Raw genomic sequence first — 57,671 nt, 5'->3', positions numbered from 1 at the left:
GAGAGATAGACATAGTAGCCTTAAGAGATGATACGGTTGTTTTTATTGAAGTAAGGAGTTTATCTAAAACTAATTTTGGACTACCACAAGAAAGTTTAAATAAAACAAAGATAAAAAAAATCATAAAAACAGCAGAATATTTTTTATACAAAAACAACTTAACAGATAAAAATATCCGATTTGACGTAGTTGCAATTTTTCAAGAAAGCATAACTCACATAGAAAACGCTTTTAACCTTGATTTTTTATAAGTTTTTCAGCTTCTTCTTCTGGCATAGGTTTACCTAAAAGATAGCCTTGAACATAATCACAACCTAAATCTCTTAATATCTTTAATTGCTGGTTAGTTTCTACTCCTTCTGCTAATGTTTGCATTCCAAGTTCTTTTGCAAGAGTTATAATACCTTTTACTACAGCTCTTGTTTTTAAATCTTCTACAATTTCTCTTGTAAAAGAAATATCTATCTTTATTTCATCTATAGGAAAATCTTTAAGATATTTTAACGATGAATACTCTATTCCAAAGTCGTCTGCAGCTATCTTTAAAGCAGTATCTTTTTTGATTTTATAGAGTATCTCTTTTGTTTCTTCTGGATTTATCATTAAAACTCTTTCTGTAATTTCCATTATAAGATTAATTTTAGAGTTTAAAGAAGAAAGATATTTTATATAATCTTTGTTTTTAAAACTGTTGGCTGAGATGTTAAAGGATATAGGAATATTCCATTTACTACTTTTCTGTATTATCTCGTTTAAAAGCCATTTTTCATAATCCATCAAGTACTTACTGTTTTCAAGAACGTCTATAAAAACATTTGGAGTGTATATTTTTCCATCCTTATCCTTTATTCTAACTAACGCTTCAAATCCTTCTAAATTTAAAGTTTTAGTGTTAAAAAATGGTTGATAGTAGAGAGTAAATAATTTCTCGTTTAACGCTCTTTCTATAAGTTGTTTTGCAAAAGATATACTTTTAACTTTATCTTCTATCTCTTTGTTAAATACAATTACAGCGTTTTCTCCCTGTAATTTTGAATGGGCTAAAGATGTAGAGGCGTTTTGATACAGTAATTCTAAATTATTACCATCTTTTGGTGCTAAAGCTATCCCAGCGTTAAAAGACAAGTTTATTAATTTATCCTCATAAAATATTGAATGTGAAAAAACTGTGTTTAATTTTTCTATAAATTGGTTTAGCTCTATTGTTTCAGTTCCCTTTTTTATTTCTTTAAATATTCCAAATTCATCTGCTGCTGTTCTTGCTATTATTGCATCAGAAAAAGCAAGATTTAACCTACCTGCCACCTCCTTTAATAGAAAGTTTCCAACTACAAATCCGTAAATTTGGTTTATAAAAGTAAAATCTTTAATGTCTATTAAAGCTAAAATTCCACAACAATCCAAACTTTTTAACCTTTCTGACAATATTAAGAAAAAGCCTTTTAGGTTCATTAAGTTCGTTAGAGTATCGTAGTTTTCAAGTTTTGCCACTTGATGTTGTAGTTCAACTTCTTTTGTAATGTCTATACCTATTGCTAAATACCTTTTTATATTTGGTGGTATTTCAACTGGATATATTGTTGTTTTTAAATGAAATAGCTCTCCGTTTTTTTTCTTGTTTGCAAATACAGCAGAAAAAGGTTTTCCAGATAGTATTGTTTTGTATAACTCTTCATAAAACTCTCTTGGTTGTACTCCAGATTTAAAAATTCTTGGATTTTGACCTATAAGTTCCTCTTTTGAGTATCCACTTATTTTGCATACTGTATCATTAACGTATGTTATTTTAAAATTTTCATCTGCAACTAACACCCAAGAATCAGAGTTTTCAATAGCCTTTGATATTATTATATTTTTTCTGATTTCAGACAGTCTTTTTATAGAAAACTCTAAATCTTGCTTTAACTCTTCTAAAACCGAGATAACGTCTTCATCAAAAAACTCTGGTTCAGGAGAATATATAGTAATTACATATTTAACTTTTCCATCTTCACTTTTTAAAGGAAGAGCCAGTGTAGATAAAAAACCCCTTTCTTTTGCGTACTCTCTCCAAGGTATAAATCTTGTGTCTGTTTGTGTGTTAGGTATTATAAAAATCTTATCAGTTCTAAATGCAGTTCCTGTAGGACCTCTTCCTGTAGGTAAGTCTTCTCTCCAAGATATTTTAACTTGTTCAAGGTAGCCTTTGTCTTCACCGTATTTGTATATAACCTTAAAGTATGGGTTATCTTCACTTTCCTTAGTGCCAATCCATACAAACTTAAGTCCTACTTTTTCAACTAAAGCTTTACTTACTTTTTCAAACATCTCTTCTTCTGTTATAGAAAGGGTTATTGCTTGGTTAACTTCCCTCAATAGATGATAAAGTCTTTCATATTTTTTTTGTTTTGTAATGTCAAAGAATATTAAAAATCCTGAGTATTTTCCGTTAAATAAAATAGTGCCTCCAAAAACAGTCAGTATAAGAATTTTTCCACTTTTGCTTACAGCCCTAACTTCTTTATGTGAAATTTGAAACTTCTCTCCTTTTAACCTTTTTTCAACTATAGGAATTACTTTTTCTCTGTCTTCTTGATAAATAAAGTCTAAAATAGACTTTGATAGTATTTCATCTTTTGAATAACCAAAAAGTTTAGGTACATAATCGTTAACAAAAACAACTTTTTCCTGATAAATAACAATACCTAAATTATCAGTATTTAATACAGCTTTTGCAATGTCGTGTTCTTCCCACTTTTTTGCAAGTATCCTAAATTTGGCGAATGTTTCCATCGTTTTATTAATATCGTCATCTGTAACTTCTTCTAAAAAGTCAAAAGATAGTAAAACAAGCTTTACTTTGTCGTAAACGGTAGGATGTACCATAAAAATGTGTGAAGTTTCAAGTGTATTAGACCTGAATATATTAATACCTTCCTTATTTTTTATTTCTTCCCAAGTTTCGTTGTATATTATTCCTAAATCAACTTTTCCTTCTTTTACAAGCTCAAACACTTCTTGCCAAGTTTTAGTAAAAATCACTTCTAAATCTTCAAAGTCAGAATTTAATAAACCATATACAGGAGGGTTTGATAAAGCTGTTGCAACTTTTATAAAACGTTTATTAAAAACAGATTCATCTTTTCCTATAATTAAAAAAGTATCTCTTTGCCTTTTAAATCTGGCAACTGGTTTATAACCTTTTTGATAAAGATGTATAGCAATTTCAGGGCTTGCATAATAAACGTGATGAATTTTTGTATCTAAATTTTCTTTTTCTTCTTCAAAAGATTTATAGGGCTTAAAATCTATTTTTTCTCCAAGTTTTTCTTCAAGTTGTCTTATAAAATCTTTCCAAAACTTAAGTCCCTTTTCAGTATCATGTGGACATATTGAAAAGTTCATTTATTTATTTCCCCCATAAATTTCATAATATATTATTATAAGTGGGGGGGGTAATCAAGTATTTTGAAATATTTTATAAAAAGAATATATTGTATATAAGGCTACGGCTTTGAGGTGGTTAGCGCCAGCTGTAAATAGCTGGTGAGGAAAGTCCGGACTCCACAGGGTAGGAAGCTGTCGAAAGACAGGTGGGGGCAACCTCACAGATAGGGCCACAGAAAACAGACCGCCAATCCGCACACCTTTTGGTGTGGTCATGGAGGCAAGGGTGAAAAAGTGGGGTAAGAGCCCACTACCTACGGTGGTGACATCGTAGGTTGGCAACCCTCTTCCGGAGCAATCCCAAGTAAGAAGGCGTTATCAGGTTTGCCCGACCGATGCCTTCGGGTAGGGAGCTTAGACAAATGACCACTAAAACAGAATCCGGCTTACTCCAAAGCCGTAGCCTTAAAAGTCATTAAAGTCAAACAAAAATATATCTTTATCTTTTTTAGATAAATCCATAATCTCCTTCGTAAATCCGGATTTAGAAAAAACAGCATAGTATTCTTTTCTTTTACCTTTTTTCCAATCTACTTTTTTAGCTTTTTCTTTCAGCTGGTATAAAACATTTGTTCCTACTGGAGAGTCCCAGTATTTATACTCTCCAAAAAGAATACTATCTTCTCCTACCGCAACTACATCAATCTCTGTGTCTTTATCCCACCATTTACCAGCTTTATATATGTGAAACGGAATATCTAAATCGTAAATGTATTCTAAAATAACCTCTTCAAAAGTAAAAGATACAAAAATATCAAAATCTGATTTTATCTTATTTAAGATGTAATCGTATCTTCCCGTCTCTAAATAATTTTGGTATGGAAAAACATACTTGAACCAGAAGTTAAAAAAGTTATCTTTTATAAAGTATAATCCTTTTTTGCTTTTTTCTGGGTTTTCTTCTGTTATAGGGACTTTTCTCTCTAAAATATCAAGCTCTATAAGCTTTTCTATGAAGGAAGTTAAATTATGAGTCTGCATTCCTAATTTTGCTGCTATTTTTCCTATTTTGCGTTCACCCTGTGATATAACCTGCAGTATAGAAAAGTAGGTAATCGGGTCTTTAATTTCTTCTTTTAGGATAAATTTTGGCTCTTCATAAAGGTAGCTGTTTTTATACAGAATATTATTTTTTATATTTTCAAATACATCTAAACTTTCATCAAAAAGTTCTATGTATCGTGGAATTCCTCCTATAACACTGTAAAACTCTAATAACTTTATGTTATCTGAATTTTTAAAAAATTTTTTAAAATTTTTAAACTCCATAGGCTTTAGTTTGATTTGAGCGGTTCTTCTTCCGTAAAGTGGACTTGTGTATCCAAGTGTAGTTTTATACATTAAACCTATTAAAGACCCACATAAAATAAGCATTACATTTTTGTTTTTCAAAATGTTATCCCATATACTTTGGAATATAGAAGGTATACTACTATTTACCTGTGTTAGATACTGAAACTCATCTATAACTATTATTAACTTCTCTTTGGTTTTATTTAAGATGTACTTAAAAATTATATCCCAGCTATCTACATTTAAACTTTTAAGTAAGTCATCGTCTAGAACTTCTGATGCTATGTTTTTAAAACTTTCTATTTGAAGCTTCTCGTTTTGTAGGGTTGCTAAAAAGTATATAGCTTTTTTATTTTCTATAAACTTTTCTATCAGAGTAGTTTTTCCCGTTCTTCTTCTACCGTAGATTATAACAAAAGATGAAGCTTCTTTTTTATACTCATGTTCAAGGAGTTTAAGCTCTTCTTCTCGGTTTATAAATCTCAAACTTTCCTCAATTTTTCGTTTTCAAATTATTATAATCTAAAAACGATTTTACAGTTCAAGAAGTTCCTGATGACTTTCTATATAAGCTTCAAAATCTTTTATGTCTTCAAATGCTTTAATCTCTTCTAAAACTTTCTCTATTCTAGACAGGAGCTCTGGTTCTTCTAACAGCTCTTTTAACTTTTCTTTGATTGTGGTTGATTTGTCATCTTCTTGAATAACTTGAAATTCAAGGACTTTGTTTGATAGATTTTTAATTTCACATTTTACGTGTAAAAACTTATCCATTAAACCTTCGTTTTGTAGTAGGTTAAAAACTTCTTTGTTAGTTAAAAAATTTTTGGTTGACCCTTCCAGTGAAAGAATTGGTTTTTTATCAGAAGACAGGTCTAACTCTTTTAGAGAATTAATAACGTCGCTTATAGTCTCATCGTTAAAAGAATAGCTTAAAAACATTCTATTTTTTATAGGCACAAACTCAGCTCTACAGCTTCCATTTTCTACTTCTACAACATAACAGCCTTTTTCTGTATACAACTTTTCATTAAACTGGGTGTACTCTGTTGACCCGCTGTATACAACAGTTGAGCCGTTTATGTTTATTGGTTCCTGTCTTTGATGGTAATGTCCTATACCTACATAGTTGTACATCCCTTCTGGTAGGTAGTGTTCTAACTTTATTCCTGAGTTAAAAAACGGTTCAAATTCAAGATGTAGCATTAAAATGTTAAAATTGTTTTTATTTTTGGCTTGGTTGTAGAGGTTTTCAAATGTCTCTTCAAGTTTTAAATTTCTTCTGACAAATATAGGAGATATGTACTTTAATCCAAATATGTTTACTCCCAGCGAGTCATCTAATCCCTTATCTAATACTTTCAAACCCATATGTTTAAGTATCTCTAATGCGGTTGTATCTCTTACTCCACTTCCTCTGTCATGATTTCCTGCAATTGTGAATATAGGTATATTGTGGTCGTTTAACCTTCTTATAATTTCTATACCTTCAAGCAGAGTTTGATTTGATGGCCTGTGGGTATGGAAAAAGTCTCCAGTGTGGATAATAAAATCTACTTTTCTATCAATTGCAACGTCTACAGCTGACATAAAAGCGTCAAAGTAATCTTTTGCCCTTTCTACTAAGCCGTATTGGTGATACCCAAGATGGGTATCACTTAGATGTAAAAATCTCATCCACACATAGTTTCTTTGCCAGTTATTTTCTTAAGTATAACGTCAGACGGACAAAAACCAGTTATACCTGCAAATAAAGACATCAGAGCAACAAACCAGATTAAATATTTACCCCACTCAACACCGTTTAAGTCAAGTAGTAATCCTGCAATAAGGATTATACTCATCATTATTCTTTGAATTCTCATTGGTGTCATGCTAGTTACCTCCTATTTAGTTGTTAGTTATTATATGATTATATCATTTAAACTATTTGCAAGTATAACCTTTCTATGTAGTTCTTTTAACTTGTCAATATCAGATATTTGACTTATTTTTTCTTTTAAGTTATCTTCAACAGAACCAAATTTTAGCTCTATAGCATCAAATATACTTTGTCTCAAACCCTCTACTAATCCTTGTTGTAATCCTTCCTTTAATCCTTCTTCTTTTCCTTTCTTTAATCCTTCCATTTTCCATTTTTCTGTTAAAGTCATCATCTTTTCTTCACCTCCTATCTCTTCTAAATCATTTTAAACAGCCAATCGTGAGGTGATTTCTCTATTGACATTACTACTCCTTAGCTTTTTAGGTTTTTAACCATATTTTTTAGCTCACTTAGTATCATTAAGGCTTGAAGTGGTGTAGTTGTTGCTATATCTATTTCTTCTATAAAGTTTAGGAGCTCTTGGTTTTTATCTGTTTTATACTCTGTTTCTGGTTGATTTAATTGGGTAAACAGGAGCTGTTGATATATTTCTTCTTCTTTGTTTTCTGTTTTTTTGTTTTCAAGTTCTAAGAGTATTTCTTTTGCTCTATCTATAACTGATTTTGGTAGTCCTGCAAGTTGTGCAACGTGTATTCCGTAGCTTTTATCTATAAATCCTTCCATTACTTTGTATAAAAATCTTACCTCTCCATTTTGGTCTTCTTTTATTGATAAATAGAAGTTTTTTACTCCTTCCAGCTGATTTTCAAGCTGTGTAAGTTCGTGGTAATGGGTTGAAAAGAGGGTTTTTGCTTTAACGTTTTTTGCGATATACTCTGATACAGCCCAAGCTATAGCTATTCCGTCGTAAGTGCTTGTTCCTCTTCCTACTTCATCAAGGACTATAAGACTGTTTTTTGTAGCGTTGTTGAGTATGTTTGCTACTTCAAGCATCTCTACCATAAAAGTAGACAAGCCTTTTGCAAGGTTATCTCCAGACCCTATCCTTGTGTAAACCGCATCTACTACACTAATCTGTGCAGAAGTAGCTGGGATAAACGACCCTATTTGAGATAGTATTGTAAGAAGTGCAACTTGTCTTATGTATGTACTTTTTCCAGACATGTTTGGTCCTGTTATTATGTGGAAAAATCTATTTTCGTCAAAGTAAACGCTGTTTGGAACAAAATCTTTTGAGTAATTAGCTACTGTAGGGTGATAACCTTCTTCTATGAAAAGATGGTATCCATTATGGATTTGAGGTCTTATCCAACCTTTCTCAACTGCAACTTGGGCTAAACCAGATAAAGCATCTAAGTACCCTAACAATCTTGCTGTTTCTTCTATCTCATAAGACTGATTTACTACTTCTTCTCTTATTTGAGTAAATATCTCATACTCAAGTGCTTTTATTTTCTCATCTGCTGAAAGTATTTTGTCTTCTAACTGTTGAAGATAGTCAGTTGTGAATCTTTCTGCATTTGATAAAGTTTGTTTTCTTTTGTAGTCAGGAGGTACAAGTTTTAGGTTTGGTTTTGTTATTTCTATGTAGTATCCAATAACTTTGTTAAAACCTATTTTAAGGCTGGATATTTTAGTTCTCTCTTTTTCTTGTTCTTGATACTGACGGATAATCTCCTCTGCATTTTCTTTTAAAGATTTAAGCTCGTCTAACCTTTCATCTACTCCTTTTTTAATCAATCCTCCTTCTTTGAGATGAAATGGTGGGTTGTCTTCCAAGTATCTTTCTAACTTGTCTACAAGCTGAGTATGGGGGTTTAGGCTGTCTATAATATTTTTTAGAAGTTTTGATTTGGCAGAGAGATTTTTTATATCCTTTACCTTTTTTAAAGACTCTCTTAAAGCAACCATATCCTTTGGTGTAAGTGTGTTTGAGGTTATCTTTGCTACAAGTCTTTCTATGTCGTAAACTTTGTCTAAATGTTGTCTGATTTCTTCTCTTAACTGATGATTTTTTGTAAGTTCTTCTACGGCATCTTGTCTCTCTTTAATTTCTTCTATGTTTAAAAGGGGGTGTAGTAGCATAAACTTTATTTTTCTTTTTCCCATTCCTGTTATAGCTCTGTTTATAACAGATAGTAATGATGGACTGTGTTCTTGAGATGATACAAGTTCAAGATGTTTTATAGTTGAGTAGTCTATCTTCATATACTTATCTTCTCTGTATGGTTTGGGTGGTGAGATGTAAGGTAGGAATGATTTTTGTGTTATTTTTGCATAGTTAAACACAGCTGATAGTGGTTTTATGATTAACTCTTCTTCAAAGTGATTAAATCCAAAAGAAGTTATACTTTTTGTCTTAAAGTGAATTAAAAACTCTTGTTGATAATCTTTTTCAAAAAAGTACTCAGGTAGATTGTAATGGAAAAATCCTTTATACTCTTGATTTAAAAAAGATATATCTGTATCAGGGTGCGTAAGTATCTCTTTCGGAGAAAATTTACTTATAAAAGAGATTAAATCCTCTTTATTCAATACAGACCCATAAAACTCTCCTGTTGCAAGGTCAAGGAATGCCACTGCGTATTTATCAGACTTTTTGTATACAGCTGTAAGTCCTGATTTTAGTTTTTCGTTGTCAAAATACGTTCCGGGGGTTATTACCCTTATAACGTCTCTCTTTACTACTCCCTTTGCCTTAGATGCATCTTCAAGTTGTTCACATATGGCAACTTTATAACCTTTTGATACAAGTCTTGTAATGTAGCTATCTGCGGAGTGATAAGGAATACCACACATAGGAATGTCTTTATCTTTACTGATTTTCTTTTTAGTAAGGACAATGTTTAACTCTTTTGAACCTATAACTGCATCTTCATAGAAAAGTTCATAAAAATCTCCAAGTCTATATAGTAAAAGACAGTCCTGATACTGTGCTTTAATCTTATGGTACTGTGCAACCATTGGAGTTAAATTTTCCATCTACCAATCCTCACTTTTATAAATCTGCCCACGCTTCGTCCTCTTCTGGTTTAAGCCAATCTTTTTTTAACGAAGATTCACTTAATATTGCAGTTTCAAACTTTTTCTTTTCTAACTGTTTGATTAAATTTTCTATTTCTTTAGGAGTCAATTTAGTATGTATAATTAACTCTTTATCAGATTCTGGTTTATCTATTTTTATAATAACTGTGGTCATAGAATTTACCTCACTTTTGATTTTTCTTAATTTTATCATATACTATAATCTCAATAACAATTCCTAACAATAGGTTTTTTACTATGAAATTAAATTTTTCGCCGTTTGTTGTTTTTATTATAGGAATTATTTTAGCATTTTCAAACAGTTTAAACAGATATGACGTTATTTTAGTAGGAGAGATACACACAGACCAAAACGACCACAAAATCCAGCTGGAACTTATTAAGGAGCTCCACAGATACGATAAAAAGATTATCATAGGAATGGAGATGTTTCAACAGCCTTTTCAAAAGTACTTAGATGATTATATTGAAGGCAAAATATCTGAAGAAGAACTCTTAGAAAAAACAGAGTATAAAAAAAGATGGGGATTTGATTTTAAGTATTACAGAGATATTTTAGAGTTTGCAAGACAAAATAAGATAAAAGTTTACGCCTTAAACATTCCTTCAGAAGAGTTAAGGGTTATAAAAGATAAAGGAATAAACAATGCTGATAGTAAATTTTTACCAAAACCAATACCAACCCTGTCAGAAAACGAGATAAAAGAGCTTGAAGATGTTTTAAAAAATCATCCTCAAATAAAAGATAAAAAAGCTTTTTTTGATATTCAGCTTGCTTGGAACTACTCTATGGCTTATAAGATTTACCACTTAAAGAAAGAAAATCCTGATTATACAATTGTAGCCTTAGTGGGTAAAGGTCATACAGAGGGAATAAAAAGAATTTTGAATATCTTGGATAGAAATTTAAAAGTTTTCATTTATAATTAGAATCTACTTTTTAAATCAATCTTTAAATTATTCATTGACAGGGATTATAGTCTGAGATATCATAGAAATTCATAGAAAATATCTATGATTTCTCTTTGGAAGTAATTTTGAGCGGTTCGTGAAAACATATAAAATATCTATTGCCCAAAATTACCTCACGAGCCCGACTATTACAGGCATAGTGTTTATCGTCTCTCAGATATGCCCTTACGAGCATTCTAAGGACGGATCTTCTTGATTGTGACTTCATAGGATTAGAACTTCTAACCCCTATGTTCCTGCTTGCATTTACATCTGCGTTTATTTTCTTACCACATATTAAGCATTCAAATTTTTCTTGTGATTTCCTATTCCTTTTATCTACATATCCACAATTTGAGCAGGTTTGACTTGTGTATGCTGGATTTACCTTTATTATCTTTATCCCGTATCTTTCTTCAAAATCTGCTAATTTTTGCTTTATTATCTTCATTCCAAATCTGTTTAATAATCTGTTTAACTGCGGTGATAAATCGCTGTTTTGAAAGTTTATATCCTCTATTACTATTTCTTTTGGCTGGTATGTTTTAAATATTCTGTTTAAAAGTCTATTTATTTCGTTTTTTATGTATTCTTTTAGTTTTCTGTTTAGCTCTTTGTATCTTTTGGTTCCTTTCGGATTTATTCCTTGTCTTTGTAAGTCTGCCTGTAGTTTTGTGATTATTTTATCGTAATATTTTAACTGTTTGTAAAACTGCTTTCCATACAAATCTCCTGTGTTTACTGCAAATAACGCTTTTAATCCTATGTCTATGCTTATTTTGTTTGTTTTAGGCAGATAACTTGTCTCTTTTGGCACTTCCTTTAAAAATGCTATTTCTATATTTCCTTCTTTTTCGTTTATCTGCACAAAGTTTAAATGTATTCCTTCTTTTCCTTCAAAATAACTGTTTTTATATACTGGTAGGTATATTGGTTTTCCTTTCTCAAGTGTTGATAGTTTTATCCACCAGTCAAATTCTTTTGCTTTATCTTCTTTCCTTTTTTCTACCTTTGCTACTTTCTGGTCTAACTGCATTGATATATGTTTGAAAGAAGGAAATCTGTTTTTCTTAAATGTTTGTTTTATTATTTTTCTTGAGAGTTTGTAGTGATGTTTTTCTATCGGTAGTTCTTTTATAACTTTCCCTTTATCATCTTTAAGAACTGCTGTTGTTAATTTTTCATTAAACCATGCTTTTGATTTATTTATCACAAATAAGATAAATTTGGTATCTTCGTCTAAAGAACTTCTATAAACTGTTTTTATAAAATCTTTTTGTCTGTTAGATGTATAACTGTTTAATACTGATACTACTTGATACTGGCAAGTTTGTTTGTATCTTTCTGATAGTTTTGATGGAATGTGGTTAATCTTGTAGTTTTTATTGAAACTGCCTTCTTTAAAAAACAAATACCATTGTAATTTTGATATTTTTTCAGCAGTTTTTCTATAGTCTTTGAGAATTCGTCTGACTGTTTCTACCTTATTTTTATTTGCATTATGCTTGTGCTTGTATGCCCTAATTGGCATTTCCTAATTCCTTTGTAATTCCGTATTTATTTGTATAATTAGATAGTTTCATCAGTATAGTATTATTTTAAGCTTTTTATATAGAAGTTTCAAGGATTATTTTCTATTATTTTCTATAAAATTTGTGATTAGTTTCAATACCACAAGCCTAATTCTGATATATAATTATTACTAATAATCTTCATTTTGGAGGTCTTTTTCTTAATTGAATTTAACTATATTAGGTGGTGGAAGCTGGGGAACAGCTCTGGCTCAGGTTTTAAGCTATAACTTCGAAAAAGTCTACATTTGGGACATAGATAAACAAGTTTTAAAAGATATACAAGGCTACCATCAAAATAAAAAGTATCATCCAAACGTAATGCTCGCTCACAACATTACCCCTATAGAAGATATTCAGGAAGCTGTTGATGTAGCGGACTTTGTAATAGTTGCTACTCCAAGCCAATTTGTCCGTCAAACCCTTTCAAATGTAAAGATAAAAAGAGAAAAACCTGTAATATCTGCATCAAAAGGAATAGAGATAGAAAGTTTAAAATTAATGTCCGATGTTATCGCTGAAAGTCTAAATTTAGACAAAAAATATATCTTTGCTTTATCTGGACCTTCTTTTGCAAAAGAGGTAATAATGGGGCTTCCTACAGCTGTAGTACTGGCAGGAAATACTACATTAGGAAAAGATTTACAAAAACTTTTAAACACAAAAACATTTAGAGTTTATCTTTCTGATGATATTATAGGAGCTGAGGTAGGTGGGTCTGTAAAAAACGTTATAGCTATCGCTTGTGGAATAAGTGATGGACTTGGTTTTGGCAATAATGCAAGGGCAAGCCTTATAACAAGAGGTCTGTATGAGATAAGTAAAATAGTTAAGGAGTATGGAGGAAATCCTCAAACTGTTTACGGACTGTCTGGACTTGGAGATTTAATACTTACTGCCACTGGAGACCTGTCAAGAAATAGAAAGTTTGGAATACTTATAGGACAGGGTTATAAAATTGAAGATGCTATAAAAGAAGTAGGTCAGATAGTAGAAGGTTATACAACAGTAAAAGCTTTAAATAATTTTGTAAAAGAAAAAAACATAGAACTACCTATATCCCAGATGGTATATAAAGTGATTTACGAAGGGTTAAATCCAAAGTCAGCAGCAGAGATGCTAATGATGAGAGATTTAAAAAACGAATTTTAAGGAGGAAAATTTTGATAGATAAAGACTTTACACCACAGGAAAAAAAGATAACACTTGGTCTTGCCTTCGTATTTTCCTTAAGAATGCTTGGGTTGTTTTTGGCTTTACCTGTGCTAAGTGTCTATGCTAAAAATATGCCTGGTTCCGATGCTTTTTTAGCAGGACTTGCAATAGGTGCTTACGGTTTAACCCAAGCTATATTCCAGATACCTTACGGACTTTGGAGTGATAAGATAGGAAGAAAACCTATTATTGTATCTAGTACAATCATCTTTGTTTTAGGGAGCTTCTTAGCAGCTTACGCATCTTACATAGAAAACATACATCTTTTAATCGGTGGGAGGTTTTTACAAGGTATAGGAGCTGTATCTTCCGTAGTAATAGCTTTACTTGCAGATATGACAAGAGAAGAGATTAGAACAAGAGCTATGGCAACTATCGGAGCTTCTATCGGAATGGCTTTTGCTTTTGGTATGGTACTTGGACCATTGATAGCGTCATACTTTGGTTTAACAGGAGTTTTCCTGTTTACAGGAATACTTGGTCTTATATCTCTTCCCTACGTAATATTTGGTATAAAAGAGCCACCTGTTGTTAAGCACCACGAAGATGCAGAGTTTACCTCTTCCTACTTATCCGTTGTTTTAAAAGATAAAAATCTTCTTAAAATGGACTTTGGAATGTTTGTTCTTCACATGACTTTAACCGCTGTCTTTACAGCAGTTCCTATAATATTTGCCAACCAGCATAGTATAGACTTAAAAGATATATGGAAGATTTATCTTTTAATGTTTTTTGTAGGACTTACGATAATGGTTCCTTCAACGATTATTGCAGAGAAGAAAGGAAAAATAAAGCAGGTAAAAATGCTTGGAATAATGATTTTAATAGTTTCTTTTATTATCTTTATACTCTTTAAAGACAACTTCTATCTCACTGTTTTAGCTATCGTAGTTTACTTTACAGGATTTATGATGCTTGAACCTATAATGCCTTCATTGATGAGTAAATACGCAAAACCACACGTAAAAGGTACAGCTTCTGGAGTGTTTAACACAGCCCAGTTTATAGGAGCTTTTGTAGGTGGATCTGTAGGTGGACTGCTTTTAAAAATTGATGATTCAGCAAAACTTAACTTTATATTCCTTACAGTATTGACTTTAATCTGGCTTGTTTTAGTCTCTTCTATGGAGATGCCTGTAAAAGGGGTAAAAAATGATACCAATTAAAGATAATATTCCAACCCACTCTTTTCCCTACTTAACGGTTTTGCTTATAGGTATTAACGTTGGAGTATTTTTTTATGAGCTTTCTTTAAGCCCAGAAGAACTTGAAATATTTGTCCATAAGTATGGATTACTACCTCTTGATATCGTGCAACTTAACTTTTTAAACCTTTTTACCCACATGTTTATCCACGGTGGAATTGCCCACCTTGTTGGTAATATGCTATTTTTATGGATATTTGGAAACAACGTAGAAGATGCGTTAGGAAGAGTTAAGTTTTTAGTTTTATACTTTTTCTCTGGATTTTTTGCTGCATTTTTACAATCTTTTGTAGCTATTCTTGAAGGAAGTTTAAACGTTCCTATGGTAGGAGCTTCTGGAGCTATAAGTGGTATACTGGCAGCTTACGTTAAACTTTATCCTTATGCAAAAGTGCTGACAGTAATACCACCTTTTATCTTTTTCTTTTTTGTTCTTCCTGCTTGGTTTTTTATAGGATACTGGTTTATACTACAGCTTCTTTACGCAATGTTTATTCCTACTGACCTTGGAGGGGTTGCATGGTATGCCCATATAGGTGGTTTTTTAGCAGGATGGTTTTTAGTAGACAAACTGTATAAAAAATCATTAAAGTTGGTTCATTATTCAGCGATAAGATATTAATAATAAAAAATGTCAGGAGAGAAAATGCGGTTCGTTTTAGTAATGGTTTTAATTTTCTTTTTAAATGCATTTTCCCAACCAAAAGATGATTACTCTTGGATGGATAAATATTTTTTAATAGAGCCCTTTAATATATACAACATTGTAATGATGCAAAAAACAGATTTAGAGCTTACTCAAAAGCAGATAGATGCTATTAAATCAGAATACGATAAATACTTTCCTATAATGCTTGGAAAATCCAGAATACTAAAAGACAAAGAAGAAGAACTAAAAAAGTTAGTCTATGGCAACTCTGACCCAGAAAAAGTCAAAAATCTTATTGTAGAAATCGCAAAATTAAAGTCAGAGATGACCGTTTTAGATATTAACCTTTTTAAAGCTGTTCAGTCTATACTCAATAAAAAACAAAATGAAAAACTTATAAAGTATCTAACATCAGGGTCTTTATAATGCAGGTAATTAAAAATCCAAAACAACTCCAAGACACAATGCTTGAGTTAAAAAAGCAAGGTAAAAAAATCGGTTTTGTGCCTACTATGGGATACCTTCACGAAGGACACATATCCTTAATAAAATGTGCTAAAAAGGAAAACGATATAGTAGTTGTAAGTATATTTGTTAATCCACTACAGTTTGGTAAAAATGAAGATTTAGGCAAATATCCAAGAGATTTTGAAAGAGACAAGAGTATATGTGAAAAAGAAGGAGTTGACTACTTATTTTATCCTGATTATAAAGACATGTATCCAGAGAGTTTTCAAACTTACGTAGAAGTTGTAGAGCTGTCTAAAGGACTTTGTGGAGATTACAGACCAGGGCACTTTAAAGGTGTTGCAACTGTTGTTTTAAAGTTATTTAATATAGTTTGCCCAGATAATGCTTACTTTGGAAAAAAAGATTATCAGCAATTAAAAGTTATACAAAGAATGGTAAAGGATTTAAACGTTCCTGTTAATGTTGTAGGCTGTCCTATTGTTAGGGAGCCTGACGGACTTGCAATGTCTTCAAGAAACACTTACCTGTCCAACGAAGAAAGACAGTCAGCCACTTACATATACAAAGGACTTTTAGAAGGTAAAAGGCTCTTTCAATCAGGAGAAAGAGACTCAGAAAAAATTAGGCAGGCTGTGATAGATACGATAAAAAAAGCTCCACTGCTTAAAGAGATTCAGTATGTGGAAGTGGTAGATAAAGACAGTTTAAAACCTAAAAAGGTAGCAGAATCAGGAGATGTTATAGCAGTTGCTGTTTATATAGGTAACACAAGACTTATAGACAATATGGAGCTATAATTGTTATGAAATCTTCAATTCTAAAAGAGATTGTCTCATCTTTATCTTTTTACCTTCAAGGAAAAGAAAAAGCCATAGAGCTTACGTTAATAACCTTTTTTTCAAGGGGACACCTTTTGATAGAAGACCTTCCAGGGCTTGGGAAAACAACCCTTGCCATTGGAATAGCAAAAATTTTAGGTTTAGACTACGGAAGAATACAGGGAACTTCTGACCTTCTACCTTCTGACATTTTAGGAGTATCTGTTTTTAACAAAGAAAAATCTCAGTTTGAATTTAAACCAGGACCGATTTTTAATAACGTTATTTTAGTTGATGAGATAAACAGATCAACGCCTAAAACCCAATCAGCTTTACTTGAAGCGATGGGAGAAAAACAGATTACGGTAGATGGAAACACTTACAAACTTCCAAAACCTTTTTTCGTAATTGCAACTCAAAACCCATCACAGCATTATGGAACGTTTCCACTTCCAGAATCTCAGTTAGACAGATTTTTAATAAAAATATCCATTGGCTATCCATCAAGAGAAGCTGAAAAAGAGATAATAAAAGGTGGCAGTAAAAGGGAAAGCCTTTACCAAATTGAACCAATCCTAACAAAAGATGAAATACTTAAAATTCAAGATGAAATTACAAAAGTATATGTATCAGATAAAATAGCAGATTACATCCTTGATATAGTCTGGGCTACAAGGGAAAGTAAGTACTTAGAAGCAGGTTTGTCAACAAGAGGAACTCTTGCCATAGTATCAGCTGCCAAAACAAATGCCTACTTTGAAGGAAGAGATTACGTCATTCCAGAAGACATAAAAAAACTCTACCCTTACGTCATTCCTCACAGATTAATATTTAAACCAGAGTTTGAAGCACAAAAACAAGAGATAGTAAAATGGATAGTGGAAAACATTCCTATCCCTCTGTGATAAAGATAACAAAAGCAGGATGGATATTTGTAATAACCACTATACTGATAGGTTTTGCAGCTGTAAACACCAATAACAACCTTCTATTTTTTATCGTTTCTGCTTTTTTATCTTTTATGGGACTTTCTGGATTTTTTGGTAAAAGGAATATAGAAAATTTAGACGTTGAAATAGATTTTCCCGATGAAGTTTTTGCAAATAATGACTTTATACTCAAGGTTAGGTTAAAAAGTAGAAAAAAATTTTTAGACGCATTTTTAATTGAGACGATAATATTAGATAAAACAGCCATATTTCCAGTAGTTGAAAAAGAGAGTGAAAAATCTGTAAATCTAAATATATCAAAAAGAGGAATTTTAGAGATACAATCTGTTAGATTGTGCTCCGTTTTTCCGTTTAACTTTTTTATTCGTTGTAGAACTGTTAAAACAGAATTTAAAAAGTTTATCTATCCAGAGCCTAAAAAGTATCCACTTTCTTACATTTTTTCAGACTACTCAAAGAAAAAAGGAGACATACCTTCAGAAAGGTTTGGATACGAAGGAGACTTTATTGGAGTTAGAGATTACAACATAGGAACGCCTATTAAGTATATAGACTGGAAATCTTCTGCAAAGTCAGAAAAATTAAAAGAAAAAGTATTTTCTTCATTACAATCTATACCTTTAATAGTAGATTTTGAAAAAGTTAACCTTCCAACAGAAGAGAAGCTCTCTTTTTTTACTTACATAGCGATTAATTATAAACAGTTTGAAAACCTTTTCATAAAATTTGAAGACAGGATTTATGATATAAGTGTAAAATCAGAGAGAGAAAAATTACTTTCAAGGTTTGCGGTTTATGGAATTAGTTAAAGAAAAAGTTTTTTCAGTTAAAAAGTTAGTCAAGGTAAATGCTTATATTTCAAGTATACTGGCTTACACTATAATATTTCCTTATTTATCAGCTATTTACAGTTTTGTTTTTTCTGGTTTGTTTATACTGGCTCTGTATAAAGATTTCTTTAGACCTTTTACAATCTCAAGGTTTATATTTAATACAGCAGGTGTATTTTTTGTTTTACTTATGTTTTTACAGATAAACACAAACAACATAGTCCAACCTGCACTTGATACGATTACAGCTCTACTTGGACTTAAACTTTTAGAAGATAAAAAGTTTAGAGACTACATGCAGGTTTATCTTATAGTGGCTTTGATATTATCTGGATACACTCTTTTGGCTATCAGTATGTTTTTTTTACTTTATTTGATTTTCTTTGTCTTTTTCCTAAACTATGGCGTGATTTTACTATCTTACTACCAAAAAGACCCAAGTTTAACGTTTGACTTAAAACAGCTTAAAAGTTTTATTTTAAAAACTTCATTAATACCCGTCTTTTCAATTCCAATAACGGTTTTCTTATTCTTTACACTTCCAAGGACAAGCTATCCAATGCTCAACTTCATTCAAGGACAGGGGAAGGGAAAAACTGGCTTTTCTGATAATGTATCTTTAGGTGAAGTATCTTCTATACAGCAAGATAACTCAGTAGTGGCAAGGGTCGTTATGAAAAGGACACAAAAAGAAGTTTATTTAAGGGGGATAGTTTTTGATTACTTTGACGGTAAAAGATGGCAATCTCAAGAAAAGTTTTTAAATACAAAGTTTACCCATATATCAGGTCAAAAAGTAGAATACACAATTTATTTAGAGCCTACCTATCAGCAATACCTATTTTCTGTAGATGTTCCATACAACATAACAACACCAAACGGATTTATAGTTTTTAGGAATTCAGACTTAACTTATAAAACAGATAAACCTATAACGGCAAAAATCAAATACAGTGGAGAATCTTTTATAACAGACGGTTATTTTCAGCAGTTAAATCCTTCCGTTTACCTACAACTGCCACAGATTTCAAGTAGTATCGTAAACCTTGCAAAACATCTAAAAAAAGAAAGTCCTGAAAAAACAGCACAGGAGATTTTTAACTATCTTCAGACTTTTTCATACTCTTTAAAAGACCTTCCAACAGGAGAAAACCCATTAGAAGATTTTTTATTTAAGACTAAAAAAGGAAACTGTGAATACTTTGCCTCAGCTATGGCTGTTTTGCTTAGGTTAAACGGTATTCCTTCAAGATTAATAGGAGGATACAAGACAACAGCTTACAATGAAACTGGAGGTTATTATATATTCAGAGAAAAAGATGCTCACGTTTGGGTGGAAAGCTACATAAACGACAGATGGGTAAAGTTTGACCCAACTCCTCCTATAAGAGATATTATAGTTGAAAATCTGTATAAACAAAACTTTTTAAAACAGTGGTTTGAGCTTATGGATTACTACTACACAACTTTTATCGTAAACTACGACTTTTCAAAACAGGTTCAGCTTATAAATAAAGTTAAATCTGGTTTTACTAATCTCAATTTTAAACAATCATTTAACTTAAATAAAAACTTTTTAGTAGCTGTCTTTTCACTTTTAATCTTAATTTACTTAGGCTATGTTTTAATTAAAAACCTATCTGAACCTTACGAAAAAAGACTTTTAAATATGTTTTTAAGAAAGATGATAAAGTTAGGATACGAAAAGAAAGAAAACGAAGGTCTGGAAGAGTTTGTTTCAAAGATAGACAACCCTACCATTAAAGAAAAAGCTTTAAAGTTTGTAAAAATGTACGAGAGCTTCTTGTTTAAAGATAAAAAGATATCAGAAAAAGAGTTTAACCACTTAAAGGAGCTTCTTAAAGAGTTGTAAATACGTCTATTGAAAAATTAAAATTAAAAAAGAAAAAAATAACAGTAAAATGATTACATAAATTTATCTTTTTGGGGGTAATGTATGCAGTATATAGCAGGTTTTATTTTTAGCAGTTTTTTAGCTTTAGTGGCTATGTTTATATCTGGACTTGACGTAGTTAAATCTACAGTAAATTTTAGCCCTTTGATTATAGCGATTATAATAGGTATAGTTATAGGTAATACAGTTAAAATTCCTGAAGTTTTAAAACCAGGGATAAACTTCTCTTTGAAGAAAATTCTTAGAATAGCAATAATATTTTTAGGTTTTAGGCTTACTTTTCAAAACATTATTGACGTGGGACTTGAAGGGTTGATAGTAGATGCTTTTATGCTTATATCTACATTTATTCTTACTGTTTTTGTATCTCAGAGATTTTTTGGACTTGACAGTCAGATGAGTTATATGATTGCATCAGGGTCTTCTATATGTGGAGCTTCTGCTGTATTGGCAACATCTCCTATAGTAAAAGGTCAGATGCATCAGGCGGCGATGGCTGTTGCTACCGTAACTATATTCGGTACTATAGCAATGTTTTTATATCCTCTTGTTTACAAATCTGGCCTTCTCCCAGGATTAGATGATATAACATACGGTGTTTATACAGGGGCAACTGTTCACGAAGTTGCTCAGGTTGTTGCAGCTGGGTTTGCAGTTTCAGACCAAGCAGGTAATACAGCAACCATAGCAAAGTTAACAAGGGTTATAATGCTTGCTCCTTTACTTCTGTTTTTAAGCTTTTACTTTGCAAAAAAACACGCTACCCACGGCGTAAACCTAAGAGAGATACCTATCCCTTGGTTTGTTTTTGGATTTGTTGCTATGGTAGGAGTTAACTCTATGTCAATTTTTTCTAAAGAGATAGTTAATATAATTAACCAAGTAGATACATTTTTATTAACTGTATCTATGGCAGCTCTGGGGATTGAAACATCTTTAGAAAAGATGAAAAAAGCTGGAATGAAGCCTATATACGCTGCTTTTGTTGTTTTTATATATCTATTTGTGGTAGGATACATAGTTACGTTAGTATTTCATAAAATTTTAGCTTAAAGGGGGATTTAAAATGGCATTTAAAAAAATAGTAGTAGGGTATGATGGCTCTGTATATGCAAACAACGCTCTAAAAAAAGCTATAGAAGTTGCAAAATGTAGCGAAGCTGAAATATACGTTGTAGGTGTTATAAAACCATTAGATTTTGGATTGATAGATTACATAACTCCAACAGAGCTTGAAGAGTATGAAAAAGAGGAAATATTAAAAGAAGAAAAGTATTTAAAAGAAGCTATAAAAATAGTGGAAGAGTCTGGATTAAAAGCATCTTACAAAATTTTAGAAGGAGATCCTTCAGAAGAGATTATGACCTATGCAGATGAAGTGGGAGCTGATTTGATAGTAGTAGGGCATAGAGGTTTAGGAGGATTTAAAAGACTGCTTTTAGGAAGTACATCTTCAGAGATAGTTAAGTATGCTAAACAAAATGTACTGGTTGTAAAATCTTGAAATTTAGAAAAAAATGGATATAAATATATATCCAACTGAATATGGGGGCGATACGGGTTCGACGGCAAGAGCAGGCAAAGGGAAGCATGCCGTAGAAGGTCACTACGTAAAAAACCAAAACAAAACAATTCCCGAACGCGAAATCGCTCTCGCTGCTTAATTAACGCAGCGACGTCCTACCTGGCTTGCCTGTAGGCTGGGATAGGGCGTAAGATATACAGGATAGGAGGTTGCCAACCTCCCCTGAGACAACCTCCGAAACTCTACGGGGATAGCTTCTCTCCTCCTGCCTGTGGGAAAGAGAGAAGCGAAATCTAAACACAGGCTAAGCATGTAGATGCCCTACTGCTTGGGCTCTTGTCGGACGGGGGTTCGATTCCCCCCGCCTCCACTCTACAACCAATCTAAAAATTTCTGATATAATTATCCTATGCTTGAGAATGAAATCATACAGCTTTTTGAAGAAAGTGCAAACTTAAAAAAAGAGTTTGTTTACGAGTATGCGGAAGATATTGTCAATTTAGGTCTGCTTATTGCAAAAAGGTTAAAGTTAGGGAAAAAAGTTTTAATATGCGGAAACGGTGGAAGTGCAGCAGACAGCCAACACTTTGCAGCTGAGATAGTAGGAAGGTTTGAAAAAGAAAGAAAAGGATATCCTGCAATAGCTCTAACAACAGACACATCGGCTCTTACGGCAATAGGAAACGATTACGGATTTGACAAAATCTTTTCAAGACAAGTAGAAGCCCTTGGAGAAAAAGGAGATATACTTATAGGAATATCAACAAGCGGAAACTCTAAAAACGTTATTCAAGCGGTAGAAGTAGCAAAACAGATAGGAATGTTTACAGTAGGATTTTTAGGAAAAGACGGAGGAAAGTTAAAAGATTTAGTTGACAAAGCTTTTATAGTAAAGTCTGATAACACGGCAAGAATCCAAGAAGTCCACTTAACTTTAGAACATTCAATTTGTAAAGTTATAGACATGTATCTTAGTGGAGAAATAAAAGAATATGAGTAACGAAAAAAATTTAGATGTTCATCCTCTTGTAGATGTATCAGATAAGAAGGTAAAAAAACTATCTCCTATAAAAATCGGAATTATAAGTGTAATAGTATCATACATAGCTATTGGATACCTTTTTTACGATTATTATAAAAATAAAGAAAATTCAAATCCTACTTTAAATGTGGTAGAAGAATACCTTAAAATCGATGATGTTATTAAAGCTGTTGAAAACTCTTTAAGGTCTAATTTAACCCTTGATATAAAAGAAGTAAGAACAGAAGAAGAAATAATACAAGATTTAGCTCAAAAAAGTATAAATCTTCCTGACTTAAAACAAACCATAGATAAAACGTTAAATTTACCACCGCCTCAACCTTCACAAATTCCTCCAGCTCCTCAACCTTTACAGCTTCCTTTAAGTAGATACGATTACTTTATTCAAAAAGCCCGTGATTATGAGAGTATGGGTAACTACAAATATGCAATATTCTTTTACTTAAGAGCCTTTGCGGAAAATCAAAAAGATTATGAAACTAAGTATAAAGTAGCTCAGCTTTATTACATTTTAGGTCAGATACAGTTAGCTGCAGAATCTGCAAAAGACAGTTTAAGTATAAAACCTGATTATCTACCTGCTTTACAGTTTTTATCAGAGATTTATTTAAAAACTGGGTATAAACATCAACAGTTAAAAACATTCTTAGAACAAAACATAAATAAGTATCCAAATGAAAAAACATTACTTTACGCACTTGCAAAAATCTACAAAGAGGAAAATAATTTAGAAGGCTACAATCAAATAATGTCTAAAATAGAAAGTAAGCAATGAACTTTATAGATGAACTTAACTTAATAGTAGTAGATACAGAACTAACTATAAGGAGAATAAGCCAATCTTTAGTAGAGCTTTTAAGCTATAAAAATTACGAAGTTATTGGAGAAAAGATTGATAAGATTTTAGACAAACCATTAAGAGATTTAAACGATGTATCAAGTTTTGTTGCATTTTTAAAAACAAAAAATGGTAATCTCTACAAAGGATATTTCAAGGTTGATAAACTTTACGACTATTACAATCAAATTAGAGGATATTTAATTCAATTTATGGAGTTTAACGAAGTAGAGTTAAACGATGACTTTATTGTTTTTAACACTCAAAATATTAAAATGAAAAAACTTTTAGAGAGAGCTTCTTTAGTTGCACAACACGATGTATCGGTTTTAATATCAGGAGAAACAGGAACAGGAAAATCAAAACTTGCAAGATGGATACATATCAACAGTAAAAGGTCAAGAAATAAATTTGTATCCGTAAACTGCTCTGCCATTCCAGATACACTCTTTGAGTCTGAGTTTTTTGGATATGAAAAAGGAGCGTTTACAGGAGCTGTATCATCTAAACCTGGTAAAGTTGAGATTGCAGATGGAGGAACTTTATTCTTAGATGAGGTAGGAGACTTATCTTTAACATCTCAGGCAAAGCTGTTAGTTTTTGTAGATACAAAAGAGTTTGAAAGACTTGGAGCCAACAAATCAAAGAAAGTTGACGTAAGAATTATATCCGCAACAAACAAAGACCTATTAAAAGAAATGGAAAAAGGAAACTTTAGAAATGACTTATTTTACAGAATTTGTGCGGTAAAGATAGAGATACCACCTTTAAGAGAAAGAAAAGAAGATATACCTTTGATTGTTAACAGTATTTTGTCTAAAAAAGGAAAAAGAATAACCACCAGAGCAATGCAGTACATAATATCTAAAGATTGGTATGGAAACGTAAGGGAGCTGAGGGCTTTTTTAGATGCTGTTTGTATATTCTGTACTTCTGATTTTATAGACTTAGAAGATTTGAGTAATGAATACGTCAATTTCAATCAGGAAAAGGATAATATTGAAATTTCAGAAGAAGTTTTATTTAACGAACAAAAAAGGATTGTAGAAGCTTTAAAAAGAGCTAACGGGAACAAAAATAAAGCGGCAAAGCTTCTTGGTATAAGTCCCGTTACCCTCTGGAGAAAGATAAAACAGTACAATATTGAATTATAGATCTACTTTCTTTTATTTGCTTCTAAAATTTTCTTTCTTATTCTTATCGCATCAGGAGTAACTTCTATTAACTCTGTCTCATTTATCCATTCCATAGCTCTTTCAAAGTCCATCTTTTTAGCAGGAATAATTTTTATGTTTTCATCAGAACCAGATGCTCTCATATTCGTGAGTTTTTTCTCTCTTGTTACGTTAACATCAAGGTCGTTTTCTCTGTTGTGTTCTCCTACAACCATTCCTTCATAAACTTCCGTTCCAGGGTCAATAAAGAAAATTCCCCTGTCTTGAAGTCCAAAAATAGCATATGGAGTTGCAACTCCTTTCCTATCTGCTATTAAGGCACCGTTTAGTCTTGTTTTTATCTCACCTTGCCACTCTTCCCATCCTTCAAAAATTGTGTTTAAAAGTCCTTCTCCTCTTGTATCTGTTTTAAACTCAGACCTATATCCAATTAAACCTCTTGAAGGTATTATAAACTCAAGTCTTACTCTTCCAAAACCGTGATTTATCATATTTACCATTCTACCTTTTCTTGAGCCAAGTTTTTGCGTTATTACTCCTACAAACTCTTCTGGCGTATCTATTAATACTCTCTCTACAGGTTCATACTTTTTGCCATTTATCTCTTTTACGATAACTTCAGGTTTTGATACTTGAAACTCATAACCTTCCCTTCTCATCATCTCTGCCAAGATTGAAAGTTGAAGCTCTCCTCTACCCATTACTAAAAATGAGTCTGGATTTTCTGTATCTTCTACTCTTATAGCTACGTTTGTTAAAGTTTCTTTGTAAAGTCTTTCTCTTAGATGTCTTGAAGTTAAAAATCTTCCACTTCTTCCTGCGAATGGAGAGTCGTTTACAGAAAAAATCATAGATATCGTTGGTTCTTCAACTGTTATCGGTGGAAGTGCCACAGGATTTTCTGCATCTGCTATTGTTTCTCCTATTGTTATGTCTTCCAATCCTGCTATAGCTACTATATCCCCTGCTTTTGCCTCTTTTGTTTCTATCCTTTTTAATCCTTCGTAAGTATATAAAGCTCTTACAGAGCCTTTTATTACAGTTCCATCTCTCTTAACTACGGCTACTTGTTGATTTTGTCTTACAGCTCCGTTAAAAATTCTACCTATAGCAAGTCTTCCAACAAAGTTATCATAATCTAAAGAAGTTATTAAAAACTGTAGTCCTGCATCTTTGTCATAAGTTGGAGCTGGGATGTACTCTATTATTTTTTCAAACAAAGGTTTTAAATCTTTTGAATCATCGTTTAAATCTTCTTTTGCAATACCGTCTCTACCTATTGTGTAAAGTATTGGAAAATCCAATTGGTCTTCGCTTGCGTCTAAATCTATAAAAAGGTCATAAACTTCGTTTATTACCTCTTGAATCCTTGCGTCTGGTCTGTCTATTTTATTTATTACTACAATTGGAGTTAGCTTTGACTCTAACGCTTTTTTTAATACAAATCTTGTTTGTGGCATTGGACCTTCTGCAGCATCTACCAGCAGTATTACTCCATCTACCATTTTTAAGGTTCTTTCTACCTCTCCACCAAAGTCTGCGTGTCCAGGAGTGTCAACTATATTTATTTTGTAATCTTTATACCTTACGGCTGTATTTTTAGCCATAATGGTAATTCCCCTTTCTCTCTCTAAATCTATGTTATCCATAACCCTTTCAGCAACTTCTTCGTTTTCTCTAAACAGTCCTGACTGTTTTAACATTGCATCTACAAGGGTTGTTTTTCCATGGTCAACGTGGGCTATGATGGCGATGTTTCTAATGTCTTCTCTGTAAACTTTGTTTGTTTCTAAAACTTCTTGATTTAACTGCATAAAATCTCCTTAATAAAAAAATAAGTAAATTATTATAACAGAAATTTATCTAAAAAACTGATTAAAGTATTTTTTAAAGTTGGTAAAAATAATTTAGAATCGGATAATATCTTTTGAGGATTTATTTTTTCTTGTTTTATTTCTTCTTTATAAAAATCTATCCATTGTTTTATCATCTTTTCATTTACTTCTATATGGAACTGTAATCCTACAGCTTTTTTAAATATAAAACCTTGATTATCATAAATTTCATTTTTAAAAATTCGTTCAGCCTCTTTTGGTAAAGTAAAAGTATCTCCATGCCATTGAAATGCTTTGAAATTTTTTGGAAAATCAGAAAATAAAACATTTTTAGAAATTTTTTCTATATTGAAAAATCCTATCTCTTTACCTCTTTCTCCTTTATAAACTTTCCCACCTAAAACTTCTGCTAACATTTGACATCCAAGACATATACCAAATAACGGGATTTGGTATTTCAAAGATTGTTCTATAATTTCAAATTCATACTTTAGAAATGGATATAAATCTGATTCATAAACACCCATATATCCACCTAGTATAACTATAAGGCTATACTCTTCCACAGGTAATTTAAGTTTTTGACCTTTTGGAGTGTCAATATACTCAATAGTAAAGTCTCTTTGTTGTAAATAATCTTCAATAAGTCCTAAATGTTCTATCTCTACATGTCTAATAGCAGCTACTTTTTTCATACTTGACTCCTTTAATCGTATAAATTTTATCAATTGTAATACAATTTTTATGCCAAATATGGAGTTTAAATTGTTTGCATGGACCAACCTTCAACCTTTTGCATATTTAAAAGATTTAAGTTATTATTAAAGTTAAAAAATCACTGTGGAGATTATGGATGATTAGATTATCAATGTTAATTGGAGGAAAAGAAGTATTCAAAGATGAAGTCATTGATGTTATCTATCCTTACAATCAACAAAAGATAGGAGAAGCTGTTAAAGGGTCTGTGGAAGACGTTGAAAAGGCAGTAGAAAAGGCTAAAATCGGATTAAAGAAATTAAAACAGCTTACAGCCTACGAAAAATATAAAATGCTACTAAAAGTAGCACAGCTTCTTGAAGAGAGAAAAGAAGAGTTTGCAAAAGTTATAACTTTAGAAACAGGAAAAACTATAAAAGAATCAAGGATTGAAGTTGACAGAGCTATAAACACAATAACTTTTTCTGCAGAAGAAGCAAAGAGAATAGCAGGAGAGGTAGTCCACTTTGACGCATCTCCAAACGGTAGAGGAAAAAGAGGGTACTACTTTAGAGTTCCAGCAGGGATAGTTGCAGCTATAACACCTTTTAACTTTCCTGTTAACCTTACAGCTCACAAGATAGCTCCTGCTATAGCAGCTGGTTGTCCGTTTATACTAAAACCCAGCGAAAAAACTCCTTTATCGCCAACAATGTTGTGTCAGCTTTTTTTAGAGGCAGGAGTTCCAGAAGAAGCTGTATCTATCATTCCGGGTTTTGCAGATGTAGGGCAGGCAATGACTACCCATTCTGATGTTAGAGTGGTCTCTTTTACAGGAAGTTTAAAAGTAGGAGAGATTATAGCAAAACAAGCAGGACTTAAGAAAATAGTTATGGAACTTGGGTCAAACTCTGCAGTAATAGTAGATAAAGATGCTAATTTAGAGCTTGCAGCTAAAAAATCCGTTTTAGGTGGATTTGCCTTAGCAGGTCAGGTTTGTATATCTGTTCAAAGAGTGTTAGTTCACAAAGATGTTGCAGATGAGTTTGAAAACCTACTTAAAAAAGAAGCTTCTAAATTAAAGTATGGAGACCCGATGGAAGAAGACACCGACGTAGGACCAGTAATATCAATAAATGAAGTAGATAGAATACAAACATGGATATCAGAAGCTGTGATGAAAGGAGCAAAAGTTAGCCTTGGTGGAGAAGCAGAAAAAACACTTTTAAAACCCACAATAGTATCAGAAATTCCAGAAGATTCTAAACTATTTTACGAAGAAGCTTTCGCACCTGTTGTTGCAGTAAAAAGATTTGAAACGATAGAAGAAGCTGTAGAAATGGTAAACAAAACAAATTACGGCTTACAGGTTGGAATATTTACAAACAACCTTAAAAACGCTTGGAAAGTTATTGAAGAAGTAGAGGTTGGTGGCGTAATGGTAAACGACATTCCAACTTTCAGAGCTGATAATATGCCTTATGGTGGTGTAAAAGGAAGCGGTATCGGAAGAGAAGGTCCTAAGTTTGCCATAGAAGATTACACAGAGATTAAAGTAGTAGCTTTTGATTTAAATGCATAAAAACTGTGCAAAAAAATTAAAATTTTGAATAAAAAATATGCATTATTTAATTGAGTTTTTTAAGGTAAAATATTTAAAAGCTTTAATTTAATAATTTTTCAATTTTGGCACAAAATTTGATTATAGAAAATTGGAGGTTTTGAGTATGAAAAAAGTAGAAGCAATCATCAAACCATTTAAGTTAGACGAAGTTAAAGATGCTCTTACAAACATAGGAATCTATGGTATGACAGTTTCAGAAGTTAAAGGTTTTGGAAGACAAAAAGGTCATACAGAACTATATAGAGGAGCTGAATACGTAATAGACTTTTTACCAAAACTAAAGATTGAAGTAGTCGTAGATGATGAGCAAGTTGAGAAGGTTGTAGAAGCTATAATGCAAGCAGCAAGAACAGGTAGAATAGGAGACGGTAAGATATTTATCATACCTATAGATGATGTAATAAGAATAAGAACTGGAGAAAGAGGACCAGAAGCAGTTTAAAAAAATTTTTTTATACAGGAGGTTTTAATGATGATTCAATGTCAAACACCAGATGATGTAATGCGTGTTATATCCGAAAAAGGTATAACATTTATTGACTTTAAATTCTCTGACCCATTTGGTCAGTGGCAACATTTAACTATACCTACCCATGAGTTTGGTTTACACTCTTTTGAAGAAGGAATTCCTTTTGATGGCTCTTCTATAAGAGGATGGAAAGGTATTCAAGAATCAGATATGCTCTTAATACCAGACCCAAAATCTGCTTTTATAGACCCGTTTATAAACGAACCAACCTTATCTTTAGTATGTGATGTAGTTGACCCTATTACGAAAGAGCCTTACTCTAGAGATTCAAGACAAATAGCCAAAAAAGCTCTTGAATTTTTAAAATCAACAGGCATAGGTGATATCGCTTACTTTGGTCCAGAAGCAGAGTTCTTTATATTTGATGACATTAGATTTAGCACAGGTCCTAACCACGCTTTCTATCAAATAGACTCAGAAGAAGCTTGGTGGAACACTTCAAGAGAAGAAAATCCAAACCTTGGCTATAAAATTCCTTTCAAAAGAGGATACTTCCCAGTAGCTCCAATAGACAAAACCCACGATATAAGAATGGAAATGGTAAAAACCCTTGAAGAAGTAGGAATAACTGTAGAGAGAGAACACCACGAAGTTGCAACTGCAGGACAGGGAGAGATAAACTTTAGATTCTCTGACATAATCGGGTCCGGAGATAACATTCAAAAATACAAATACGTTTTAAGAAACGTAGGATACAGGTATGGAAAATTTGTTACATTTATGCCAAAGCCAATTGCAGGAGACAACGGCTCAGGAATGCACGTTCACTTTTCTATATGGAGAAACGGAGAAAACCTATTTGCAGGAAACTCATACGCAGGACTTTCAGAAATAGCACTTTATGCGATAGGTGGAATTATAAAACACGCTAAAGCAATATGTGCATTTTCAAACCCAACAACAAACTCATATCATAGACTTGTTCCGGGATATGAAGCTCCTGTTAGACTTGCGTACTCTGCAAGAAACAGGTCTGCGGCTATAAGAATACCTCTTGGTTCAGAGTCTCCAAAAGCAAAAAGAATAGAAGTAAGATTCCCAGACCCATCTTCTAATCCATACTTAACATTTACAGCATTGCTTATGGCTGCCATAGACGGTATAGAAAATAGAATTCATCCAGGAGAACCTTTAGACAAAGATATATACTCACTTCCACCAGAAGAGCTTGCAAACGTTCCTCAAACTCCAGGGTCATTACAAGAAGCCATAGATGCTCTTAAAGAAGACAAAGAGTTTTTACTAAAAGGCGGAGTGATGGACGAAGACTTTATAAATATGTGGATAGACACAAAACAAGCTGAAGTAGATGCTATAAGATTAATCCCACATCCAAAAGAGTTTGAACTATACTTTGACGTGTGAAAAATAAGGGGCTTAAAAGCCCCTTCTCTTAAAATTTTACCTCTCAAATTTTCCTTTAAAATCTCTATACTTTGACCTTATGTACTTTCTTGCCTGTTGATACCTTCTTTGGAATTTGTTTGGTATTTTATAGGTTGGATAAGGTTTAGGTTCTTTATAAAACAGCCTATAGACAGCAGGTAAAATAAGCAAAGTTAACATTGTAGAGGTAAATATTCCTCCAATTACTACAGTAGCTATTGGTTTTTGAGTTTCTGAGCCTACATCGTTTGTAATTAAAATAGGTACAAGTCCCAAAGATGCAGCTGTAGCTGTTATAAGTATAGGTCTTAATCTTAATTTTGTTGCAATTTCTATAGCTTTATCTATCGTTTTACCCTCTTCTAAAAGCTGTCTTATGTAAGATATTAGAACAACACCGTTTAAAGTAGCTATTCCAAAAACCGCTATAAACCCAATAGCAGCTGGAACAGACAAATTAAAGCCAGATAAGTAAAGAGCAACAATTCCACCTATAGTTGCAAATGGTACATTTAACATAACTATCAAGCTGTCTTTTACTGAATTGTAGTTTATGTAAAGTATGATGAATATTAAGAATATAACTATTGGTATAACTATAGATAACTTTTTCATTGCCCTTTCTTGATTTTCAAACTGTCCTGCAAACTGTATAACATACCCTTCTGGAAGCTTTACATTTTTCCCAATGTTTTGTCTTAGGTCATTTATAAAACTACCCAAGTCTCTTCCTTTTAGGTTAGCTTGGACTAAAGCGTACCTTTGACCGTTTTCGTGTCTTATCTTAAAAAATCCTTCAGAGATTTCAATATCCACAACTTGAGAGAGAGAAACTATTCTATTTTCAGAGCTTACTATAGGAATACTTAAAAACCTTTCAATGTCGTTTATATCTCTATCAGGAAGCTTAACTATAATTGGATAGGATATTAACCCTTCCCGTAGGTTGTTTACTTCTACTCCAGCTATTGCTTCCTTTATAATTTCAAGTAAATCTTCAACAGTAAGGTTAAATTTAGCAAGCTGGTCTTTTTTAGGATAAATCTTTAGCTGAAGTTTTCCTTTTTGAACTTCCATCTCAACATCTACAGCCCCAGGTGTAGCTTTTACAATACTCTCAATCTTCTTACCAATCTCATTTAACACTTCTAAATCATCTCCAAAAACTTTTATAGCAACGGTTGACTTTACCCCTGATAAAAGTTCGTCTATTCTCATTTGGATTGGCTGAGTAAAACTAAACTTTGCGCCTGGAAGCTGATTTAACTTTTCCCTTAATGCATCTTCTAACTCATCTTTTGTTTTAAAGGTTTTCCATTCACTATAAGGTTTTAAAGTTATAAAAGTTTCCATGTAGTTAACATCTTCTGGGTCGCTTTTCTCAGACCTACCTAAAAGAGTAAATGCATCTTTTACTTCAGGAAAAGATTTTGCAGTTTTTTCAACAAAAGATGCTACTTTTGAAGATTCTTCCTTTGTAATGTTAGGGTCTAAGTAAGTTTTAACAAGTAGAGCTCCTTCATCTAAAATAGGTGCAAACTCTGTCCCTATTCTTGTTAAAAGTGTTAAAGATAGTAAAAAAGCTACTACAACAGAAGCTATCACAACTTTGGAATACTTTAACGTTATTTTAAGTATTTTTTGATAAACATTTGATATAAACCTCATTATTTTTGTCTCTTCTTCTTTTTCTGCTTTTATAAAGTAGTAAGCAAGAACTGGCATAAATACAAAAGCAACAAACAAAGACGCAAACAGTGCAAAAATTATAGTCGTTGCAAGAGGTTTATAATATTTACCTTCTACCGACTCAAAACTAAAAATAGGAATAAAGACCATAGCTATAACAAAGACTGCAAATAATACAGGTCTGAAAATTTCCTTTACTGATAGAGATAAAATTTCAAGCCTTCCAGATTTAGATTTGGAAAATTCCAAGTTGTGATGCAAGTGTCTATAGATATTTTCTATTACAACTACCGAAGCATCTGCAAAAAGTCCCATACCTATGGCAAGTCCAGCAAAGGACATTAGATTACCTGATATTCCTGCTTGCTTCATAAATATAAAAGCTATAAGCAGTGTGATTGGAATGGACAAAACTACAATTAAAGCAGTCCTAAAATTGCCTAAGTAAAATATCATCGCTAAAGTAACTAAAACTATACCTTCTATTAAGGCTTTCTCTACAGTGTGTATAGCTTTATCTATCAAGTAAGCTTGGTCATAAACAACTTTTAAATTTACACCTTCAGGTAAAACTTTTATAACATCTTCTAATTTTTTGTAAACATTTTTTATAACTTCTCTTGTGTTGCTAAAACTTCTTTTGACAACTATGTTTCCTTGAACTTCTTCTCCGTTTAATGAGAATAAGCCTCTCCTACCAGGAACTTCATACACCTCTACTTGTGCAATATCAGATACTTTTATGTAAAATCCATCTAAGGATTTAACCTTTATATTTTTAATATCTTCTATGCTCTTTATATATCCTATACCTCTCAAAACTATATCTTTTCCGTTTATTATTCCATATCCACCGCCTGCAACACCTCCCCCTTCTTTAATCTGTTGTATCAGGTCGTTAAAAGAGATGTTGTAAGCTATCATTTTGTTGTAGTCTGGTCTTATCAGATAGGCTTTATCAGGACCCCATTCGTTTATATCCTCAACACCATCAACAGATTTTAATAATGGTTTAACTTTCCATCTCTCTATACTTTTTAAATCTGCAAGTGTATATTTATCACTTTCCAAAACGTAGAACATTACAAAACTGAGACCTGATACGTTTGGTCCTAAAACAGGTTTGTATTGAGAATCTAAAATAGATTCAACTTCATTTAACTTTTCTAAAACCAATCTTCTTGCAAAGAATATATCTACGTTGTCCTTAAAAAAGACTGTAACCTGAGACAACCCTGCTATTGATACACTTCTTACACCTGTTACATCTTTTATTCCAGACATTACCGTTTCTACTTTCTTTGTAATAAGAGATTCAACTTCTTCTGCAGACAGTCCAGGAGCTTCTGTGTATATGTTTACTTGAATAGGTGTAGGGTCAGGAAACGTATCGATTGGTAGAGTCTTGTAAGAGTAAATTCCAAAACCAAAAAGAAAGACTAAAAGCAGTAAAACTATTATTCTATTAGACAAAATAAAGTCTATCATTTACTTTCCTCCAACAACTCTTTTTTCAGAAGGTTTACACCACTTACAACAACCTCCTCTCCCTCTTTTAAACCTTGAACAATGATAACGTTATCAGTAAAAACTTTGTTTATAACAACTTCCTTCAGGGTATATCCTTTATCCGTTTTTACGATTACAAAATTTTTGTAAGATGAAGCTATAACCGCAGATTTAGGAATTATAAAACCTTCTTCTGTGGCTTTAAAAAGTCTTACATTTACAAACATATTAGGTTTTAAAATAAAGTTTTTGTTTTTTACAGATATCCTAATCTCATTTCTTCTTGTTTGAGGATTAAGCTGGTAGTCTATCAAAATTACTTTACCTTCTAACTCAACATTATCCAATCCTACAATAGCTACTTTATCTCCCACTTTAATTTTTTTAACTTCCTCAGGAGGTATCTGAGCAACTACTAAAACTTCGCTCAAATCTGCGATTTTACCTATTTCCTTATCTACACCAACAGGAGAGCCTACAAAAGCAGATATTTCTAAAACAACTCCTGAAACTTTAGACGTAAGCATAAGTTTACCGTTTTTTACAATACCATAGGAAGACAAAACTCTTTCAAGGGATTTTAAAGTTGCAACTGCATTTTCATACTCTACCTTTGCAGAAAAATATCTTGAATAAGGGATAACCTCCTCTTTATATAAAAGTTCTTCTCTGTCTAATATGTTTTTAGCTGTTTGGACTTTTACTTTAGCTGTTTCTATCTGTGCTATTATTTGATTTATCTCTGGAGAGATTACTTGTGCTATAACTTGTCCTTTTCTGACAAAATCTCCTTTTTTAATAAATAGAGCTTCTAAAACTCCTTCTACAGGAGAAGACACAATCACAGTTTTTGATGGGTTTTCTATAACTACTGCTGGATATTCATCTTTATCTGTAAACTTTTCCTTTTTTACCTTTACTGTTTTTATATCAAAGTTTTTTTCTATTTCTGGGTTTAACTTTACATATTTTGCGTAGGAAAGTGAAAATAGGAATAATACTAAAATAAATACTTTTCTCATATCTCTCCTCCGATTTTGACGTATTCTGCATAATTTTTGTGTATAGAGTCTAAAACTTCTAACCTGTACTTTAAAGATTGAAAGAAATCATTTTTTATACTTGTAAGTTCAAACAGGGTTATAACCCTCAATTTATAACTTTTCTCTGCAAGCTGGAGCTGATTTTCTGCAGTAGGTATTAAATCAGTATTTATCTTTAATAACTGAGATTTTAAGTTTTCGTGGGTTTTATAGACTGTCTCATACTTGAGTTTTAAAGTGTTCAGCGTGTAAGTTATAAGATTTTCATACTGTATTTTTCTATTTTTTAATGACATTAACTCACCTGTATATCTATAGAAGGTTGGCAGTGTAGCTGATACAAAAAATCCAGCTTCATAACTATTTTTTGTAGCTTCCTTTGTTATAAATCCAACAGATATCTGAGGTTTAGATAAAGCTCGAAAATAGCTTTCTTGATTTGAAATTACTTGAAGATATTTTTTATAAGACTTTATTTCTGGATTTTCTTCAAAATTCAGCTCTTTTATATCTTTATAGCTGTAAAAATCTCCTTCCACATTTGAAACTTCAAATCCTACAAAAGATGAAAGCTTTTTCAAAGACTCTCTATACTCTGCCTGTGCTTTTTCATAATTTATCTTTGCTAAGGTGTACTCTTTTTCCGACCTATATAAGTCTACTTTTGATACCTCACCTAACTGGTAAGTTTTCTTTACAAAATTGTATATACTCTCTGAAAAATCCAGCTCCTGTTTTGATATTTTCATAACCTCTTTTTTATATAAACTCTCATAGAAAAGTCTGTATATATCACTTTTATAGCTGTATACAAATAAATCAAAATTGTATCTGTAAGATTCTATTAAAGCTTTAACTTCTCCTGTTCGGTAATTTCTTAATCCATAAAGTAGTAGAGGTTGGGAAATAGAAAACTCTGTAAGTGTGGCTGAAGAGTTTCCTTTTGATATCAATCTTCCAAACTCAGCATATACTTCAGGATTTTGAAAACTTTTTGCCTTTACTAGCTCACCTTCTAAAACTTTTACTTCATACTCTTTACTCTTTATAAGTTCATTTTGAAAGGATTTATTTAAAATCTCTTCCAAAGTCTGTCCATAACTAAAAGATAAAAACCCTAAAATTGTAATAATATACTTTTTCACAATAATCCTCCAAAAAATTTTTTTGCGGTGAAAATTTAGGATGAATTAAAGAAAAAAGATTATACTATTGGTGGTTTGAAAATTTTATTTGGAAAGATGTATTTGGGTATAGACTGCTTTGAAATGGTAAATTTAAAGGGATTATTGTCTATTTTATACTCTCCTATATTTACTTTAAACTCAACTTCTATATCTGTTTCTACACCGGAAATATTTTCTCCATAGACTGCTACACAATACTCATCGTGTATATCATCATAAACCTGATCAACTTGATTCATACCTATAAAGAAGGCTAAAAATAATGAAATTAATATTTTGAATACCATAAAACATATTATATCACAAAAAGTTGGAAAGATACATTGCGGTAACCGTATCCATTGTCTGTACGTGATTTATAAGCCAAGGTTTAAAGTTATAAATAAGATACTCTTTTAATGTTTTAACGTCGTTTTTCTCTTTTAACATCTTTTCTAAACTTTTTAATTCAAATAATACTCTGTCGTGTTCACCTCTATGCATAGGATATGCAAAGAAGTTATATTTTTCCATTAAGGATTGTTCAAAAGAAAAGTGCTGTATTACATCATTTAAAAATTCATCAAAAAGCTTAACAACCTCTTCAAACCTTGAGTTGTCATCTTCAAATTCTAAAATTTTGTTGTAAAGTTTATTTAATATATCTATTTCTACAGAATGAACCTCATTCATCTTATCAACAGCAACTTTAGATATTTCTTGAGGAGATACTAACATTTTACCCACCTCTATTTAAGATTTTAATACCATTATATCTTATTTTTAAAAATTTTCAAACTGTGTTATAAAATCTTGCAAAGTTTTAAAATTTGGTTTATTCTAATTTTACATATTTGTAGGAGGAGATGAATGACGACAGGATACTTTGGGCTTGTAGTATTTTTTGTTTTAGCTGTTGTTATAGGTGCTGCATTACTTATTTTAAACAGACTTTTAGCTCCAAAAACTCCTGAACCTTACGAAGGATACCCTTACGAATGTGGAGTTCCACTTTACGACAAAACTACGTGGACTACTATAGACCAAAAATATTATCTATTAGGTTTACTACTTGTTCTTTTTGACTTAGAGTCTGCTTTTGTATTTCCTTGGGCTGTAATATTTAAGGAAGTGGCTCAAGTAGCATCTGGGTTTATTTTTACAGAAATGTTTTTATTCTTGGCAATACTTATTTTAGGATACATATATGCTTGGAAAAAAGGAGCGTTAAGATGGCAGTAAATAGTAATAGCGGAATAATTTTAACTACAGTAGAAGAAGTTTTAAGCTGGGGAAGAAGAAACTCTTTATGGCCTGTATCCATAGGTCTTGCTTGTTGTGCAATTGAGATGATGCATACAGCTGCATCAAGATTTGATACAGACAGGCTTGGTATCATATTTAGAGGTTCTCCAAGACAGGCAGACGTCTTAATCGTTGCTGGAACTGTTGTAAATAAAGTTGCACCAATGCTTAAACTTATATATGAGCAGATGCCAGACCCTAAATGGGTTATATCAATGGGTGGTTGTTCATCTGCAGGAGGTCCGTTCCCTACTTATTCAACCCTTCAAGGAGTTGATAGAATAATTCCTGTTGATGTTTACGTTCCAGGATGTCCTCCAACGCCACAGGCTCTACTCTGGGGAATTATGGAACTTCAGAAAAAAATAAAAGCAAGACAAGAAGGGAAAGAATTAAAAGAAATTCCTATTAAAATTCCTACAGCATCTAAACCTGTTATTAAGTAGTAATATTTTTAAAACTAAAAGAGGAAAAATTTGATTTGGATAAATCCTCAAAAGGTAGACAATTTAAAGTCTACCTTTCCTTCCATAAAAATTTTTAAAGATGAAAATTCAGTATCAGTAGAGATAGAAAAGGAAAGATTAATAGATTTATTAAAGTTTCTAAAAGAAGAACCAGAATATTCTTTTAAAATGTTTATAGACTTTACAGTTGTAGACTATCCATTTCATAAACCAAGATTTCAAGGAGTTTATATACTATACTCTCCTGATTACAATGAAAGAATAATAATAAAAACTTGGACAGATGAATCCCTACCTTCTTTAATACCTCTGTGGAAGGGAGCAAAGTGGGCTGAAAGAGAAGCCTACGATATGTTTGGAATAAAATTTGAAGGACACGAAAATCTTGTTAGAATGTTTCTATGGGAAACATACCCTTACTATCCATTGAGAAAAGACTTTCCAAAAGAAGGTATAAAAGACACATATCTTCCATCTTTAAATGAAAGGGGAAATATTCCAAGCCACGATTACGACCCTTACCATACAGCTATACCCACCTTAGAAGACTTGGAAATTACAGAAAGAAAGAGAATAAACAAAAAAAATCAAATAGTACTAAACTGGGGACCACTACACCCAGGAACCCACGGAACAATATGGTTTTTGTTTGACCTTGAAGGTGAAACGATAAGAGAGTGTGATATTATTTTGGGACAGCTCCACAGAGGAATAGAAAAGTTAGCAGAAGACCTTACCTACACCCAGATTATTCCTTACACAGACAGAATGGATTATATCTCAGCTCTCTGCTCAAACATAGCATATGTAAATGCAGTAGAGAAACTTCTAAAAGTAGATCCTACAGAAAAAGCAAAATGGATTAGAACTATGATGGCTGAACTTCAAAGAATAAACAGCCATCTTTTATGGCTTGGTACAACTGCCTTAGACCTTGGTGCTTTGACGATGTTCCTATACACATTTAGAGAAAGAGAAAAAATCATGGACATTATTGAAGGCATAGCTGGAATAAGGCTAAACTCTTCTTTTCTTAGAATAGGTGGTGTTAGATACGACCTTCCAGAAGGTGCATTAGATGTTATAAAACACTTTATAAGCGACTTTCCTGCAAGGATAAAAGATTACGAAAACCTTTTAACGAAAAACAGAATTTGGATAAAGAGAAATAAAGATATAGGAGTTGTCACAAAAGAAGATGTTTACCAGTATGGACTTACAGGCATTATGGCAAGGAGTGCAGGGGTTCCTTATGATATAAGGTACATTCAGCCAACAGATGCATACTCAGAAGTAGATTTTGAAATTCCTCTTGGAACAGTAGGAGATGCCTACGATAGATATCTACTGAGAATGGAAGAGATGAAACAAAGCGTAAACATTATCCGACAATGTGTTGAAAAATTAGAAAAAATGAAAGATGATAAACATCTTGCAACAGAAAATCCTTATGTACTTCCTACACTGCAAGAGACATATTACTCAATAGAAGCTATGGTAAAAGATTTTAATCTTCGTATATACGGAGAAAAAGCTCCAGAAGGGGAGATATATCTGTCAGGAGAAAATCCAAGAGGAGAACTTGGATTTTATATAGTAAGTAAAGGAGAAGGAAGACCTTACAGACTGAGAATAAGGTCAGGAGCTTTCTACAACCTTCAAATATTCCCTCAACTTATTAAAGGGAGAACGGTAGCAGACGCTGTTGCTCTACTTGGAAGTATTGACCCTGTTGTTGGAGAAACTGACAGGTAGATTCCATGTATGGTTTAAAGGACCGTGTCCTTTTCCTATAGATAAACTGTTTTCTATTGCACCTTGTATATACTCTCTTGCTTTTTTTATAGCATCTATTGGATTTTCCCCTTTAGCTAAAAATGCCGTAATTGCAGCTGAGAACGTACATCCTGTTCCGTGAGTGTTTTTTGTTAGAATAGATTTAGCTTTAAGGTATTCAAAATTTCTACCATTGTAAATAACGTCTATCTTTGCATCCCCTTCAAGATGACCACCTTTTAAAACGACATATTTAGAGCCTAAAGAGTGTATAACCTTACAAGCTTTCTCCATATCTTCTACATTTTTTATCTCAAACTTACATATATCCTCAGCTTCTGGAATGTTGGGTGTTATTACTAAAGCTAAAGGCAATAATTTTTCTAAAAGTGTTTTTCTTGATGATTCTTTAAGCAATGGGTCTCCTGACTTTGCTATCATTACAGGGTCTACTACTAAATTATTTAATTTAAAGTCTTTTATAGCTTGAGAAACAGCTTGTATTATCTCTTCAGAAAATAGCATACCTGTTTTTAACGCATCTACCCCTATATCTTCTGCTACCACTTTTATTTGATTATAGACTATATCTGGAGGAATAGGATGAACACCAAAGACTCCTACAGTATTTTGAACTGTGATCGCTGTTATTGCAGTCATTCCATAAACACCAAGTGCTGTAAACGTTTTTAAATCTGCTTGTATACCTGCACCGCCTCCACTATCAGAACCTGCTATGGTTAAAGCTTTTGCTATCATTTTAACACCTCTACATTTTTAGAAAAATTATAACAAACCTAAAAATGTACAAATTTTCGCATTTTTCCCTTTTAATAGTAATTTTAGGCAGTTTGTATCGTCTAAATAGTTTTAAATCAAAAACTTAATCATAATTCTAGGAAAAATAAATAAAACAGTGTTTAATTTTTTTAATTCTTATGTTAAGATAATTTAAAGTAAAAAATATTCTAAGAGGTTGCTGATGGAGATGTTGGCCACTGTAGTAGGAGTAGTTATAAAATCTCTTGTATTCATTGTTGGAATGTTCTTAGCAGCAGCTTACCTAACTCTTATAGAAAGAAAGTTTGCGGGACACGTTCAGCAAAGACCTGGACCTTTACATGTTGGTTTTCACGGATTGCTTCAACCTATAGCTGACGCATTAAAGGTTTTAACAAAAGAAGATTTAGTTCCAAATAATGTAGATAAGGTTTTATTTTACCTTGCTTCTTTACTTGCCTTTGTTCCTGCTATTATGATCCTTTCAGTAATACCTTTTGGAGAGCCTTTTACAATCTTCGGAATAGAGATAAAGCCTTACATTACAGATTTAAATATAGGTTTAATATTAGCCCTTGCCTTTAGTAGCATAAGTATTTACGGTGTTATCTTTGCAGGATGGGCTTCCAATAGTAAATATCCAATGATAGGTGGACTTAGAAAAGCAGCTGTATTGATAGGTTATGAAGTTGCTTTAGGTTTTGCAATGGTAGGACCTATAATGATGGCAGGGTCATTTTCTCTAAGAGAGATTGTTTACGCTCAAGAAGGATTTTTCGGTGCTTTTATATGGTATCAACCTTTAGCTTTTATAGTGATTTTATTTGCTATACTTGCAGAAACAGGAAGAACTCCTTTTGACGTACAAGAAGCTGAAGCTGAGCTTGTATCTGGATACAACACTGAATATTCAGGAATGAAGTTTGGTTTATTCCCACTTGCTGAGTGGTACATTGGAACTTTTGTTTTAAGTGCTATCGCTGTAATTCTTTTCTTTGGCGGATGGAAAGGACCTGAAATTTTTGGACCTTTATCACCATTTATATGGTTTTTCTTAAAAGTATTTATGATGTTTATGTTCTTCTTATGGGTTCACTGGACGCTTCCAAGGTACAGAGTAGACCAGATAACAGAGATAGCTTGGAAAGTAATGCTTCCACTATCTTTACTAAACATATTTATCACAGCCATTATAATAATGATTAAAGGTTAAAGATGGTAAAGTTCAAGTACGTAGAAAGACCAAATCTTAGCTTTATAGAAAGGATATTTTTCTTAGACTTTATAAAAGGGTTAAGAGTAACTTTTAAAAACATGATAAAAAAAACCATTACAACAAAGTATCCGTATGAAAAGATAACACCACCTAAAAGATTTAGAGGTACCCACGCCCATAGGATTAAAGATGGAAATGAACCTCCATCTTTCAGCGTTTTAGAAAAGTTTATGGATATAAATACAGGTGAAAGCAGATGTGTTGCCTGTTATATGTGTCAACAGGCATGCCCTATGCCTTCTTTATTTAGAATAGAAGCAGTGCAACTTCCTAATGGAAAAAAGAAAGTTGTAAGGTTTGATATGAATCTGCTAAACTGTTTATACTGTGGTCTTTGCGTTGATGCTTGCCCTGTTGACTGTCTTATAATGACGGATATATACGAAACTGCTAAATATCAAAGAGAGAATTGTGTTATTCACATGGACGATATGAGCGAGAGAGGAAGAGAGTTTGATTCAAGAAGGTTAAAAGAACCAGATAGAATATGGATAGAGGACCAAGAAAGAATTAAGTTATGGGGGCAGATAAAATGGAGTTAAGCGTAGTAGCATTTTGGGTTTTGTCTGCTATAGCAGTTTTATCTGCTATAGGTGTTGTGTTTTTTAAAAACATTGTTTACTCGGTGTTATCTTTAATATCAACACTGATAGCTATCTCCGGTCTTTTCTTTAATTTAGGTGCAGAGCTTATAGGTGCTTTACAGATACTAATCTACGCTGTGGCTATAGTCGTATTTTATGTCTTAGTTATTTCAACAGTTCCTCAGTATAAAGGTGAGGCAGTAGACCCTAAATATGCATTACTATCAGCTCCGTTTGGGTTTATACTCTTTTTAGAACTTGCTTACGTATCTGTTTATGGTCTTTGGGCTTCCAATACTGGTATATTTTCACCAGATATATTTAACCAAATATCAAATGCTAAAGCAGTCGCAACGCTACTTTTTACAAAGTATCTATTCCCGTTTGAAGTAGCTTCTTTAATACTTCTTGTAGCTATGATAGGGGCAATTTTACTTGGTAGAAAAGAAATAGTAGAAGAAGGAGGAGCGTGATGGTTCCTTACGAGTACTACGTAGCTTTAAGTGGTTTCCTTATGGTTTTAGGTTTTATCGGCGTTATAGTTAGAAAAAACATAATAGCTATGCTTATATCTACAGAGCTGATGTTAAACGCTGTAAACATAGCTTTTGTAGCCTTTGATATGAAACTCCATGATGTTGTCGGACAAGTTTTTGTATTCTTTATTCTTACTATCGCAGCAGCAGAGGCTGCTATAGGACTTGGTCTCATAATGGCTATATACAGAATGAAAAAAGACGTAGATGTAGAAAAATTAACAGAATTAAAGGGGTAAGGCTATGGAGTACTTGTGGATAATACCTTTTTCACCACTGATTGCCTTTATCATTATAGGTTTATTTGGCTACAAATTTTTAAGAGAGCCGTTAGCAGGTATAGTTGCAGTTATAGGTGTAGCAATTTCAGCCATAGCATCTATTAAAGGTTTTATTGATGTAGCATCAACAGGGAATTACTACGATTTAAAGCTCTTTAATTGGATGCCTATAGGAGATTATAACATCTCTGTAAGCATCTTATGGGATCCGTTATCTGCTTTAATGACCTGTGTTGTTACTTGTGTATCAACATTTATCTTTATATTTGCAACTGGATACATGAAAGGTGATGAGTCTTATCCAAGGTTCTTTGCATACCTTTCTCTTTTCGTTTTTATGATGCTTATGCTTACACTGTCTGATAACCTTGTTCAACTGTTTTTCGGATGGGAAGGAGTTGGTTTAGCTTCATATTTACTTATCGGTTTTTGGCACTATAAAAAGTCAGCAGCAAACGCTGCAATGGAAGCTTTCGTAGTTAACAGGGTTGGAGATTGGTTGTTTTTACTAGGTATATTACTTGCCTTTATTACATTCGGAACATTAGACTATCTCCAAATATTCCAAAAGTTAGCTGGTGTTGATTACATAATTATAACAGCTATAGCTTTACTATTATTTGGTGGTGCAGTTGGTAAATCTGCTCAAATACCTCTACATATATGGCTTCCTAATGCGATGGAAGGTCCTACACCAGTTTCTGCATTAATTCACGCCGCTACAATGGTTGCAGCTGGTGTGTACATGGTTGCAAGATTAATGCCTGTTTTTGCAAGCTCAGAAATAGCTCTTGATACAGTACTATTTATAGGAACTATGTCAGCTTTCTTAGCTGCTACAATGGGTCTTGTTCAAAACGATATAAAGAGAATTATTGCTTATTCTACATTATCGCAACTTGGATACATGTTTGCAGCTGAAGGATTAGGGCTTTTTGGGGAAGGAATGTTCCATCTTACTTCCCACGCTGTATTTAAAGCATTACTATTCTTAGGCTCTGGTAGTGTTTTAATAGCTCTTCACCACCTTTTAGACGTTCAAAAGATGGGTCAGATTGGAAGAGCTATGCCCATAACTATGGGAACGTTTTTAATTGGTTCTTTAGCTTTGGCAGGTATTCCACCGTTTGTAGGATTCTTCAGTAAAGACCCTATTATAGAAGGAGCTTATGAGATAAACACTTTTGCTTTTACCTTTTTATGGATCGGTGCATTTATGACAGCATTTTATATCTTTAGATTGTTCTTCCTAACATTCTTTGATGGAGACAGGTTAGACCCTCACATTAGAGAGCATGTTCACGAGTCTCCACCTAACATGACTATACCTTTAATTGTATTAGCAACCTCTACGGTAGTATTAGGATTCTTTAGAGAGTTTTTCATAAACTTCTTAAAGCCTTCTTTAGACCCAAGCCATATGAAGTTTTTACCTGAAGAAGTAAAAGTATTAGTAAGTGAAGGTTTAGCAAGATCTCACCATGTTCACGTAGAACCTAATGCGTTTGAATTTATGGGGCATTCTTTAACCTCTCTTTTAGGCTGGGTTTTATTACTAACAGCAATATGTGGGATATTACTTGCTTACATAATGTATCAAATAAGAAAAATTGATCCTGTTAAAACCGGAGAAATCTTCCAACCAATATATAAACTTTTCTATAATAGATGGTTCTTTGACCACATCTATTATGCAATATTTGTTTATGGTTATTACAAACTTTCTAAAGTCTTATGGTTTATTGGTGATAGGGTAATCATTGACGGGATAGTTGATGGTTCAGGTAAAGGCTCATTGTTTGCAGGGGAGATATTTAGAAAAACACAGATGGGAAGGATAAGTGGATATGTTTTACAGATGGTTATTGGTATAGTTATATTCTTATCTTTATTCTTGTTTTTAAAGTAGGAGGAGTAGGAGATGACACCAGAGTTCGTTTATGCACAATTTCCGATAATAAGTATATCTATACTGATACCTCTTATAGCCGCAGCTATTGTATTTTTTACAAGTGAAAAAATAGCAAAACAAATTAGCATAATTGCTTCTATTATAGTATTTATACTATCATCTTATATGCTTCTCACATATGACCCATCTGGGTACAAAATCCAGTTTTATGAAAAGTATTCTTGGATTCCTCAATTTGGTATAAACTATGAAGTAGGCGTTGACGCACTTAGTTTAACTATGGTTTGGCTTACAGCTATATCTTTTGTTGTTGCTTTTATCTGGAGTACAAATATAGAAAAAAGGATTAAAGAGTACTTTATAGCCTTTTTAGTTCTTGAGGCTGCATGTATAGGTGTGTTTGTAGCTTGGGATTTAGTTGCTTTTTACGTTTTCTGGGAAGTAATGCTTATACCTATGTTTCTTATAATTGGTGTATGGGGTTATGCAGAAAGAATATATGCAGCAACAAAGTTTTTCATATACACATTCTTCGGTTCTCTCTTCCTTTTAATCGGCGTAATAGGAATGTACATCTATAACTATATGGAAAACAACGTTTTATCAATGAGTTATTTTGACCTATTAAAACTATCTCTTCCTCATAATCTTGAAATAATATTCTTCTTACTTTTAGCACTTGGTTTTGCTATAAAGGTTCCTATGTGGCCGTTCCACACATGGCTTCCAGCTGCTCACGTTCAGGCTCCAACTGCTGGTTCTGTTATTTTAGCAGCTGTTCTCTTAAAGATGGGTACATACGGATTTGTTAGATTTAATCTTCCTTGGTTCCCAGAAGCTTCCAAATACTTTATGCCTGTAATGTTTGCTCTTGGTGTTATCGCTATTATATACACAGCTATGATGGCAATTGCTCAAACACACATAAAAAGACTTATCGCTTACTCTTCTGTTTCTCACATGGGTTTTGTTACGATAGGAACGTTTGCTTTAAATACAGAAGGTGTAAACGGTGCAATCATTACTATGATATCTCACGGTTTAACATCAGGAGCTTTATTCCTCGCTGCAGGATTTATCTATGAAAGATTACACAGCTATGAGATGAAAGACCTTGGAGGTATGGCTAAGTTTGTCCCAGTGTTTGCTACCTTATTTATGATATCCGCTATGGCATCTGCAGGATTACCTGGATTATCTGGATTTGTAGGGGAGTTTTTAGCTTTACTTGGAACTTTTAAAGTAAGTATTTTAACTGCATCATTAGCAGGATTAAGCCTTATTGTTGGAGCTGCTTATACTTTATGGCTTTATAAGAGGACTATGTTTGAAGAAGAGTTGTTAACAGAAGAGGAAAAGAAAGAATATTCTAAATTAAAAGATTTAAACACAGCTGAGCTTTGGTCTTTCTTACCATTGGTTGTATTTATGTTTGTGATTGGTCTATATCCAAAGTGGTGGATTGAACTTATAAATAATACAACTGCTTTTGTTCTTCATAAGATAGTAGGAGGGTAAGCAATGACGATAGTTCAACAGCTTGTAGCTGGATTAGGTGTTCCAAACTTCCAAGTATTAATTCCTGAAATTATAGTTTTAACAACTGCTATAATCGTATTTATTTTAGAATTATTCGTTAAAAGTAGAACTCTATTAACTTTAATCTCTGCTGTAGGACTCTCACTTGGAGCTCTTTCTATCTTAACTATAAGTGAAGGAGCTATAACACTCTATGGCTTATACATAGTAGATAGCTTTTCACTGGCTTTTAAGTTTTTCTTGATAATATTCACTATATTAGCTATCATAAATCTTCAACCCTATGTTGAAGCTAAAAAAACATACTATGGTGAATATTACTATCTTATTATCTTTTCTTTACTTGGTTCTATGATTATGGTATCTTCTCCAAACCTTGTAAGCTTTTACATAGGTTTAGAGCTTATGTCTGTATCAACTTACATTTTAGTTGGCTTGTGGAGAAGAGATTACAAATCAAAAGAAGGTGCGTTTAAATACCTTATAATGGGTGGTGCTGGAACAGCTATAATAAGCTACGCAATAGCTCTTATATACGGAAAAACAGGTAGTTTTGATTTTGCAAGAGTATTTAATCAAATTCAGGATAATGCAGATTTAGCTACTACAGCAGGACTTGGACTGCTTATAGTAGGACTTGCTTTAAAGGCTTCTGCAGTACCTTTCCATTTTTGGACACCTGATGCTTACGAATCAGCTCCTACTCCAATAACCGCATTTATGGCGAGTGTTTCAAAAATAGCAACTTACGCAGTTATTTTAAGAATAATGGTTGAAGCGTTTCCTCTTGTTAACTCTGTATGGTCTTACGGATGGGCAGTACTGGCTGCAGTTTCTATGGTCGTAGGAAACTTCGTTGCATTAAAACAAAGAAATGTTAAAAGAATGCTTGCTTACTCTTCTATCGCCCATACAGGATACATTTTAGCAGCTTTAGCATCACCTAATGGAATGGGATTTACAGCTCTAATCTTCTACTCTCTCGTTTATCTCTTTATGGCTTTAGGTGGGTTTATATTATTATCAGCATTTGAGAAAAACGGCAACTGGACAAACGATTTAGATGACTTTAAAGGTTTAGCTAAGAAACATCCTATAATGGCTCTTTATATGCTTATATACATGTTCTCAATGCTGGGAATACCACCGACAGTTGGATTTATGGGTAAGTTTGGTGTATTTATGGCTCTTATATCAAGTAATGTTTGGTGGCTTGCGGTTGTTCTTGTAATTACAAGTATAGTATCAGCTGGATATTACTTAAGGGTCGTTTCTTATATGTATATGTATGAACCTGTTAAAGAAGGTAAGTTTAACTTAAATCCTGTTGAGAAATTTACTGTTGGATTTTTAGCTATAATGGTTTTAGTTATCGGTATATATCCAACTGTATTTTGGGAAATATCTAACATACTGACATCTATTCTTGTTATGAATATAGGAGTAAGATGAAAGGAAATTTATATATAGTATCATCACCAGCAGGAGGAGGTAAGACTACCATAATAAACCTTCTGCTGGAGGAGTTGCCGTTTTTAAGAAGGGTTGTAACCTACACATCAAGGCAGAAGAGAAAAAATGAGATAGATGGGGTAGACTACGTATTTGTCAAAAAGGAAGAATTTGAAAGACTAATTAAAGAAAATGCTTTTTTAGAGTACGCTTTAGTCCATGGAAATTATTACGGCACACCTAAAAAAGATGTTTTCCAGCTTCTTGAAAAAGGTTATGACGTTGTTTTAGTTATAGATGTTCAAGGAATGAAGCAAATGAAACAGGTATATCCTGAAGTTATAACAATCTTTATACTCCCACCTTCTTTAGAAGAGTTAGTCAATAGAATGAAATTAAGGGGAGAATCAGACCAAGAGATAGAAAAACGCCTAAATACAGCTAAAAAGGAAATACCATTTTGGAAAGAGTATGATTATGTAGTTGTAAACGATAATCTTATTCAAGCAAAAGACCAGATAAAATGTATTATAACCGCAGAAAGATGTAAAGTAAGCAGATTTGATTTAGATAACATCAAAGACGAAAGTTTAAGAGCTTTAATGATTTGAATTGATATGTTATAATATTAAATTACCTAAAAACTTGGAGGTATCAGTTTTGAATCAAAGACCTTTAATTGAGCAAGCTTTAAAAAAAGTTAAAAGCAGATACGAACTTGTTCACGCTGCATCTAAGTTAGCAATAGAGTTATATGAAACAGGAGCTGAAACCTACGTAACAGAAGAAGGCATACCTTTAAAAAAGACAGTGATTGCTATTGATAAGATAGCTTCTGGGGAAGCAAAAATAATCAGGAAAAATCAAGAAAAATAGTAAAAGTTTTTTTTCTAACTCTTTTACAAAACTTTATCTGGTTAAGCTTACATAGGTTTTCTATTATTAAAAGCCCTATTCCTGTTCCTCCTTCTACTTTGTCTTTCGTGTCATTTCTAACAACCAAATATTTTTTTACTGTTTTTATGTGTATGTAAGTATCTGAGTACTTAAAGGCATTCTCTAAAATGTTGTAAATTATTAAATCTACATCCGTTTTGTTTGCGTACTTTTTAATTGGTTTTAAATCAATTATTACCTTCTTTTCTCCTATTTCAAAACTTTTTAAAGATTCTAACACTACTTTTTTTATATCAATATTCTGATAAGTCCTGTCTTCAAACTCTAACTTTTTAAATGTATCTGATAAGATTTTTACATCTTTAGACAGGTCTAAAACTACCTTTTCAATTCTGTCAAGCTGTTTTGAACTTACTTTACTTTTTAACATTTCTAAATTCGTTAAAATACTTGCTAAACTGTTTCCAAACTTATGAGATACAGCTAAAATCATCAGTTGTAAAAAAGATTTATATCTTTGTTCTTTTTTTATGTATCTATCCATTACTAGATAAATAACAAAAGAAGTTCCCATTACTAAAAAAGCTTCCCATAAAAAAATAACAGTAGCGTATTTTTCTTTTTTTTGAAGAATGTCTTCCATTTTTATCTTTTCATAAAAATCAGGATAAACTTTTGATTGTAAGCTTAAGTAATCTGAAATAAGTTGGTTTATAATGTACAGGTTTACAAAATTTATAATTGAAAGACTTACTATAAAAATAAGCATTATAGCTAAAAAAATCTTTAGTTCAAACTTCATCTTTTAATCTGTAGCCTATACCTTTATGTGTTTCGATTGATTCTGGAGGGAGTACTTTTCTCAGCTCCTTTATATACTGCCTTACAACTTCATCTCCAACCGCCTTGTCAGCCCAAACGTAGTTAAGTATAGTTTCTGTAGATACTATCTGACCTTTCCTTTTTAACAGCAGTGTAAGAAGATTCCAAGCGGTTTTTGAAAGCTTTACTTCTTTGCCATCTTTTATAATTATCTGATTTTCTAAATCTATCTCTAGATTTTTTATCTTGTATCTATCTGATACATGGACTCTTTTACTTAACGCTTTTATTCTAAGCAGGAGCTCTTTTGGATTAAATGGTTTTGTTAAGTAATCGTCAGCTCCTAAATTAAAGCAAACTTCTTTGTCTTCTATTTTATTTTTTGCAGTTATTATAAGAACTGGCGTTTTGATTCCTTTATTTCTTAAATAGTGTAGTAAGTTTTCTCCTTTTTCAAATTTTAAAATTAAATCTAATACAATAACGTCATACTCGTTTAACTGCAAAGCTTGGTCTAAATCCCTACCGTCGTTTATCCAGACTACTTCTATCTCATTTTCTTCCAAGTACTCTTTTAAACTTTCTCCCAATATTAAGTCATCTTCAACAAGTAAAACTCTCATGTATACTTTATCGGTATGTGTAGTAAAATATTTTAATTAAACATTTTAGAGGTTTTATTGTGTATATTTGGCTAAAGGTTATTCACATTATATTTATGGTGTCTTGGATGGCTGTTTTGTTCTATCTCCCAAGACTTTTTGTCTATCATGCCGAAAATAGAGACAATCAAGGGTTTGTTCAGGTTGTGAAAGTAATGGAGAAAAAGCTTTTTTATGTTATCGGCATTCCAGCTTTTGTTTTAACGGTTGTTTCTGGTCTTGGAATGATAGCTTTAAACCCTTCTTTACTTACAACTGGTGGCTGGCTTCACGCAAAAATAGTTTTGGTAATTCTTCTTACTGCCTTCTTTTTCCATAACGAGTATGTTAGAAGAAAATTTTTAAAAGACCAATGCACCAAGTCAGGGAAGTTTTTCAGAATGTACAACGAAATTCCTACAATCATACTTATTTTAATCGTTATTCTTGTGATAGTAAAACCTTTTTAGGTGAAAAATGTTAGATAGTATATTTGTAAGAAAAAAGATTTTAGAATTTTTAGAGGAAGATATAGGATACAGAGACTTAACAACAGACAGTCTTGATATAGATAAAAATGTTGAAGGTGTCTTTGTTGCAAAGCAGTCAGGAGTGATCGCAGGAACTGTTTTTGTAAAAGAAGTTTTTAATACATTTGGTGATGCAAACTTTCAAAGTTTCAAAAAGGAAGGAGATTACGTAGAAATAGGAGAGATTATAGGATTAGTCTATGGAAACTGTAAAAGCATTCTAAAAGGAGAAAGATTAGCTTTAAACATTCTTCAAAGACTATCAGGAATTGCTACTTTAACGAATCTTTTTGTAAAAGAGCTTGAAGGGACTAAAACAAAACTTCTTGATACGAGAAAAACAACGCCCGGATTTAGAGCTTTTGAAAAGTATGCTGTAAAAGTGGGAGGTGGAGAAAACCACAGGTTTGCCCTTTACGATATGGTGATGTTAAAAGATAATCACATTACTTTAGTAGGAAGTATAAAAGAAGCTGTAAGACAGGTTAAAAATAAAATATCACCAATGGTAAAGGTTGAAGTAGAAGTGGCAAATTTTGACCAGCTCTATGAGGCTCTGGAAACGGAAGCTGATATTATAATGCTTGATAATATGAGCCCTGAAGAAGTTAAAGAAGCTGTAAAGATAATTGATGGAAAAAAGTTAGTGGAAGTGTCAGGAAACATAACCCTTGAAAATATAAGACAGTATGCTTTATCTAATCCAGACTTTATATCAACAGGGTCTGTTATCCACTCTGCAAAATGGCTTGATATAAGTTTAAAATTAAATACTGGAGGAGTTTAAGATGAAAAAGCATTTTAAAATCGCGGTTTTACCTGGAGATGGAATAGGTCCAGAAATTATTGATTCAGCTTTAAAAGTGTTAGACGTAATATCAAAAAAATACGGTATTACATTTGAGTACAAACACGGACTTGTAGGTGGAGCTGCTATAGATGAGACTGGAGACCCGCTTCCACCAGAAACTTTAAAGATATGTAAAGAAAGTGATGCTGTTTTATTTGGAGCTGTAGGTGGAGAAAAGTGGGACAACTTACCTACAGACAAAAGACCAGAAAAAGGATTACTCAGAATAAGAAAAGAGTTAGAACTTTTTGCAAACATAAGACCTGCAAAGGCTTATACACCACTACTTAGCTCTTCACCACTTAAAGAAGAGGTTATAAAAGGCGTTGACTTAGTAGTTTTAAGAGAATTAACAGGAGACGTGTACTTTGGGGAACCAAGAGGTAGAGAAATAAGAAACGGTGAAAGAGTTGGATACAACACTATGATTTACTATGAACACGAGATAAAAAGAATAGCGAAGGTTGCATTTGAAATGGCAAGAAACAGAAGAAAGAAAGTCACAAGCGTAGATAAGGCAAACGTGTTAGAAGTTAGCGGTCTTTGGAGAGAGGTTGTAAACGAAGTCCACGCAGATTATGCAGATGTTGAGCTTGAACATATGTACGTTGATAACTGTGCAATGCAACTTATAAGAAGACCAAAAGATTTTGACGTTATCGTTACAGGTAACATATTTGGAGATATAATATCAGATGAAGCAGGAGCGTTAACAGGAAGCCTTGGAATGCTACCATCTGCAAGCATTGGAGAAAGATATGCTTTTTATGAACCAATACACGGCTCTGCACCTGATATAGCAGGAAAAGGTATAGCAAACCCCATAGCAACTATTTTATCAGCTGCTATGATGCTTGAAATAACCTGTAAACTTCCAGAAGCTGCAAGGGATATTGAAAGATCTGTAGAAAAAGTATTAGAAGATGGCTATAGAACAGCAGATATATGGTCTCCTGGAACTAAAAAAGTAAATACTGCAGAAATGACAGAAGAGATAATCAAGAGATTGTAATACTTGAATTTATTTAAAAAAAAGGTTAATATTTTATAACAATGTTTTATTAAAAAATTTTTGAGGAAGGAAGGATGTCTTGGATAAGTGTTGAGAAGGCAAAAAGGTTAGAAGAAAGATTTGGATATCCGAAAGTATCACAAGATAAAAGTGGGGTTGTATCTGTTGAAGTTCCAAAAGATAAATTTATAGAATTTTTAAAGTTCTTAAAAGAAGATAAAGAATACGATTTTAGAATGTTTTTAGACCTTACAATAATAGACCACGGTGAAAAGGAAGACCCAAGATTCCAAGGAGTAGTTATACTGTTTTCTCCTACTTACCAGTACAGAATAATAGTAAAAACGTGGGCATTAGACGAAACGCTCCCTACACTTACCAATCTCTGGAAAGGTGCAAAGTGGGCTGAAAGAGAAGCTTGGGATATGTTTGGTATAAAGTTTGAAGGACACGAAAATTTAGTTAGAATGCTCCTTTGGGAAACATACCCATACCATCCTTTAAGGAAAGACTTTCCTCTCGAAGGAATAAAAGATACATATCTTCCTTCTTTAAACGAAACACTTAGAGGAGACTCATTAGAAGGTTTATTTAACTACGACAGAATGCATACCGCCATTCCAACAATGGAAGACCTTGAAATAACTCAAAAGAAAAGAATGCCTGTTAAAACCTCTCAGATAGTGTTAAACTGGGGACCATTACACCCAGGAACACACGGAACAATATGGTTTTTATTTGACCTTGATGGAGAGTATGTAAAACAGTGTGATATTATCATAGGACAGCTCCACAGAGGAGTAGAAAAATTAGGAGAAAATGTTAACTGGCAACAGTTTATACCATATACTGACAGAATGGACTACATTGCTGCGATAAACGAAAATCACGCATACGTTTTAGCAGCAGAGAAGCTCCTTGGTATTGAAATTCCAGAAAAAGCAAAGTGGATTAGAACTATGATGGCTGAGCTATCAAGGATTAACAGCCACCTTCTATGGCTTGGAACTTATGCCTTAGATCTTGGTGCTCTAACAATGTTCTTATATACATTTAGAGAAAGAGAAAAAATTATGGACATTATTGAAGGTATATCTGGAGCAAGATTTACTATAAACTACTTTAGAATAGGCGGTGTCTTTGCAGACCTACCTTACGGTGCGTTAGATGCTATAGAGCATATTATAAAAGATCTTCCAGAGAGAATAAACGATTACGAAACACTTTTAACAAGAAACAGAATATGGCTTTCAAGGAATAAAGACGTTTGTATCATTACAGAAGAAGATGTTTACGATTATGGCTTAACAGGAGCTGTTGCAAGAGGTTCAGGAGTCCCTTACGATATTAGAAAAATAGATAAATACGATGCTTATGGAGAAGTAGAGTTTGATATTCCTGTTGGAGAAACTGGAGACTCTTATGACAGATACCTTGTAAGAATGGAAGAGATGAGACAAAGTATAAGGATAATCCAGCAGTGTGTAGCAAAATTAAGAAAAATGTCTAAAAACGACCCTTACTTCTTCCAAACTCCAGATGAGAAAAAATTAAAAGTAACTATAGACGGTAGAGGTATGAAGCTTCCAGCAGGTGAAGTGTACGCGTCTTCAGACAACCCAAGAGGAGAGCTTGGATTTTACATTTACAACAAAAAAGACGGTTTAAAAGCCCACAGAATGAGAATACGTTCTGGAGCATTCTACAACCTACAAGTCTTTACAAAAGCTATTATAGGAAGACCTATAGCTGACGCAATTACTTTACTTTCAACCATAGACCCAGTAGTTGGAGAGACTGATAGATAATGAAGATTTTAAAAGCTATTTTTATCTTAATTATAGGTTTGTCGTTTTACGCAAAGGCTGATAGTTTTACAGAAAAAGACAGGGAGCTTCTTATAAATCTTAGCATGCAAGTATCTGAGTTAAAAGGTAGAGTGGATGGTCTTGAAAAAAGAATGGAAGATATGAACAAAAGAATAGACCAAATAGACAAGAAAATAGACCAGCTTTACACATTTTTATGGATAATTACAGGTATTTTTACAACTTTAACAGCTACTACCATAGGCTTTGCATTATGGGATAGAAGAACATACCTTAAAGCTTTAAAACAAGAAGTTGTTCAAGAAATAGAAAAAGAAGGTAAGCTATCTGATTTAATAAAAGCTTTGAGAGAACTTGCTAAAGAAGACCCAAAAGTTGCTACTGTTTTAAAAAGGTTCAATCTTCTTTAAAGGAGGCATAAAATGGGTGTAAAAAAAGTAGGTGCAAAACCTCAAACATTAGTTGAAAAAATATTTTTCCTTGACTTTATAAAAGGATTAAAAACCACTATAAAACATCTGTGGAAGAAAGTTATAACTGTTGACTTTCCTTATGAAGTAGTTACTCCTCCACCAAGGTTTAGAGGTGTGCATGGACTTAGGACGGTAGATGGGACTGAAAATCCAGAGTTTGATTCTTGGGTAAAAAGACTTAAAATAAAGCCACCAGAACCTGGAGAAACAAGGTGTATAGCTTGTAAGTTCTGCCAAGCAGCCTGCCCAGTTCCAGAGCTTTTTGATATTCAATCAGAAAAGTTAGACGTGCCAGAAGACCATCCACACTATGGATTAAAAGTTATGACAGTATTTAATATGGATTTATCTAAATGTACATTCTGTGGTCTTTGTACTCAAGCTTGCCCTACGGACTGCATAATAATGACAGATATATACGATCTTTCTTCTTACACAAGAAGAAATTGGGTTTTAGATAAAGATATGCTTACACAAATAGCAAACGAATTTGCATCAAGAAGGAGAGACGAAAAGTTTGACCAACATTCCCAGTGGAGAGAAGACCAAAAACTCTGGCCTGAGTATGATAAAACAAGAGAAAAACTCTGGGACTTTAATATGCCTAAATTAGGTCCTAACTACCACGACCAGACTGCTTAATGAAATTATCAGGAAAAAAAGAGCTGATAGAAATAATACTTAACGATATAAAAAAGAGGGGAGGGATTAGTTTTAAAGATTTTATGGATTATGCATTATACTATCCTTCCCTTGGCTACTATACTTCTGATAAAGAAAAAATCGGTGGATACGGAGACTTTTTTACAAGCTCTGAGCTTGACCCTGTATTTGGTCAGCTTCTATCAAAACAGTTTAACGAAATCTATCTAAACTACTTTAAAGGTCAAAAAATAAAGCTTGTAGAGATAGGGTCAGGAAAAGGTATTTTAGCTTTTGACGTTTTAAATGAAATAAAATCTAATTATCCCGAGTTTTATGAAAATCTTGAATTTATCTCAGTTGAAAAATCTCCTTTTCATATTGAAAATCAGAAAAAAATATTAGACAGTTTTAACGTTAGATGGCTGGAAAACATTGAAGATTTAGAAGAAGTTGAAGGTATAATTTACTCAAACGAACTTTTTGACGCTTTACCTGTCCATCTTATAAAAAAGAAAAACGGAAGAATATACGAAGTTTATTTAAATGAAGTAGATGGAGAAATTATAGAAGATTTTAGAGAAGCTGGCGAGAATATTTTAAACTATTTAAAAGAGTTAAAAATAGACATTCCAGAAGGTATGACAACGGAAGTTAATTTGATTGCAAAAGATTTAATACAAAAGATAGGACAAAACCTAAAAAAAGGTTTTGTTTTTACTGTTGATTATGGCTATCCTTCTAAAGAGTTGTATAAACCATACAGAATGAAAGGGACTCTTTTATGCTACTACAAACACACCTATAACGAAAACTTTTACGAGAATATTGGACTGCAGGATATTACTTCTCACGTTAACTTTTCAGCTTTAGTTTATTATGGAAAAAAGGTGGGACTGGAGTTTACAGGATTTACAGACCAAGCTCATTTTTTAATAAACTTAGGGCTTGGAGATGTTATGATTAAGCTACAGGAAAAAGGAGATTCAAAATCTTTTGAAAGGATAAACAGACTTAAAACTCTTATACTTCCAAAAGGAATGGGAGAAAAGTTTAAAGTTTTAGTGCAACACAAAAACATTACAAACCCAACTTTATCAGGATTAAAGCTACTACCACCACAAAATGATAGATACAAAATAGAGGATTTTTAAAATGCTTTATAACTTTATAGTTGCTTTTTCATTTTTATTAATAGCCACATTTTCTTACTGGTACTCTTCAAAACTTGCCAATTATAAAAAAAGTTCTTTTTTAATGTCTTTTTTTGTTGTTTTAGTTCCTTATACGCTGGCAGGAGGATTGAAGCTCCTTACGGAGAAATTTATATCTCATTACTCTCTTTTAGTTATGTTTTTAGCTCTGGTAATCTTACAAACTTACTTTGGAAAAATAGTTTTTAAAGAAGATTTTAAAAAAACTTTAATAGCATCATTACTTGGTTTGATAGTAACAGTTATAATAGGACTTCCGATACTTGTTTTATCTGGAATAGCAATTACTTATTTAAACTTGAAAACTGGATAGCTAAATAGTATAATAAATTTTAATCTAACATATTTAACAGGAAGGTGAGAATTGGAAAGTTCTGTTTGTGGAGATGGAGAGTCCTTTTATTACCTATTGATGCTATTTTTACTCCCAACCATATTTTCTTTCAAACCAAGATTTTCTTTGACCTTACAAGGAGTAATTTCTTTTATATGGCTTATTTTTTCTGTTTTACTGATACTAAATAATTTTTCTTATGAGATTTCATATAAAACAAATATTCCTTTTTTAGAGTTTAGCTATAGAATTGACAGTTTAAGCTTATTTTTTGCAAGTACTGTCCTTTTACTTGCTT

The 57,671-nt window shown here is 32.6% G+C and carries 57 protein-coding genes and 2 other RNA genes (2 of these 59 cut by a window edge); 41 read left to right on the top strand and 18 right to left on the bottom strand.

What is annotated here, in order from left to right:
• Positions 1 to 251, top strand: partial view of a YraN family protein gene (locus Q385_RS0106580; protein WP_028950903.1) — the 3' portion only. 103 nt of this gene lie to the left of the window's left edge; only the last 251 of its 354 coding nucleotides appear in the window; the start codon falls outside the window, past its left edge; the stop codon is at positions 249 to 251.
• Here Q385_RS0106580 and Q385_RS09145 read toward each other — a convergent pair.
• On the bottom strand, positions 232 to 3,384 hold the full coding sequence (locus tag Q385_RS09145) for an EAL domain-containing protein (protein WP_051524412.1): 3,153 nt from the start codon (positions 3,382 to 3,384) through the stop codon (positions 232 to 234). The genes Q385_RS0106580 and Q385_RS09145 overlap by 20 nt on opposite strands.
• A gap of 103 nt (positions 3,385 to 3,487) precedes the next feature.
• On the opposite strand from Q385_RS09145, the gene rnpB reads away from it, so the two are divergent.
• An RNA gene (rnpB, locus tag Q385_RS09155) (RNase P RNA component class A) lies at positions 3,488 to 3,831 on the top strand.
• On the opposite strand, the gene Q385_RS0106570 is transcribed toward rnpB, so the two are convergent.
• The 6 genes from Q385_RS0106570 to Q385_RS08965 form a co-directional block, all read right to left on the bottom strand.
• A complete protein-coding gene (locus Q385_RS0106570; protein WP_028950901.1) occupies positions 3,832 to 5,205 on the bottom strand; it encodes an ATP-binding protein in 1,374 nt (457 codons plus the stop codon).
• 48 nt (positions 5,206 to 5,253) lie between these two features.
• Positions 5,254 to 6,396, bottom strand: a complete 1,143-nt coding sequence (locus Q385_RS0106565) for a metallophosphoesterase family protein (RefSeq protein WP_028950900.1) — start codon at positions 6,394 to 6,396, stop codon at positions 5,254 to 5,256.
• Positions 6,393 to 6,593 (bottom strand): YgaP-like transmembrane domain, encoded by a 201-nt coding sequence (locus tag Q385_RS0106560; protein ID WP_028950899.1) that lies wholly within the window; start codon positions 6,591 to 6,593, stop codon positions 6,393 to 6,395. Before Q385_RS0106560 ends, Q385_RS0106565 begins: the two co-directional genes overlap by 4 nt.
• Before the next feature lie 30 nt (positions 6,594 to 6,623).
• Positions 6,624 to 6,875 (bottom strand): RpnC/YadD family protein, encoded by a 252-nt coding sequence (locus tag Q385_RS0106555; protein WP_028950898.1) that lies wholly within the window; start codon positions 6,873 to 6,875, stop codon positions 6,624 to 6,626.
• An 80-nt stretch (positions 6,876 to 6,955) separates the two neighbouring features.
• Positions 6,956 to 9,526 carry a DNA mismatch repair protein MutS gene (gene mutS, locus Q385_RS0106550; protein ID WP_028950897.1) on the bottom strand — a complete coding sequence of 857 codons (2,571 nt, stop codon included), beginning with the start codon at positions 9,524 to 9,526 and terminating at the stop codon, positions 6,956 to 6,958.
• A gap of 16 nt (positions 9,527 to 9,542) precedes the next feature.
• Positions 9,543 to 9,743, bottom strand: a complete 201-nt coding sequence (locus tag Q385_RS08965; protein WP_037919751.1) for a hypothetical protein — start codon at positions 9,741 to 9,743, stop codon at positions 9,543 to 9,545.
• A gap of 83 nt (positions 9,744 to 9,826) precedes the next feature.
• On the opposite strand from Q385_RS08965, the gene Q385_RS0106540 reads away from it, so the two are divergent.
• Positions 9,827 to 10,519 (top strand): ChaN family lipoprotein, encoded by a 693-nt coding sequence (locus Q385_RS0106540; protein WP_037919749.1) that lies wholly within the window; start codon positions 9,827 to 9,829, stop codon positions 10,517 to 10,519.
• Between the two features lie 82 nt (positions 10,520 to 10,601).
• Here the strand turns inward: Q385_RS0106540 and Q385_RS08960 are convergent, their stop codons facing one another.
• The gene (locus Q385_RS08960; RefSeq protein WP_037919747.1) at positions 10,602 to 12,071 is read right to left on the bottom strand and encodes an RNA-guided endonuclease InsQ/TnpB family protein; all 1,470 of its coding nucleotides are present in this window, start codon (positions 12,069 to 12,071) and stop codon (positions 10,602 to 10,604) included.
• 205 nt (positions 12,072 to 12,276) lie between these two features.
• Between Q385_RS08960 and Q385_RS0106530 the strand changes: the two genes are divergently transcribed.
• The 14 genes from Q385_RS0106530 (at position 12,277) to Q385_RS0106465 (ending at position 24,723) form a co-directional block, all read left to right on the top strand.
• Positions 12,277 to 13,263, top strand: a complete 987-nt coding sequence (locus Q385_RS0106530) for an NAD(P)H-dependent glycerol-3-phosphate dehydrogenase (RefSeq protein WP_028950895.1) — start codon at positions 12,277 to 12,279, stop codon at positions 13,261 to 13,263.
• 11 nt (positions 13,264 to 13,274) lie between these two features.
• On the top strand, positions 13,275 to 14,492 hold the full coding sequence (locus Q385_RS0106525) for an MFS transporter (RefSeq protein WP_028950894.1): 1,218 nt from the start codon (positions 13,275 to 13,277) through the stop codon (positions 14,490 to 14,492).
• Positions 14,479 to 15,153 carry a rhomboid family intramembrane serine protease gene (locus Q385_RS0106520; RefSeq protein WP_028950893.1) on the top strand — a complete coding sequence of 225 codons (675 nt, stop codon included), beginning with the start codon at positions 14,479 to 14,481 and terminating at the stop codon, positions 15,151 to 15,153. Before Q385_RS0106525 ends, Q385_RS0106520 begins: the two co-directional genes overlap by 14 nt.
• A gap of 24 nt (positions 15,154 to 15,177) precedes the next feature.
• Positions 15,178 to 15,606: a Spy/CpxP family protein refolding chaperone gene (locus Q385_RS0106515; RefSeq protein ID WP_051524411.1), complete on the top strand. Its 429-nt coding sequence runs from the start codon at positions 15,178 to 15,180 to the stop codon at positions 15,604 to 15,606.
• Entirely contained in the window at positions 15,606 to 16,448 is an 843-nt protein-coding gene (gene panC / locus Q385_RS0106510; RefSeq protein ID WP_028950891.1) for a pantoate--beta-alanine ligase, read from the top strand. The genes Q385_RS0106515 and panC overlap by 1 nt, the downstream gene beginning before the upstream one ends.
• A 5-nt stretch (positions 16,449 to 16,453) precedes the next feature.
• The gene (locus Q385_RS0106505) at positions 16,454 to 17,374 is read left to right on the top strand and encodes an AAA family ATPase (protein WP_028950890.1); all 921 of its coding nucleotides are present in this window, start codon (positions 16,454 to 16,456) and stop codon (positions 17,372 to 17,374) included.
• The gene (locus Q385_RS0106500; protein WP_211245387.1) at positions 17,341 to 18,228 is read left to right on the top strand and encodes a DUF58 domain-containing protein; all 888 of its coding nucleotides are present in this window, start codon (positions 17,341 to 17,343) and stop codon (positions 18,226 to 18,228) included. The genes Q385_RS0106505 and Q385_RS0106500 overlap by 34 nt, the downstream gene beginning before the upstream one ends.
• Positions 18,215 to 20,122, top strand: a complete 1,908-nt coding sequence (locus tag Q385_RS0106495; RefSeq protein WP_028950888.1) for a transglutaminase TgpA family protein — start codon at positions 18,215 to 18,217, stop codon at positions 20,120 to 20,122. Before Q385_RS0106500 ends, Q385_RS0106495 begins: the two co-directional genes overlap by 14 nt.
• An 84-nt stretch (positions 20,123 to 20,206) precedes the next feature.
• A complete protein-coding gene (locus tag Q385_RS0106490; RefSeq protein WP_028950887.1) occupies positions 20,207 to 21,217 on the top strand; it encodes a YeiH family protein in 1,011 nt (336 codons plus the stop codon).
• A 13-nt stretch (positions 21,218 to 21,230) separates the two neighbouring features.
• Positions 21,231 to 21,668, top strand: a complete 438-nt coding sequence (locus Q385_RS0106485) for a universal stress protein (RefSeq protein ID WP_028950886.1) — start codon at positions 21,231 to 21,233, stop codon at positions 21,666 to 21,668.
• Between the two features lie 43 nt (positions 21,669 to 21,711).
• Positions 21,712 to 22,062, top strand: a transfer-messenger RNA (tmRNA) gene (gene ssrA / locus Q385_RS09250).
• 36 nt (positions 22,063 to 22,098) lie between these two features.
• On the top strand, positions 22,099 to 22,689 hold the full coding sequence (gmhA, locus tag Q385_RS0106475; RefSeq protein WP_211245386.1) for a D-sedoheptulose 7-phosphate isomerase: 591 nt from the start codon (positions 22,099 to 22,101) through the stop codon (positions 22,687 to 22,689).
• On the top strand, positions 22,682 to 23,506 hold the full coding sequence (locus tag Q385_RS0106470; protein WP_028950884.1) for a hypothetical protein: 825 nt from the start codon (positions 22,682 to 22,684) through the stop codon (positions 23,504 to 23,506). Before gmhA ends, Q385_RS0106470 begins: the two co-directional genes overlap by 8 nt.
• A complete protein-coding gene (locus Q385_RS0106465) occupies positions 23,503 to 24,723 on the top strand; it encodes a sigma-54 interaction domain-containing protein (protein WP_028950883.1) in 1,221 nt (406 codons plus the stop codon). Before Q385_RS0106470 ends, Q385_RS0106465 begins: the two co-directional genes overlap by 4 nt.
• 2 nt (positions 24,724 to 24,725) lie before the next feature.
• Here Q385_RS0106465 and typA read toward each other — a convergent pair whose 3' ends face one another.
• Together typA and Q385_RS0106455 are read right to left on the bottom strand one after the other, a co-directional pair.
• Positions 24,726 to 26,558: a translational GTPase TypA gene (gene typA, locus Q385_RS0106460; protein ID WP_051524410.1), complete on the bottom strand. Its 1,833-nt coding sequence runs from the start codon at positions 26,556 to 26,558 to the stop codon at positions 24,726 to 24,728.
• A gap of 32 nt (positions 26,559 to 26,590) precedes the next feature.
• Complete coding sequence (locus Q385_RS0106455) at positions 26,591 to 27,274, bottom strand: type 1 glutamine amidotransferase (RefSeq protein ID WP_028950881.1); 684 nt, start codon at positions 27,272 to 27,274, stop codon at positions 26,591 to 26,593.
• A gap of 158 nt (positions 27,275 to 27,432) precedes the next feature.
• Between Q385_RS0106455 and Q385_RS0106445 the strand changes: the two genes are divergently transcribed.
• The 3 genes from Q385_RS0106445 (at position 27,433) to glnA (ending at position 30,793) form a co-directional block, all read left to right on the top strand.
• Positions 27,433 to 28,857, top strand: coding sequence for an aldehyde dehydrogenase family protein (locus tag Q385_RS0106445; RefSeq protein WP_028950880.1), 1,425 nt, complete (start codon positions 27,433 to 27,435; stop codon positions 28,855 to 28,857).
• A 145-nt stretch (positions 28,858 to 29,002) separates the two neighbouring features.
• Entirely contained in the window at positions 29,003 to 29,341 is a 339-nt protein-coding gene (locus tag Q385_RS0106440) for a P-II family nitrogen regulator (RefSeq protein WP_012673920.1), read from the top strand.
• Positions 29,342 to 29,371: 30 nt separating this feature from the next.
• Positions 29,372 to 30,793, top strand: a complete 1,422-nt coding sequence (glnA, locus tag Q385_RS0106435; protein ID WP_028950879.1) for a type I glutamate--ammonia ligase — start codon at positions 29,372 to 29,374, stop codon at positions 30,791 to 30,793.
• A gap of 36 nt (positions 30,794 to 30,829) precedes the next feature.
• Here the strand turns inward: glnA and Q385_RS08955 are convergent, their stop codons facing one another.
• The 5 genes from Q385_RS08955 to Q385_RS0106410 all read right to left on the bottom strand — a co-directional run bounded on the left by Q385_RS08955 (position 30,830) and on the right by Q385_RS0106410 (position 36,959).
• Positions 30,830 to 33,991, bottom strand: a complete 3,162-nt coding sequence (locus Q385_RS08955; protein ID WP_084609414.1) for an efflux RND transporter permease subunit — start codon at positions 33,989 to 33,991, stop codon at positions 30,830 to 30,832.
• Positions 33,988 to 35,034, bottom strand: coding sequence for an efflux RND transporter periplasmic adaptor subunit (locus tag Q385_RS0106425; protein ID WP_028950878.1), 1,047 nt, complete (start codon positions 35,032 to 35,034; stop codon positions 33,988 to 33,990). Before Q385_RS0106425 ends, Q385_RS08955 begins: the two co-directional genes overlap by 4 nt.
• Positions 35,031 to 36,200: a TolC family protein gene (locus tag Q385_RS0106420; RefSeq protein WP_028950877.1), complete on the bottom strand. Its 1,170-nt coding sequence runs from the start codon at positions 36,198 to 36,200 to the stop codon at positions 35,031 to 35,033. Before Q385_RS0106420 ends, Q385_RS0106425 begins: the two co-directional genes overlap by 4 nt.
• 59 nt (positions 36,201 to 36,259) lie before the next feature.
• Positions 36,260 to 36,481 carry a hypothetical protein gene (locus tag Q385_RS0106415; RefSeq protein WP_028950876.1) on the bottom strand — a complete coding sequence of 74 codons (222 nt, stop codon included), beginning with the start codon at positions 36,479 to 36,481 and terminating at the stop codon, positions 36,260 to 36,262.
• Between the two features lie 61 nt (positions 36,482 to 36,542).
• Positions 36,543 to 36,959 (bottom strand): bacteriohemerythrin, encoded by a 417-nt coding sequence (locus tag Q385_RS0106410; RefSeq protein WP_028950875.1) that lies wholly within the window; start codon positions 36,957 to 36,959, stop codon positions 36,543 to 36,545.
• A gap of 132 nt (positions 36,960 to 37,091) precedes the next feature.
• On the opposite strand from Q385_RS0106410, the gene Q385_RS0106405 reads away from it, so the two are divergent.
• The 3 genes from Q385_RS0106405 to nuoD are packed head-to-tail and all read left to right on the top strand — an operon-like array spanning position 37,092 to position 39,748.
• Positions 37,092 to 37,463, top strand: coding sequence for an NADH-quinone oxidoreductase subunit A (locus tag Q385_RS0106405; protein WP_028950874.1), 372 nt, complete (start codon positions 37,092 to 37,094; stop codon positions 37,461 to 37,463).
• The gene (locus Q385_RS0106400) at positions 37,454 to 37,972 is read left to right on the top strand and encodes a NuoB/complex I 20 kDa subunit family protein (RefSeq protein WP_028950873.1); all 519 of its coding nucleotides are present in this window, start codon (positions 37,454 to 37,456) and stop codon (positions 37,970 to 37,972) included. The genes Q385_RS0106405 and Q385_RS0106400 overlap by 10 nt, the downstream gene beginning before the upstream one ends.
• A 30-nt stretch (positions 37,973 to 38,002) precedes the next feature.
• Positions 38,003 to 39,748: an NADH dehydrogenase (quinone) subunit D gene (nuoD, locus tag Q385_RS0106395; RefSeq protein ID WP_028950872.1), complete on the top strand. Its 1,746-nt coding sequence runs from the start codon at positions 38,003 to 38,005 to the stop codon at positions 39,746 to 39,748.
• Here nuoD and thiD read toward each other — a convergent pair.
• Positions 39,704 to 40,528, bottom strand: a complete 825-nt coding sequence (gene thiD, locus Q385_RS0106390) for a bifunctional hydroxymethylpyrimidine kinase/phosphomethylpyrimidine kinase (RefSeq protein ID WP_028950871.1) — start codon at positions 40,526 to 40,528, stop codon at positions 39,704 to 39,706. The genes nuoD and thiD overlap by 45 nt on opposite strands.
• Before the next feature lie 223 nt (positions 40,529 to 40,751).
• Between thiD and nuoH the strand changes: the two genes are divergently transcribed.
• The 9 genes from nuoH to rpoZ are packed head-to-tail and all read left to right on the top strand — an operon-like array spanning position 40,752 to position 49,005.
• On the top strand, positions 40,752 to 41,762 hold the full coding sequence (nuoH, locus tag Q385_RS0106385; protein WP_028950870.1) for an NADH-quinone oxidoreductase subunit NuoH: 1,011 nt from the start codon (positions 40,752 to 40,754) through the stop codon (positions 41,760 to 41,762).
• Positions 41,763 to 41,764: 2 nt separating this feature from the next.
• Positions 41,765 to 42,367: a NuoI/complex I 23 kDa subunit family protein gene (locus tag Q385_RS0106380; protein WP_028950869.1), complete on the top strand. Its 603-nt coding sequence runs from the start codon at positions 41,765 to 41,767 to the stop codon at positions 42,365 to 42,367.
• A complete protein-coding gene (locus Q385_RS0106375; protein WP_028950868.1) occupies positions 42,358 to 42,882 on the top strand; it encodes an NADH-quinone oxidoreductase subunit J in 525 nt (174 codons plus the stop codon). The genes Q385_RS0106380 and Q385_RS0106375 overlap by 10 nt, the downstream gene beginning before the upstream one ends.
• Positions 42,882 to 43,184: an NADH-quinone oxidoreductase subunit NuoK gene (gene nuoK, locus Q385_RS0106370; RefSeq protein ID WP_028950867.1), complete on the top strand. Its 303-nt coding sequence runs from the start codon at positions 42,882 to 42,884 to the stop codon at positions 43,182 to 43,184. Before Q385_RS0106375 ends, nuoK begins: the two co-directional genes overlap by 1 nt.
• Before the next feature lie 4 nt (positions 43,185 to 43,188).
• Complete coding sequence (nuoL, locus tag Q385_RS0106365; protein WP_028950866.1) at positions 43,189 to 45,135, top strand: NADH-quinone oxidoreductase subunit L; 1,947 nt, start codon at positions 43,189 to 43,191, stop codon at positions 45,133 to 45,135.
• Between the two features lie 12 nt (positions 45,136 to 45,147).
• A complete protein-coding gene (locus Q385_RS0106360; RefSeq protein WP_028950865.1) occupies positions 45,148 to 46,656 on the top strand; it encodes a complex I subunit 4 family protein in 1,509 nt (502 codons plus the stop codon).
• 3 nt (positions 46,657 to 46,659) lie between these two features.
• Positions 46,660 to 48,129 (top strand): NADH-quinone oxidoreductase subunit N, encoded by a 1,470-nt coding sequence (locus Q385_RS0106355; protein ID WP_028950864.1) that lies wholly within the window; start codon positions 46,660 to 46,662, stop codon positions 48,127 to 48,129.
• On the top strand, positions 48,126 to 48,740 hold the full coding sequence (gene gmk, locus Q385_RS0106350) for a guanylate kinase (protein ID WP_028950863.1): 615 nt from the start codon (positions 48,126 to 48,128) through the stop codon (positions 48,738 to 48,740). Before Q385_RS0106355 ends, gmk begins: the two co-directional genes overlap by 4 nt.
• A 49-nt stretch (positions 48,741 to 48,789) precedes the next feature.
• A complete protein-coding gene (gene rpoZ / locus Q385_RS0106345) occupies positions 48,790 to 49,005 on the top strand; it encodes a DNA-directed RNA polymerase subunit omega (protein ID WP_012674410.1) in 216 nt (71 codons plus the stop codon).
• Here the strand turns inward: rpoZ and Q385_RS0106340 are convergent.
• Together Q385_RS0106340 and Q385_RS0106335 are read right to left on the bottom strand one after the other, a co-directional pair.
• Entirely contained in the window at positions 48,983 to 49,828 is an 846-nt protein-coding gene (locus Q385_RS0106340; protein ID WP_028950862.1) for a sensor histidine kinase, read from the bottom strand. The two genes, rpoZ and Q385_RS0106340, sit on opposite strands and share 23 nt — an antisense overlap.
• Entirely contained in the window at positions 49,818 to 50,471 is a 654-nt protein-coding gene (locus tag Q385_RS0106335) for a response regulator transcription factor (protein WP_028950861.1), read from the bottom strand. The genes Q385_RS0106340 and Q385_RS0106335 overlap by 11 nt, the downstream gene beginning before the upstream one ends.
• Positions 50,472 to 50,530: 59 nt before the next feature.
• Here Q385_RS0106335 and hemJ point away from each other — a divergent pair, with 59 nt between their 5' ends.
• The 9 genes from hemJ to Q385_RS08945 form a co-directional block, all read left to right on the top strand.
• Positions 50,531 to 50,959, top strand: a complete 429-nt coding sequence (hemJ, locus tag Q385_RS0106330; protein ID WP_028950860.1) for a protoporphyrinogen oxidase HemJ — start codon at positions 50,531 to 50,533, stop codon at positions 50,957 to 50,959.
• A 7-nt stretch (positions 50,960 to 50,966) separates the two neighbouring features.
• A complete protein-coding gene (nadC, locus tag Q385_RS0106325; RefSeq protein WP_028950859.1) occupies positions 50,967 to 51,806 on the top strand; it encodes a carboxylating nicotinate-nucleotide diphosphorylase in 840 nt (279 codons plus the stop codon).
• 1 nt (position 51,807) lies between these two features.
• Positions 51,808 to 52,881 (top strand): 3-isopropylmalate dehydrogenase, encoded by a 1,074-nt coding sequence (leuB, locus tag Q385_RS0106320; RefSeq protein WP_028950858.1) that lies wholly within the window; start codon positions 51,808 to 51,810, stop codon positions 52,879 to 52,881.
• Between the two features lie 74 nt (positions 52,882 to 52,955).
• Positions 52,956 to 54,689, top strand: a complete 1,734-nt coding sequence (locus Q385_RS0106315; RefSeq protein WP_028950857.1) for an NADH-quinone oxidoreductase subunit D — start codon at positions 52,956 to 52,958, stop codon at positions 54,687 to 54,689.
• The gene (locus Q385_RS08950; RefSeq protein WP_051524409.1) at positions 54,689 to 55,120 is read left to right on the top strand and encodes a hypothetical protein; all 432 of its coding nucleotides are present in this window, start codon (positions 54,689 to 54,691) and stop codon (positions 55,118 to 55,120) included. Before Q385_RS0106315 ends, Q385_RS08950 begins: the two co-directional genes overlap by 1 nt.
• Positions 55,121 to 55,132: 12 nt before the next feature.
• Entirely contained in the window at positions 55,133 to 55,825 is a 693-nt protein-coding gene (locus tag Q385_RS0106305; RefSeq protein WP_028950856.1) for a NuoI/complex I 23 kDa subunit family protein, read from the top strand.
• Positions 55,825 to 56,979 (top strand): class I SAM-dependent methyltransferase, encoded by a 1,155-nt coding sequence (locus tag Q385_RS0106300; protein WP_028950855.1) that lies wholly within the window; start codon positions 55,825 to 55,827, stop codon positions 56,977 to 56,979. Before Q385_RS0106305 ends, Q385_RS0106300 begins: the two co-directional genes overlap by 1 nt.
• 1 nt (position 56,980) lies before the next feature.
• A complete protein-coding gene (locus Q385_RS0106295; RefSeq protein ID WP_028950854.1) occupies positions 56,981 to 57,352 on the top strand; it encodes a hypothetical protein in 372 nt (123 codons plus the stop codon).
• A 51-nt stretch (positions 57,353 to 57,403) separates the two neighbouring features.
• Positions 57,404 to 57,671 carry the 5' end (the start) of a proton-conducting transporter transmembrane domain-containing protein gene (locus tag Q385_RS08945; protein WP_037919743.1) on the top strand. The gene runs 1,745 nt beyond the window's last position, so only the first 268 of its 2,013 coding nucleotides appear in the window; the start codon lies at positions 57,404 to 57,406; its stop codon lies off the right edge, out of view.

It is taken from the genome of Sulfurihydrogenibium subterraneum DSM 15120, assembly GCF_000619805.1.
Classification (GTDB): Bacteria; Aquificota; Aquificia; order Aquificales; family Hydrogenothermaceae; genus Sulfurihydrogenibium; species Sulfurihydrogenibium subterraneum.
The sequence above is the reverse complement of the archived record's forward strand: the minus strand, read 5'-3'. Positions and strand labels throughout refer to the sequence as shown.

What these genes read in the sequence shown, in the direction of transcription:
- Q385_RS0106440 (WP_012673920.1), top strand. Translation starts at nt 29,003, where the DNA reads ATGAAAAAAGTAGAAGCAATCATCAAACCATTTAAGTTAGACGAAGTT.
- gmk (WP_028950863.1), top strand. Translation starts at nt 48,126, where the DNA reads ATGAAAGGAAATTTATATATAGTATCATCACCAGCAGGAGGAGGTAAG.
- Q385_RS0106505 (WP_028950890.1), top strand. Translation starts at nt 16,454, where the DNA reads ATGAAATCTTCAATTCTAAAAGAGATTGTCTCATCTTTATCTTTTTAC.
- Q385_RS0106555 (WP_028950898.1), bottom strand. Translation starts at nt 6,875, where the DNA reads ATGATGACTTTAACAGAAAAATGGAAAATGGAAGGATTAAAGAAAGGA.
- Q385_RS0106335 (WP_028950861.1), bottom strand. Translation starts at nt 50,471, where the DNA reads ATGAGAGTTTTACTTGTTGAAGATGACTTAATATTGGGAGAAAGTTTA.
- Q385_RS0106445 (WP_028950880.1), top strand. Translation starts at nt 27,433, where the DNA reads ATGATTAGATTATCAATGTTAATTGGAGGAAAAGAAGTATTCAAAGAT.
- Q385_RS0106520 (WP_028950893.1), top strand. Translation starts at nt 14,479, where the DNA reads ATGATACCAATTAAAGATAATATTCCAACCCACTCTTTTCCCTACTTA.
- nuoH (WP_028950870.1), top strand. Translation starts at nt 40,752, where the DNA reads ATGGAGATGTTGGCCACTGTAGTAGGAGTAGTTATAAAATCTCTTGTA.
- Q385_RS0106490 (WP_028950887.1), top strand. Translation starts at nt 20,207, where the DNA reads ATGCAGTATATAGCAGGTTTTATTTTTAGCAGTTTTTTAGCTTTAGTG.
- Q385_RS0106470 (WP_028950884.1), top strand. Translation starts at nt 22,682, where the DNA reads ATGAGTAACGAAAAAAATTTAGATGTTCATCCTCTTGTAGATGTATCA.
- nuoL (WP_028950866.1), top strand. Translation starts at nt 43,189, where the DNA reads ATGGAGTACTTGTGGATAATACCTTTTTCACCACTGATTGCCTTTATC.
- panC (WP_028950891.1), top strand. Translation starts at nt 15,606, where the DNA reads ATGCAGGTAATTAAAAATCCAAAACAACTCCAAGACACAATGCTTGAG.
- Q385_RS0106455 (WP_028950881.1), bottom strand. Translation starts at nt 27,274, where the DNA reads ATGAAAAAAGTAGCTGCTATTAGACATGTAGAGATAGAACATTTAGGA.
- Q385_RS0106300 (WP_028950855.1), top strand. Translation starts at nt 55,825, where the DNA reads ATGAAATTATCAGGAAAAAAAGAGCTGATAGAAATAATACTTAACGAT.
- Q385_RS0106405 (WP_028950874.1), top strand. Translation starts at nt 37,092, where the DNA reads ATGACGACAGGATACTTTGGGCTTGTAGTATTTTTTGTTTTAGCTGTT.
- Q385_RS0106295 (WP_028950854.1), top strand. Translation starts at nt 56,981, where the DNA reads ATGCTTTATAACTTTATAGTTGCTTTTTCATTTTTATTAATAGCCACA.
- Q385_RS08965 (WP_037919751.1), bottom strand. Translation starts at nt 9,743, where the DNA reads ATGACCACAGTTATTATAAAAATAGATAAACCAGAATCTGATAAAGAG.
- Q385_RS0106425 (WP_028950878.1), bottom strand. Translation starts at nt 35,034, where the DNA reads ATGAGAAAAGTATTTATTTTAGTATTATTCCTATTTTCACTTTCCTAC.
- Q385_RS08960 (WP_037919747.1), bottom strand. Translation starts at nt 12,071, where the DNA reads ATGCCAATTAGGGCATACAAGCACAAGCATAATGCAAATAAAAATAAG.
- Q385_RS0106560 (WP_028950899.1), bottom strand. Translation starts at nt 6,593, where the DNA reads ATGACACCAATGAGAATTCAAAGAATAATGATGAGTATAATCCTTATT.
- Q385_RS0106485 (WP_028950886.1), top strand. Translation starts at nt 21,231, where the DNA reads ATGGCATTTAAAAAAATAGTAGTAGGGTATGATGGCTCTGTATATGCA.
- Q385_RS0106515 (WP_051524411.1), top strand. Translation starts at nt 15,178, where the DNA reads ATGCGGTTCGTTTTAGTAATGGTTTTAATTTTCTTTTTAAATGCATTT.
- Q385_RS0106400 (WP_028950873.1), top strand. Translation starts at nt 37,454, where the DNA reads ATGGCAGTAAATAGTAATAGCGGAATAATTTTAACTACAGTAGAAGAA.
- Q385_RS0106305 (WP_028950856.1), top strand. Translation starts at nt 55,133, where the DNA reads ATGGGTGTAAAAAAAGTAGGTGCAAAACCTCAAACATTAGTTGAAAAA.
- Q385_RS08950 (WP_051524409.1), top strand. Translation starts at nt 54,689, where the DNA reads ATGAAGATTTTAAAAGCTATTTTTATCTTAATTATAGGTTTGTCGTTT.
- Q385_RS0106465 (WP_028950883.1), top strand. Translation starts at nt 23,503, where the DNA reads ATGAACTTTATAGATGAACTTAACTTAATAGTAGTAGATACAGAACTA.
- Q385_RS0106360 (WP_028950865.1), top strand. Translation starts at nt 45,148, where the DNA reads ATGACACCAGAGTTCGTTTATGCACAATTTCCGATAATAAGTATATCT.
- Q385_RS0106565 (WP_028950900.1), bottom strand. Translation starts at nt 6,396, where the DNA reads ATGAGATTTTTACATCTAAGTGATACCCATCTTGGGTATCACCAATAC.
- mutS (WP_028950897.1), bottom strand. Translation starts at nt 9,526, where the DNA reads ATGGAAAATTTAACTCCAATGGTTGCACAGTACCATAAGATTAAAGCA.
- leuB (WP_028950858.1), top strand. Translation starts at nt 51,808, where the DNA reads ATGAAAAAGCATTTTAAAATCGCGGTTTTACCTGGAGATGGAATAGGT.
- Q385_RS08955 (WP_084609414.1), bottom strand. Translation starts at nt 33,991, where the DNA reads ATGATAGACTTTATTTTGTCTAATAGAATAATAGTTTTACTGCTTTTA.
- Q385_RS0106500 (WP_211245387.1), top strand. Translation starts at nt 17,341, where the DNA reads ATGGATAGTGGAAAACATTCCTATCCCTCTGTGATAAAGATAACAAAA.
- Q385_RS0106380 (WP_028950869.1), top strand. Translation starts at nt 41,765, where the DNA reads ATGGTAAAGTTCAAGTACGTAGAAAGACCAAATCTTAGCTTTATAGAA.
- glnA (WP_028950879.1), top strand. Translation starts at nt 29,372, where the DNA reads ATGATTCAATGTCAAACACCAGATGATGTAATGCGTGTTATATCCGAA.
- nuoK (WP_028950867.1), top strand. Translation starts at nt 42,882, where the DNA reads ATGGTTCCTTACGAGTACTACGTAGCTTTAAGTGGTTTCCTTATGGTT.
- Q385_RS0106375 (WP_028950868.1), top strand. Translation starts at nt 42,358, where the DNA reads ATGGAGTTAAGCGTAGTAGCATTTTGGGTTTTGTCTGCTATAGCAGTT.
- gmhA (WP_211245386.1), top strand. Translation starts at nt 22,099, where the DNA reads ATGCTTGAGAATGAAATCATACAGCTTTTTGAAGAAAGTGCAAACTTA.
- Q385_RS0106540 (WP_037919749.1), top strand. Translation starts at nt 9,827, where the DNA reads ATGAAATTAAATTTTTCGCCGTTTGTTGTTTTTATTATAGGAATTATT.
- Q385_RS0106495 (WP_028950888.1), top strand. Translation starts at nt 18,215, where the DNA reads ATGGAATTAGTTAAAGAAAAAGTTTTTTCAGTTAAAAAGTTAGTCAAG.
- nadC (WP_028950859.1), top strand. Translation starts at nt 50,967, where the DNA reads ATGTTAGATAGTATATTTGTAAGAAAAAAGATTTTAGAATTTTTAGAG.
- Q385_RS0106355 (WP_028950864.1), top strand. Translation starts at nt 46,660, where the DNA reads ATGACGATAGTTCAACAGCTTGTAGCTGGATTAGGTGTTCCAAACTTC.
- typA (WP_051524410.1), bottom strand. Translation starts at nt 26,558, where the DNA reads ATGCAGTTAAATCAAGAAGTTTTAGAAACAAACAAAGTTTACAGAGAA.
- Q385_RS0106415 (WP_028950876.1), bottom strand. Translation starts at nt 36,481, where the DNA reads ATGAATCAAGTTGATCAGGTTTATGATGATATACACGATGAGTATTGT.
- Q385_RS0106340 (WP_028950862.1), bottom strand. Translation starts at nt 49,828, where the DNA reads ATGAAGTTTGAACTAAAGATTTTTTTAGCTATAATGCTTATTTTTATA.
- Q385_RS09145 (WP_051524412.1), bottom strand. Translation starts at nt 3,384, where the DNA reads ATGAACTTTTCAATATGTCCACATGATACTGAAAAGGGACTTAAGTTT.
- Q385_RS0106410 (WP_028950875.1), bottom strand. Translation starts at nt 36,959, where the DNA reads ATGTTAGTATCTCCTCAAGAAATATCTAAAGTTGCTGTTGATAAGATG.
- Q385_RS0106315 (WP_028950857.1), top strand. Translation starts at nt 52,956, where the DNA reads ATGTCTTGGATAAGTGTTGAGAAGGCAAAAAGGTTAGAAGAAAGATTT.
- thiD (WP_028950871.1), bottom strand. Translation starts at nt 40,528, where the DNA reads ATGATAGCAAAAGCTTTAACCATAGCAGGTTCTGATAGTGGAGGCGGT.